Here is a 55,866-nt window from a genome sequence, read left to right on the forward strand (position 1 = left end):
CTCGGGCACGCAGTTCGCCGCCGTCGCCGAGATGGCCGTGTACGGCTCGTCGGCCGCGCAGGGCGGGCATGCCGCCGAGAAGCGTCCGGCCGATGACCTGAGCGCATGCAACCCGGAGATCGACCCGAAGCTCGGGCTCGATGCCGACTCGGTGCGCGCCGGGGAGACGGTGGGCATGGCGCTCACCGGCTTCGCGCCGCGATCGACCGTCTCGGTGTGGCTCGACGACGTCAAGCTGACGGATGCCGCGGTCGACGCGAAGGGTGCCTTGACCACACGTCTGCTGATCCCGGCGAATGCCTCGGTGGGGAAGCATCGCGTGATCGTGCAGGACGCGTCGAACGCCGAACTCGCCAGCGCGCCGTTGAAGGTCAAGAAGGCGAAGCCGGGGAAGAAGGCGACCGTCACGGCATCCATCGGCTCGGTCGTCGCCGGGTCGAGCGTGACCGTGCAGCTGAGCGGATTCGAGCGTGACGCGCTGGTGCAGCTGTGGCTGCACTCCGAGCCGGTGCGCCTCGGTGAGGTGACCGTCTCGGCCGACGGCGATGCCGTGGCGACCGTCACGATCCCGGCGGCGACGCCGGCGGGTGCGCATGCGCTCGTCGCGACGGACGCCCTGGGCGTCGAGCTGGCGAGGGGTGACCTCGCGGTCACGGCGGCGCCCGGGACCGGGAGCGGGGGAGACCTCGCGACGACCGGCGTCGACGGAGCCGTCTGGGCAGGGGCGGCGCTCGCGGCCCTGGCCGCGATGGGCCTCGGCCTGACCCTGTGGATGCGGAGACGCCGCCACAGCTGACCCGCTGACGCAGAACGGCCCGGAGGATCCTCCTCCGGGCCGTTCCGCGTCCCCCGCCCCCCACCGCGTCCCCCGCGCTGCTGTCGAGAGCACGGGACCTCGCCGAGTGCACGGGCTGTCTCCGTGTGCGTGCCGTGCACTCGTCGACACCCCGTGCACTCGCGGAGCTTCGTGCCCAGAGCTTCGTGCGCCCGGGCTCCGGTGGCGCGGGGTATGCCCGTGAGGCTGCCGGGCGTCTTCACGGTCGTCGAGAGCACGACACCTCGGCGAACGCACGGCGGGTCCCCGTGATTGTCCCGTGCACTCGCGGACACCCCGTGCACTCGCGGACACCCCGCACGCAGACGTCCGCCCTCGGCGGAGTGCCGAGGGCGGACGTGGGGCCGGCGGGGACCGACGGGTGTGGGGTGGGAGGAGGAGCGGGTCAGCCCTTCACGGCGCCGGCGGCGAGGCCGGAGCGCCAGTACTTCTGCAGGGCGAAGAACAGCAGCACGAGCGGGATGACCCCGAGCAGGGCACCGAGCATCACCGCGCCCTTGTCCGGGGCGAAGTAGCTCACCATGCCGTAGAGCCCGAGGGTCACGGGCTTCAGATCCTGACTCGAGATCATCATGAGCGGGAGCAGGAAGTTGTTCCACGTCGCCACGAAGATGAACAGGAAGATGGTCACCATCGCGGGACCCAGCAGGCGCATCACGATCGTGAAGAAGATGCGGGCCTCGCCGGCTCCGTCGATGCGGGCGGCCTCGAGCAGCTCGGTCGGGACGGATGACTGCGCGTAGACCATGCCGAGGAAGACGCCGAACGGCGAGACCGCCGAGGGGATGATGATCGCCCAGACGGTGTTCGTCAGTCCGAGGGCCTGGAACTCGATGTACAGCGGGACGGTCAGCAGTGCCACGGGGAGCAGGAGGCCGGCCATGATGACGCCGACCGCGATGCGCTTGCCGGGGAAGGCGAACTTCGCGATCGCGTAGCCCGCCATCACGGCGAACAGGGTGCCGATGACGCCGGCGCTCACGGAGTACAGCATCGAGTTGCCGACCCACCGCCAGAACAGCCCCTGGGTCCAGTTCATCAGGCTGTCGTAGTTGGTGTCGAGGTTCCAGCCGGCGAACCAGAAGCCGAAGGTCGAGGTGAGATCGGTGTTGTTCTTCGTCGAGGCGACGATGAGCCAGTACACCGGCACCAGGAAGTACAGCGTCGCGACGACGAGCGCGATGATGCCGAACGCACGCGTGACCGGGGTCGGGGCGATCGAAGGCGGCGGAGCATCCGCGTCGGGCGTCCGGCGGGGGCGTCGACGTGTCGATGCCTCGGTGGTGATGAGGCGCGTGGTGGTCATGCGTCGCCCTTCCGGCGCTGCAGCAGCGCATACACGATCGCGAGCACACCCGCGATCAGAGCCATGAGCAGGGAGTAGGCGGATGCCGGGCCGCTGCCGGACGGCGAGATCTCGCCCATCATCGTGTTGTAGGTGAGCATCATGGGCGTGAAGTCCTTGCCCATCCACGAGTTCGCTGCCTGCAGCACCACCGGCTCGTTGAAGAGCTGGATCGTGCCGATGATCGACAGCAGCACCGCGAGGAGAGCGGCGCCCCGCACCAGCGGCACCTTGATCCGCATCGAGATCTGGAAGCCGGATGCTCCGTCGAGGCGCGCCGCTTCGTAGAGGTCGCGCGGAACGGCCTGCAGTGCCGACAGGAAGATGAGCATGTTGTAGCCCGTGTAGGTCCACGTGGTCATGTTCGCCATCGAGAAGAGGATCGTGCCCGGTGCCATGAAGTCGGTGCCCTCGGGGAGGAACGGGAGGAAGGGCGAGACCTCCGGCGTGTAGAGGTAGAGCCACATCATCGCCGCGATGATGCCGGGGACCGCATACGGCAGGAAGAAGGAGAGCCGGAACAGCGTGGGGCGGCGCACGATGAACGAGTCGAGCAGCAGGGCGAGTCCGAGGGCGACGAGGATCATCACGGGGATCTGCAGGGCGGCATAGAGGACGACGCGTCCCATGCCGGTCCAGAAGGCGCCGTTCGTCGCGGCGGTGACGAAGTTCTCGAGCCCGACGAACGTGTCGACGAGTTCTCCGCCGCCGTACAGTCCGTCGCCGGAGGGGACCTGAGCGAAGAACGACGATCGGATCGACACGATGATCGGCACCAGGAAGACCAGGACGAAGAGCACGGCGAACGGCGTCATGAACAGCCAGCCGGTGAGGCCCTCGCGTCGGGTGCCGAACCGGCGTCTGCGGGTGGGATCCGCGGGGATGCGCGGGGTCGGCGCCGGTGCCGTGCCTCGCGTCTCGGTCACTGTGACCATGGTGTCGCCTCTCGCTGTCAAGACGACGGCGGAGTGCACGATTGCGCGTGCACTCCGCCGTCGATCATCTGATGATGTCCGCTCGTCGACTCACTTCGCGACCGGCAGGCCGAGGTCCTTCAGGGAGGCGACGGCCGTGTCCTGGGCGGTGGTGAAGATGTCGGCGACCTTCGCGGTGCCGGCGACCGCCGCGGCGGCGGTCTCGTTCATCTTCGACAGCGTCGAGAAGCCGGGAGCGTAGGGGAAGTCCGGGTTGAGGTTCTCCGTCGCCGTCCCGAGCTCCGCGAGCACGTCCTGGCCGCCGAACTGGCGGAGCATCTTCTCGGGGGTCTTCACGTCGCCCTTGGCGGCGACGACGAGGCCCTGCGACGCGAGGTCGTCGACCTGGGTGTTGAACCAGTCGTTGAACTCCATGGCTTCGGCGGGGTGCTCGCAGCCCTTCATCACCGAGACGCCCGAGCCGCCGTCGGGGCCGCTCATGGCACCGGCGCCGAAGTCGGCGAGCTGGGCGACGCGCCACTGGCCCTCGGCCGGAGTGCCGTCGAGCGAGTCGAGGAGGAATCCGGCCTCCCATGCCGCGCCGACGTGGCCGATGAGGCTGCCGTCGTTGAGCGCGGCCGTGAAGCCCTCACCCCAGCGCTCGGTCGCGAGGGTCTGCTTGCCGTCGAGGAGGCCCTGCCAGAATGCGGCGACGCGCTCGGAGCCTGCGCCCTCCGCGTCGACCTTCCACTCGTCGCCCGCCGTGCTGAACCAGGTGTCGCCGGCCGCAGCGGACTGAGCGGAGAGCCAGTTCTGCGCCTCGTCGGGCGTGAAGGCCGTCACGTACTTGCCGGCGGCGGCCGCCGCGGCGGAGTCGGCCGTCAGGTCGTCGAGGGTCTTCGGGGCGTCGAGGCCCAGCGCCGTGAACTCGGCCTCGTTGTAGAAGTAGACGAGGGGGCCGGTGTCCTGCGGGAGGCCCACGATCGCGTCGCCCACCTTCATGCCGCTGAACGCTCCGGCCGAGAAGTCGTCCTCGTACTTCTTGGCCTCGTCCGCGACGTCCTGCAGCAGTCCCTTGACGAACAGCTGCGGCACCTCCGAGTAGCCGGTCTGTGCGAGGCAGGGTCCGTTGCCGGCCTTCACGTCGGTCTCGAGCTTGAGGATCATGTCGCTCGACTTGCCGTCGAACTTCGTCGCCTTCACCTGGATGTCGGGGTGATCGGCGTTCCAGCGGTCGACGATCTCGGACGCGGGCGTCATCCCCTCGCCGTCGGGGAGACGGTGCAGGTACTCGATCGTGATGGGTTCGCCGTCGGTTCCGCTGGCACCGCTGCCACCGGAATCGCCGGATGAGCAGGCCGCGAGGCCGAAGGCCGACACCGCTCCCACCGCGACGATCGCGGCGGTGCGGGTGAAGCGAGGGGTGATTGCCATGCTGTTCTCCTCTTTGAGGTCATGTTCTGCGGATCGTCCAGCGGGGTCTGGTGCCGAGGCGCCGTCGATCACATGCACATCAAATCACAGAATGTTTGCGCTCACAACTGGGAAATGAGGTTCAAAACACTTCAATTCAACACCATTGAGGGAGCGCTGACATAGTCTGTTCCCCACGCGTTGACCACGGATCCGTGGCCGTGCCGCGATCGCCCGGAGAGGACCACCCGCCGATGCCGCTCCGTCCGCTCGTCCTGATGAACGACTGGGTCTCCCCGATGCTGCCGGGGGCGCTGATCGATGCCGCGCTCCGCGACGGATACGACGGTGTCGAGCTCTGGTGGCCGTCGGATGAGCCTGCCCGGCGTGAGCTCGGGGCGGCCGTCCGGGAGACGGGTGCGGCCGTCTCCGTGCTCGTCGGGAGTGCCGCGGTCGACCCGACCGGGCACCGCCGGGAGCTCGAGCTGCAGCTGGAGGGAGTCCGGGCCGCGGGCATCGACCCCCTGCACGTCACCCTGCATGCCGGACGGGATCACTGGAGCGGGCGAGAGCTCGACGCGCTCGCGGAATGGGTGGTGGGCGAGCGCGAGCGGACGAGGCTGGACATCCTCGTCGAGACGCATCGCGCGCGGATGCTGCCCACGGCGCATTCCTCGGCGCGACTGCTCGCGCGGCATCCGGGACTCCGTCTGACGCTCGATGCCTCGCACTGGGTCGCCTCCGCCGAGTCGCTGCTGCAGGATCAGACCGAGGCGGTCGCGCTGGCGATCAGCCGCACCGACCACATCCACGCGCGCTTCGGCCATCCGCAGTCTCCGCAGATCGACGAGCCGCGCGATCCTCGGTGGGCGCCGGCGGTCGAGGCGCACCTGGCGTGGTGGGATCGGGTCGTGGAACGGCAGCGGGAGGAGGGGCGACGACCCACATTCCTCGCCGAGTTCGGACCGGCCGACTACGCGACGATCGATCCCCGGACAGGACGGCCCCTCGTCGATCCCGCCGAGCTCAACCGGTGGATCAAAGACCTGATCCGAGAGCGGTACGCCGACCGAGGATGACCACCCGACGCACCCGAACGGCTCTTCTCGACCTCCGTCCGGGCACGACGAAACACCCGCACGTCGTGCGGGTGTGACGAACCGATCAGGCGGTCAGGCCTTTTCTAGTTCGTCCTCGTCTTCGTCGGCATAGTCATCGGCCCACTTGTCGACGTATGCGTCTTCGTCGGTCGGGTGACCTAGCTCGCGCTCGAGAGCGGAGTAGTTCACCGACGGACTGTACGCCTTGAGTTCGCGGGCGATCTTGGTGTGTTTCGCCTTCTGACGGCCACGGCCCATGCGCGAGACCCCCTCACGAGTTAAGCTGCGGGCGGTGAGGCCCGAGGCATTTCACGACACCGGCCTGAAGCCGGTAAGAGTAGCATTCAGAATAGCACGCGGGTAAGACCCTCTGGCTGAGGCCAGGCTGGTGAAGGGAACGATCTTCATGACCGACAGCACCTCCACTCCGTCCGATGAAGCCGCACAGAACGCGGCGCTGCAGAAAGCCGTCATCGTCGGCATGCAGTTGGACCAGGATCGACACGTGATCGACGAGGCCGTGCGCTACGCGCGACTGCTCGGCGCGCCGCTCGTGGTCGCCCACGTCGACGTCACGCGATTCGTGACCTACGAGGATCCGGACGGCTACGTGCACTCCGCTCCGATCGACATCAACTTCGATGCCGGCGCGGCGGAGTTCGAGGCCGTCGAAGCGGCGGCCGCAAAGCTGCTCGAGGGGACCGACGTCACGTGGACCGCTCGCCAGCTCGTCGGCGACCCCGCTCTGGCGATCAAGCAGCTCGCCACCAAGCTCGACGCGCAGCTGATCGTCGTCGGCACGCGCAAGCGCGGTATCGGCGAATCGATCAGGGAGTTCTTCACCGGCTCGGTGGCGGCGCGGTTGGCGCACCGTCAGCATCGCTCGGTCCTCGTGGTCCCGCTCGGCGAGTCGGTGCCGGACGAGCAGAAGGAGATCTGGCCGGAGTAGCGGCAACCGCTCTCAGGCACGAGAAGAGGCCCCGTCGGCTGTTCGCCGACGGGGCCTCTTCTCGTGCGCTCACCGCATCTGGATGATGATGCCGTGTCTCCGCGCGGCGGGTGCGGGGAGCGGAGTGGCCGGTCCCTCACCCCTGTCCTGTGCCGCCGATGGGCTGACGTGCGCGGAACCGGATGGGGCTTCGCCCTCCCGCCGCGGGGGTACCGCGGCGGGAGTCGGGGTGGTCATGACGCGGCGTTGCTCAGGGCGACCGTCACTCCGCGTGCCGCGGTGTCGAGCGCCGTCTCGAGTTCGGTGACCACGAAGGGCGACAGCGTGCCGCCCTTCGCGAGGTGGGTGCGCAGGTCGGTGCGCACCCGGGCACGGAATGCGTTGATGACGGCATCCGCTCGGTGCATCTCCTCGCGGCTGACGAGGCGCGAGTCGTCGGTCGCCGAGCGCGGCCGGTTCTTCGCCGCCGTGCGCTCGCCCTTCTCGGCCGCGGCGAGATCGGCTCGCAGGCTCTTCATCGCGTCCTGGACGCTCTGTCGGACCTCGCTCGCGATCAGTCGCACGGAATCCGTGAGCCCCGCCTCGATGCCGGCGAGGTCGCCCTCACGCGATGCGAGTTCGGCGCGTCCGGCCTCGGTGATCGCGTAGATCGTGGTGCGGCCGTCGACGGTCTTGCTGACCAGGCCCTCCTCCTCGAGCTTCGCGAGCCGCGGGTAGATGGTGCCGGCGCTCGGGGTGTAGGTGCCGCCCGTGCGATCGGTCAGGGACTGGATGATCCCGTAGCCGTGCTGCGGCGCCTCGGCGAGCAGGGACAGCAGGTAGAGGCGGAGGTCGCCGTGGGAGAAGACTGCCGGGCTCATGCTTCCCACTCCGCGTCTTCGGTGATCGATGCCGGCGTGCGGCGGAGAACCGTGACTCCACCCGAGACGGAGTTGGCGCGCAGGTCGACGAACCGACCCGCGAGCTCGCCGGTCGTGCCGGTGTAGTTGCTGGGACCCGACGTGCTGCGCTCGACACCGTCGATGAGCAGACGTCCGCTCAGCGACCGGATGACGTAGTTCGCCGCGAGGGACTCGTCGAGGCGCACCGTGGTGCCGCCCGAGACCGAGTTGATGTTGATCGTGTTCACGTCGCCCGCGGCGTCCACCAGGGTGGAGCCCGAGACGATGTCGACGGTCGCTCGGCGCACCGCGCCCGTGACGGCCACGTCGCCCGAGACGCTGTTCGCGCTGATCGAGCCGGTGAGGCCGCGCACCTGCACGTCGCCCGAGACGGAGTTGACCGTGAGGTCGCCGATCAGCGTGTCGACGATGATGTCGCCGGACACGGTGTTGAGACGGGCGTCGTTGCGGAGGCCCGAGACCAGCGCGCCGGCGCTGACGACGCCGAGGTTCAGAGCGATCGAGCGGGGGACCGCGACGCTCACCTCGGCACGGGGGCCGCCGGAGCCGAAGTTGCGGAACACCTCGAGGAAGTTGTCCCAGCCCAGCTGCGGGTGGTCGATCTCGACCTCGCCGTCGTGGGACTCGATGCGGAGGTCCTTGGTGGTGACGCCGTGCACCTCGATGCGGATGCCCGGTTCGTCGTGGGCGATGATGTCCACCTGTCCGCCGACCAGGCCCACCTTGAGGCGGCTGACGGACTCGATGTCGATGACGCGTTCCTCGCCCGGGGCGATGAGCCACTTCTCGGTCATGTGTGCTTCTCCTGTGTCGATGGTCACGATATATCGTGTGTCGCAAGCATAACACGATATATCTCGATGTTGTCAAGAGGTGCGGCCGCGATACGAGAAGAGGCGCCCCGGCGGTACGCGGGACGCCTCTTCTCGTATCTCGGACTCCGATTCAGATCGGGACCACCGGCGAATACTCCACAGCCACGGTGACCGTGTTGTTCCCGGTGTCCGGGTCGGGCGAACCCGCCGGTGCCACGAGCGTGACCGTGTAGGGCTGTGCGTCCGTGACCCACACGCCGTTGTTGATCGTGGCGAACGTGATGAGGAGGGGTTCCGTCGTGCCGTTCGCGGGGATCCCGAGCGGGAGGGTGAACGTCGCCGTCGCCACGTTTCCGTCGATGGTCACCGGGGTGCGGGGAGCGTTGATTCCGTCCATGGTCGCGCTCGGGTCGCCGAGCAGGCGGGAGTCGAACGTCACGATCAGGGTCGCCCCCGCGGGTGTGCGCTCGGTGCCGATGGTGGTCACGTCGAATCCCGGCGGGATCGTCAGGACGTAGGCCTCCGTCGCGCCGGGGTCATTGGCGCCGATGGTGGTCCCGCCGTTCCGGGCGGTGAGCAGCAGGTCGCCCGTCGTGCTGGCGGCCGCGAGTGGCGTGGCGGCGGCGACCGCGACGACCGGCAGGGACCACGCGGTCGCCTTCAGCACGGTGCGGCGGCTCGGCCCGTTCGAGGATGGGCGGACTGTGTCGGACATGGTTTCGCTCCTCCGGTGCGGGTGCCCCGATTCCCCCCGGGGCGTGTGCGTGTGCGTCCAGGCTAGACGAGCGATGACGGATGCGCAGGAAAATCCGCGCGCTTGACCTTGACGCAACGTCAACTTCTAGAGTCGACAACACGACAACACGACAGCACGACAACAGAGAGGAGGACGCGGTGGCGAATCGTGACTGGTCCATCCAGGAGATCGCGCGCCTCGCCGGGACGACGAGCCGGACGCTGCGTCACTACGACGACATCGGACTGCTGCCGCCCTCGCGCATCGCGCACAACGGCTACCGCCACTACGACGAGGCCGCACTCGTACGGCTGCAGCGGATCCTCCTCCTGCGGGAGCTCGGACTCGGACTGCCGCAGATCGCGGAGGTCCTCGACCGGGAGCGCGGTGAGGCATCCGCCCTCGAGACCCACCTCGCGCTGCTGCGCGAGGAGCAGACCAGGCTGGCGCGGCAGATCGCGTCGGTCGAATCGACCATCACCGCATTGAGAGGAGGTGAGAACCTCATGGCAGAGAACATGTTCGACGGCTTCGACCACACCCGGTACAGGGAGGAGGTCGAGGACCGTTGGGGCAAGAAGGCCTACGCCGACAGCGACCGTTGGTGGCGGGGGATGACGGATGCGGAGCGCGCCGACTGGCAGCAGCGCGTGTCCGACCTCGGACGCGACTGGATCGCTGCGGCGGAGAGCGGCATCGACCCGGCATCCGCCGAGGCTCAGGATGTCGCGCGACGCCACGTCGAGTGGCTGACCGGCATCCCGGGCACACCGGCGGCCGTCCCCGGTGGCGACGTCAAGGCGTACGTGATCGGGCTCGGTGAGATGTACGTCGCGGATCCGCGTTTCGGCGCGAACTACGCGACGTCGTCCGGCGGCACCCACGGCGCGGAGTTCGTCCGCGACGCGCTCCGCGTGTATGCGGAGGGGAACCTGTAGTCGCCGGGGCGTTTCGTTTCGTCGCTGCGCTCCTCGCTCGACGACCGGGGGTGGGGCGTTTCGTCTCGTCGCTGCGCTCCTCGCTCGACGACCGGGGGTGGGGCGTTTCGTCTCGTCGCTGCGCTCCTCGCTCGACGACCGGGCAGGTCTCGGTCGTTGAGCGAGCGGAGCGAGACGAAACGCGCCTCCGGTCGCACGCGCGGGCGTAGTGTCGTGCCATGGCCCACCGTCGGGAGCGCAGGAACGCCGCGCCGCTGTTCGCCGCCGCGGCCACGGCCTACGCCGTGAACTGTGGGCTCGGCACCGCCGTCGCCGCGCGCCTGATCGACACCAGCCGCTTCCGGTGGTTGCATCACGCGCTGTACATCGCGACGTGTGCGACCACCGCCGCGGCTGTCATCGGGGGCTGGACGCGCGGCGCAGGAACTTCCGGTCGCCGTGCCGCGCTCGGCCTGCTGCCGGCCGCCGCGCCCCTCGCCGCGATCCCGTACCTCGGCAGCCACGGCCGCCGGCATCCGCTCACGGCGCTCGCCGCCGCCCCCTTCATCGTCGCGGGGGCCATCCTCGCGCGCCGTCCCGCCGACCGGAAGTGACCGCATGGAACTGCTCGATGCCATCCGCCGCCGCAAGACCACGAACGGGCCGTTCCTGCCCGACCCGGTGTCGGAGGATCACCAGCGCATCCTCCTCGAGGCCGCGGGCCGCGCACCCTCGCAGCTGAACAGTCAGCCCTGGCGGTTCGTCGTGATCGAGAGTCGCGACACCATCGAGACGATCGCGCGCATCTCCGGCGAGAGCATGACCGAGGCGATGTCGAACGGCACGTTCTTCGAGCGGTACAAGCCCTACTTCCGTTTCAGTCAGGCCGAGATGGACGAGAAGCGCAGCGGGATGCTGTTCGACAAGCTGCCCGCAGCCCTCCGGCCGTTCACGAGCCAGGTGTTCACCAAGCGCGGCCAGACGCTGATGAACACGTTCGGGGTGCCGAAGACTCTCGGTGCCGAGAACCGGAAGCTCGTCGCCGGGTCACCGCTGCTGCTCGGCGTCATGCTCGACCGCAGCGAGTATCGACCCGGGCAGCTCTCGTCGTTCTACTCGGTGTTCAGCATGGGTGCGGCGATGGAGAACGTCTGGCTGACGACCGTCGAGCTCGGCATGGGCATCCAGTTCATCTCGTTCCCGATGGAGGTGCCGGGGCGCTGGGACGAGATCGTGCAGCTCCTGCGGGTGCCGGACGACCTCGAGCTCATGGCCGTGTACCGCCTGGGCTACCTGCCGCCCGAGCAGCGCCGCCCGGCGATCGACTGGTCGAGCAGTCAGCGCCGTCTCGCCTCGCAGTACGTCTTCCGCGAGACCGGCGACACCCCGCAGCAGGGGTGGGACGCCCCGCTCGGCGGCTAGTCCGGGCGCCCGTCGCGGGGCAGGGGGCGGAGATCGCGCAGTGCCGGGCCCTCCAGGCGCGTGCCGTCGGGGGCGAAGCGCGACGCGTGCAGCGGGCAGTCCCACGTGCACTCGGCGTCGTTCCAGTCGAGCACGCCGCCGAGGTGCGTGCACACCGCGCTGACCGCACGGGTGACACCGTCGACGGTGGAGACGCCGACCGGGCGGCCGGCACGGTTGGCCACCACGCCGGCGCCCTCCTCGGGGCGGGGGACCGGGACCGCCCGGGACTCCGCCTCGGTCCACCCCGAAGCGAGCGCCGCGGCGACCTTGCCCCCTTCCACGGCGCCGCGGCCGAGGTCGGCGGGCACGGTCAGGCGCGTGCCGATCGTCGTCATCCATCTGGGGCGTTCACGTCGCGGCGTGCTGAGGATCTCGGCGGTCAGGCGCAGGGCGGCCGCCGGGGCGTTGGAGAGCCCCCACTTGGCGTAGCCGGTGGCGAAGCGGATGCGGCCGAGACCGCGCGGCATCGCCCCGACGAACGGGATGAGGTTGTGCGACTCGTAGTCCTGCGCCGACCAGCGGTGCGTCTCCTCGGCGTCGGGGAACCAGCGTCTGGTCCAGGAGACGAGGTCGTCGACCGCGGCCGCCTCGCTCTCCGAGCGTCCGACCGGATGGCCGTTGCCCCCGACGATGAGCTGCGCGGTGCGGCCGGGGCCATCCGCCTCTGACACCGGACGGATCGACCTCGTCGGGCCGTCGACGGAGAGGAAGGTGCCTTCGATCGCGTCGCCGGGCACCCGGAACGAGACGCAGTACGAGCGCTGCCCGTGGGTCTTCGTGAAGTAGAGGCCGCGGTCGGTGATCGGCGTTCCGGTGGCCAGCACGATGTGCGGGGCGAACAGCGGGCCGTCCGCGGTCTCCACACGCGCCTCGGGGAGCGCGTGCACCCCCGTGACGCGGATGCCGGTGTGCAGCGTTCCGCCCGACGTCAGCAGCTCGCCGGCCAGGGCCCGCGTGACGCGCACCGGGTCGATCGCGACCTGGTCGTCGAGCACCACCGCGCCGGCGTTCGGGAACGGAGACTCCTCGACCTCTCGCGATGAGAGGATGCGCGTCGGCAGCCCCGCCTCCCGTGCCGCGTCGTGCTGCGCCCGCACGGTGTCGAGTCCGTCGGCGGTCTGCGCGTAGGAGTGGTCGGCATGCCGCGTGTAGGGCACGCCCGCCGTGTCGGCGAACCCCGTCAGCCAGTCCATGCCCTCGCGGTTCGCGTCGACGTACGCCCGCACGAGCGAGGCGGGGTGGTGTCGGCGGATCACGGCGAGACGCTGCCCCTGCAGGAGCGACAGCTTGCCGGTGTTGCCGCCCGTCGCGAGCTCGGCGACCGCCCCCGCATCGATCACCGCGACGTCGAGGCCCGCGCGGGTGAGCATGACCGCCGTGCTCAGGCCGGTGATGCCGGCCCCGACGACGATGACGTCATGCCGGGCACCGGGCTCGAAGGGCGCGCCGACCGGCTCGTCCTGGGGGATCTTCCACAGGGGTCTCATGACGGCAGTCAACGCCCCGCTCGATCGCGCGCCCACCGCCTTGACATTCGCGTGCCGCGCTGGCACGGACGGATACAGTGGCAGGCGTGAAGCTGCGCCGCGTCCTCCTCGTCGCCCTCGGCGGCACGATCGGCACGGCGGCACGGCTCGGACTGGGGCTCCTGCTGCCCGACGCGGGCGGCATCCCGGTCGCGGTGCTCGTCGCGAACGTCGTCGGCGCTCTGCTGATCGGCATCCTCGCCGCGCGTCTGCCCGCATCGACCGACCTCCGACTGCTGCTCGGCACCGGCGTGCTCGGAGGTTTCACCACCTACAGCGCCTTCATGACCGGGACCGTCGCGCTCTGGACGGACGCCCCGCTGCTCGCCGTCGCCTATGCGGTGGGCAGCCTGGTGCTCGGTCTCGCCGCCGCGGCGCTGGGTCTTCGTCTCGGTCGGCCGCGCGCCGGAGCGGCCGCGTGAACCCGCTCCTGTTCCTCGGCGCGGCGCTCGCCGGGGGAGTGGGCGCCGTCCTGCGGTACCTCGTGGACCTCGGAGTGGCGCGCCTGGCCGGACGCCGCTTCCCCTGGGGCATCCTGCTCGTGAACCTCACCGGCTCGTTCGCCCTCGGCGTCGTCACCACCGCGCTGCCGGATGAGGCGTTCCTCCTGGGCGCGGGACTCCTCGGCGGGTACACGACGTTCAGCACCGCCATGCTCGACACGGTCGCCCTGTGGCGTGACGGCGAGCGTCCCGCGGCAGCGTTCAACGCGATCGGGATGCTGCTGCTCGGGCTGCTGGCGGCGGTCCTCGGGCTCGCGCTGGGCGCCGCGCTCTGAGCCGCTCCCAGCGTCCTCACAATCCGGAAATGTACAAACGTACATGTACAGATGTCCCGGGGGTGCTCGATGGTGGATGGATCGCGTCGACGACGTGACCCTGAGGCGCGCCGTCGGGAGATCGTGACCGCCGCCGCCGAGCTCATCGTCGAAGTGGGCGCCGAGGCCGTCACTCACCGCATGGTCGCCGCTCGCGCGGGAGTCCCTCTCGGCGCGACCACCCAGTACTTCGACACGCTCGACGACCTCCGCACCGCGGCTTTCCGAGCGCTCGCGGAGGAGGTCGACACGCGCCTCGACGGCGTCCGTCAGACCATCACCGAACGCGGTGACACCCCCGACGTGATCGCCGCCCTCGTGTTCGAGAGCCTGCACGACGCGCATGCGGTCCAGGCCGACCGCGCCGTGGTCACCGCCGCCGTGCACGACCCGCGTCTGCGCGAGCTCGCCCGCCACCTGTCGGATCGTCTCGTCGAACTGCTCGAGCCGACCTATGGCGAAGAACGGGCCCGAGCGGCGATGATCTTCATCGACGGCGTCATGTGGAACGTGCACATCCGCGACGACCGTCTTGCACAGTCCTTCATCGAGTCCGCACTGGCGCGGATCCTCGGAGACTCCGTCTCCACTCCCTCCGCAGCGACAGCCACACCCTGACACCGAGGAAACCGCCTTGTCGAAACTCGCCATCCTGAGCCTGAAGAACCGTGCGCTCATCGCCCTGATCACCATCGTCGCGGCGGTGTTCGGCGGGCTCGCGCTCACGAACCTCAAGCAGGAGCTCATCCCCTCGCTCGAGCTGCCCGCCCTCGTCGTCATGACGACCTACCCCGGCGCGTCGCCCGAGGTGGTCGAGAACGACGTGTCGACACCCGTCGAGGCGGCGATCCAGGGCGTGCCCGGGCTCGAGTCGACCACCGCGACCAGCACCACCAACGCCTCGATCGTGCAGGCGATGTTCGCCTACGGCACCAACCTCGCCACCGCCGAGCAGAAGATCCAGCAGGCGATCAACCGCATCTCCTCGCAGCTGCCCGAGGATGTGAGTCCGCAGGTGCTCTCGGTGTCGATCGACGACTTCCCGGTGATCCAGGTCGCGGTGACCGGATTCGAGGACGCCGACAACGCGCAGGCCGAGCTGGAGTCCGTCGCGATCCCCGAGCTCGAAGACGTCGACGGCGTCAACGCCGCAGAGATCGTCGGCGGCGTGGGCCAGCGCATCAGCATCACGCCCGACACCGCGAAGCTCGCGGCGGCAGGGCAGAGCTCGCAGGCGATCAGCACGGCCCTGCAGCAGAACGGCACCCTGTTCCCCGGTGGCGACATCACCGCGGACGGCCAGACGCTCACGGTGCAGACCGGTGCGAAGATCACCTCGGTCAAGGAGATCGCGGCGCTCCCGCTGGTCGGAACCGACGTCACCATCGGCGACGTCGCCACGGTCGTGCAGGAGTCCGATCCCGTCACGTCGATCTCCCGGGTCGACGGCAAGGACGCGCTCTCGATCTCGATCACGAAACTCCCCGCCGCGAACACGGTCGAGGTGTCGAACGGCGTCATCGCCGCGCTCGACGAGATCGGCAAGGCATTCCCCGACGCCGAGTTCACGGTGATCTTCGACCAGGCGCCGTTCATCGTGCAGTCGATCGAGACGCTCGCGACCGAGGGCCTGCTCGGCCTGGTGTTCGCGGTGATCATCATCCTGATCTTCCTGATGTCGATCCGATCGACCCTCGTCACGGCGATCTCGATCCCGACCAGCGTGCTCATCACGTTCATCGGGTTGCAGGCGTTCGGATACTCCCTCAACGTGCTCACACTCGGCGCGCTCACGATCGCGATCGGTCGAGTCGTCGACGACTCGATCGTCGTGATCGAGAACATCAAACGCCACTACGTCGGCGATGCCGACAAGGGTGATGCGATCCGCCTCGCGGTGCGCGAGGTCGCCATGGCCATCACGGCATCCACGATCACGACGGTCGCGGTGTTCCTGCCGATCGTCTTCGTCGGCGACATGGTCGGTGAACTGTTCCGGCCGTTCGCCATGACCGTGACCATCGCGATGGTCGCCTCGCTCCTGGTCGCCCTCACCATCGTCCCGGTGCTCGCCTACTGGTTCCTCAAGCCGGGCAAGGAGCTCGTCGACGAGCACGGCAACGTCATCGACCCGGAGCACCCGGATGCGCCGCCGACGCAGCTGCAGCGCGTCTACCGGCCCATCCTCGGATGGACGCTGAAGCACTCCGGCCTCACCGTGATCCTCGCCGTCGTCGTGCTCGGCGCCACGCTGGCCGCTGCCCCGCTCATGAAGATCAACTTCCTCAGCGACTCCGGTCAGAACACCATGACCGTCACGCAGGACCTCGGTCCCACCGCGAGCCTCCAGGCGAAGTCGGATGCCGCGGTCTCCGTGGAGGACGCGCTGCTGGACATCGACGGCATCGAGCACGTGCAGGCCTCGATCGGATCGAGCGGCTCCGCGCTGCGCGATGCGTTCTCGGGCGGTGCCGGCATCACCTACTCCGTTCTCACGGACGGCGACGCCGACCAGGAGAAGCTCCGTGCCGACGTGCAGGACGCGATCGACGGCCTCGGCGACGACGTGGGCGAGGTGTCGGTCGCGGCCTCCGCGGGCTTCGGCTCCAGCGACATCGAGATCACGGTCACGGCCTCGAACGCCGACGACCTGCAGACCGCGACGAGCAGCCTCGTCAAGGAGCTGGACGGTCGTGCGGGCGTCGGTCAGGTCACGGACAATCTCGCCGCCGCGCTGCCGTACATCGCCGTCGTGGTCGACCGTGAGGCGGCCGCGCAGCGCGGTCTGTCCGAGGTCGCGGTCGGCTCGATCGTCTCGAACACCATGCGCCCGCAGCAGGCCGGGTCCGTCGAGATCGACGACACCGCGCTGACCGTCTACATCGTGTCGCCGAACCCGCCGACCACGGTCGACGCGCTGAAGCAGCTCGCGATCCCGACGCCGACCGGCATCGTGCAGCTGCAGGACATCGCGACCGTCGAGCAGCAGAACGGCCCGACCTCGATCACCACCGAGCAGGGTCGCCGCACCTCGACGATCACGGTGCCCCCGGCATCCGACAACCTCGCCACCGCCACGCAGTCGGTAAACGAGGCGCTCGCCGCGGTGGATCTGCCCGACGGCGCCTCGGCCGAGGTCGGCGGCGTCGCGTCGCAGCAGGCGGACTCGTTCTCCCAGCTCGGCCTCGCGATGCTCGCGGCGATCCTGATCGTCTACGTGGTGATGGTGGCGACGTTCAAGTCGCTGCGCCAGCCGCTGCTGCTGCTCGTGTCGGTGCCGTTCGCGGCGACCGGGGCGATCCTCCTGCAGATCGTCACGGGTGTGCCGCTGGGCGTCGCCTCGCTGATCGGTGTGCTGATGCTCATCGGCATCGTGGTGACGAACGCGATCGTGCTCGTCGACCTCGTGAACCAGTACCGGGAGAAGGGTCTGTCGACCATCGACGCGGTGAAGGCCGGTGGGGAGAAGCGTCTGCGACCGATCCTCATGACCGCGCTGGCGACGATCTTCGCGCTGACCCCGATGGCGCTCGGCATCACCGGGCACGGCGGGTTCATCTCGCAGCCGCTCGCGATCGTCGTGATCGGCGGTCTGATCTCCTCGACCGTGCTGACGCTCATCGTGCTGCCGACGCTCTACAACCTCGTCGAGGGCGCCAAGGAGCGGCGACGTGCCCGCAAGGCGGGTGGCCCGGACGCCGAGGGGGCTGCGAAGCCGGATGCGCCGGTCGGACCGGACGCCTCCGGCGCTGCCGTCGCCTCCGCTCAGCCCGTGCTGGTGGACGCGTCGGGCCTGCCGCACGCCCCGCAGCTGACGCGGCGCGAGATGCGCGAGCGCGGGGAGTAGCCGCACAGGCGGACAGCTCCTGCGCTCGGTCGTCGAGCGAGCGGAGCGAGACGAAACGTGGTGCCCGTGTTCGCGGGGGCGGCACGTTTCGTCTCGTCGCTGCGCTCCTCGCTCAACGACCGGGGATGAACGTGATGCCCCAGTGCAGGGTCCAGGTCTCGTCGGGGCCGAGGCGGCGGACGCCGAGGCCGCTGTTGAAGGCATCGGCGGGTGCGGTCATCGGCTCGATCGCGACCGCGAGGGGCTGACCGGGATACGCGGGCGTGGTGTACACCTGCACGTAGTCGAAGCCCTCGCCCTGCCACAGGGTCACGCGCCGACCGTCGGGCGCGGTGAGCGAGTGGCGCACGCGGCCGTCGGTGTCGCGGGCGAGGTCCGTGAAGCCGGTGTCGAGGGTCACGTCTCCGAGGCGGACCCCGTCGCGCAGCGCCGCCTCGACCGGGCGGGTGCCGGTCGGCAGCATCCGCTCGTCGGTGACGAACGCCGTCTCGGCGGGAACCCGCAGCACGAGGTCGTGCGGATCGACGTCGCCGATCGTCACGAACGGGTGGGTGCCGAGGGCGACGGGGGCCGGAGTGGTCGAGCGGTTGGTGAGCTCGTGCGTCACCTCGATGCCGTCAGCGGTGAGCGCGTAGGTCACGCTCGTCTCGATCAGGTACGGGTAGCCGGTCTGCGGCACGATCGTCGCCCGCAGCACCGCCTCCGTGTCGGTGTGCGACACCTCGTACGCCGTGAACCGCAGCAGGCCGTGGCTGGCGTTGTTCAGCTTCGGCTCGGTGATCGCGAGCGCGCGCGGGGTGCCGTCGTCGTCCCAGCGCCCGTCCCGCACCCGGTTCGGCCATGGCGCGAGGATCACGCCGGAGCAGGCCGGCGTCGGCTGGTCGACGGGATAGGGCGGCACGAGGTCGACACCGCCGATGCGCAGCGACCGCAGGGATGCGCCGACCTGGGCGATCTGCGCGGTGGCATCGCCGAGCTGGAGGTGGATCTGGGCGCCGGTGGGGGAAGCGGTACTCACCTCGTCATCGTACGGCCACCCCTGCGTCGGCACTCTCTCAGGTGTCTCGGGTAGTATCGGACGGTCGGCTTCGGACACCCGCGCATTGGCGTGGACGTTTTCTGTGTATGAAGTGTGAGTCCAGGGGCCGATGGTGAGCGTCGCTCGACGCTAATCAACCATCACATGAATGGCCCCGGCCGCTGACAGTCCGGAACCCCGCTGGTCGAGTCCGACCACGCGCAGGGTGCTCGCGCGTGCGCGCGGCGCTGTTCTCGTGCGAGAACACAGGAAGAAAACGCAATGCCGAAGAACAAGAAGCCCCGCGGCGGACGCCCCTCCGCGAATTTCGAGCCGCGCTACGGCGCGAAGAAGACCTCCTTCCACGACCGTCACAACGGTGCTCCGGCCCGTGACGGCGCGCGCGACGAGCGCGGTGGACGCGCGGATGCCGGCGACCGCCGCACCGCGTCCGCCGGCGGCTACGACCGTCGTCCCGGCAGCCGCAGCGCCGGCCACCGCGGCTACCGCCCGGCCGAGGCCGAGTCCGGTGCGCCCAAGCAGCGCTGGGGTGCGTCGGAGCGCGCCGGCCGCGACGAGGCCCGGGGCATCCGCAACCGCGCGGAGTCCGGACGTCGCGAGGCCCCGCACCACCGCAACGACGAGCGCTCCGAGCGTCCCCGGTACAACGACCGGCCCAGCGGCGGCGGCCGCTTCGACGACCGTGCCCGTCGGGATGACCGTGGCGGACAGCGCCCGACCGGTCCCGGCACCTACCGCGACGAGCGCGGCGGCGACCGCCCCCGGTACAACAACGATCGCGGTGCCGGCACCCAGCGCCAGGGCTTCCGCGACAACGACCACCGCGACGGTGGACGTCCGGTTCGTGACGATCGGCGTGGTGCCGAGCGTCCCCGGTACAACAGCGACCGTGGCGCCGAGCGCCCTCGGTACAACAGCGACCGTGGCGGCGAGCGTCCCCGGTTCGACCGCGACGAGCGTCCGCGTCGTGACGACCGCGGCGGCGACCGCACCCGGTCGAACGATCGCGGGACCGAGCGCCCCGAGCGCTCCTACGACGCCGACCGCGCACGCCGGGCTTTCGACCGCGACCGCACGCAGCGTTCGTATGAGGGCGGCCGTGACGAGCGTTCGCGTCCGTCGACCGGTGGCGCGTACCGCACCGAGCGTCCGCGCCCGCTGACCTCCGACACCCGCGGGCGTCCGGCGCGCAACGAGCGCCCGAGCCGGAACGACTGGAACGCCACCAGCCGTCCTGAGTCGACCGGTGCGAAGTTCACCCCGGGCGACGATGTCGTGCACGAGCGCCTCGAGGCGAAGTCCGTCGCGGCTGTCGAGGTCGACGGTGTGACCTTCGGCGACCTGGGCCTCGGCTCGAACATCGTCGAGACCCTCGTCGGCATGGGCGCGGCCACGCCGTTCCCGATCCAGGCCGCCAGCATCCCCGCCGTCCTCGCCGGACGTGACGTCCTCGCCCGCGGCCGCACCGGCTCGGGCAAGACCATCGCCTTCGGCGCTCCGCTCGTCGAGCGCGTGCTGCAGTCGCAGGCCGGCAAGCGCCGTGAGTTCGGGCGGTCGCCGCGCGCGATCATCCTCGCTCCGACGCGTGAGCTCGCGCTGCAGATCGACCGCACGATCCAGCCGATCGCCCGCAGCGTCGGCCTGTTCACCACGCAGATCTACGGTGGTGTGCCGCAGGGCCGCCAGGTGGGCGCGCTCAAGAAGGGCGTCGACATCGTGATCGGTACGCCCGGTCGCGTCGAGGACCTCATCAACCAGGGCAAGCTCGACCTCTCCGACTGCCGCATCGCGGTGCTCGACGAGGCCGACCACATGTGCGAGCTCGGGTTCGTCGAGCCGGTGCAGCGCATCCTGCGTCACACCGCCGACGGCAGCCAGAAGCTGCTGTTCTCGGCCACGCTCGACCGTGAGGTCGCGGCTCTCGTCGACGAGTTCCTCGTCGACCCGGCCGTCTACGAGGTCGCCGGTGAGGACCAGGAGTCCAGCACGATCGAGCACCGCGTGCTCGTGATCGAGCACCGTGACAAGGCCGACATCCTCACGTCGCTCGTCGACCGTGCCGGCAAGACGCTGGTCTTCGCCCGCACCCGTGCCTACGCCGACATGCTGGCCGAGCAGTTCGACGACGCGGGCATTCCCGCCGTCTCGCTGCACGGTGACCTGAACCAGGCCAAGCGCACGCGCAACCTGGAGCGTCTGACCTCTGGTCGCGTGAACGTGCTCGTCGCCACGGATGTCGCCGCCCGCGGCATCCACGTCGACGACATCGACCTGGTCGTCCAGGCCGACGCTCCCGACGAGTACAAGACGTACCTGCACCGTTCGGGCCGTACCGGCCGCGCCGGTCGCTCGGGTCGTGTCGTCACGCTGATCACGCGTCAGCGTCAGCGTCGCATGACCGAGCTGCTCGACCGCGCCGAGATCGACGCGCCGTTCGAGAACGCGCGCCTCGACGACGACATCATCGAGGAGATCGCCGGTCGCGTGCCGACCGCCGCCGACCTCACGGCCTGATCCTCTCCGACGCAAAAGGCCCCGTCCCGCATCCGCGGGGCGGGGCCTTTGCGTCCCCGCCTCCCGCCGCCCCACCTTTCCGGCCTCCTCCGTCCCCTCCGGCGTCGCCGAGTGCACGGGATGCTCGCGAGTGCACGGGTTATGCGCGCGAAGGAGTCGTGCGTTCGGCGAGAACCCGTGCACTCGACGGGTCGGGAGGGGGAGGGGGACGCGAGCGCGACTGGGGGTCAGGCCAGTGCGTGTGTGTGCACGGCGGAGGTGAGGTTCGTGCCGTTGAGGTCGAGGTAGATCACGCTCTCGGTCACGGTGAGGGTCATGGTGTTGCGGCGTTCGATCAGGGCCGCCGCGGAGTCGATGAACCCGGGGTCGAAGCTGTACACGCGGATGTCCTCGCGGCGATGGATGCGCTTGTCCGTCCACGGCGCCATCACCTTGGCGGGGTCGCGGTGGGTGTACACGACCGTGCGCTCGGCGAGCCTGCTGCCGTAGTGGAGCCGCTCGGCGTCGGGCGCTCCGATCTCGACCCACGCGGTGATCAGTCCGGTGAGGTCGCGCACGAGCACCGCCGGCTCCTCGGTCGACGAGATGCTGCCGCCGAATGCGATGCCCTCGGCGAACTCGAGCCCGTACGCCAGCACGCGGGTGAGCATATAGGCGTCGGTCTCGGACGGATGCCGGGCGACGCGCAGCGAGTAGTCCTCGTAGACGCCGCGATCGGTGTCAGCGAGCTGCACCTCGAAAGTGTGGATGGTGGAACCGATCGCCATGCTCCCGAGCCTACGCGGCCGGGGGAGTCGGTCCGACCGGAGGCTGCCTCGCGGGTTCAGAACAGCATCGGCTGCGTCGCGGGCGTGGCGGTCGCCGTCACGGGCGACGGGGTGAACGCCGGTCGGTCGCGCCGCGGGTAGTCGTCTTCGTGGCGGCCGTCGAGTCCGTGCATGCGGATGAGTGGGCGCGCGCGCTTCGCCAGCCACTGCCGGTACGCCTTCGGCGCTTCCGCGGAGACGCCGGGGTAGAGCCCGCGGTACGAGGAGACGAGGTCGGGCCGGTGCGCTTCGAGCCACTGGAAGAACCACGGTTTGACGCCGGCGCGGAGGTGCAGCGCTCCGTAGATGACGCTGCGGGCCCCGGCCTCCTTGATGCGCAGGAGGGCGCTGTCGATCGCTTCGAGCGAGTCGGTCATGTGCGGCATGATCGGCATGAGGAAGACCGTGACCCGGAATCCCGCATCGGACAGTGCGCGCACGGTGTCGAGGCGGGCCTGCGTCGTCGGGGCTCCCGGTTCGATGGTCTTCTGCAGGTCGTCGTCGTACATCGCGATCGACATCTGCACGTCGACGGGGACCCGCTGCGCGGCCTTCACGAGCAGCGGGATGTCGCGGCGGATCAGCGTGCCCTTGGTGAGGATCGACATCGGCGTGCCGGACGCGGCGAGTGTCTGGATGATGCCGGGCATGAGCTTGTACCGACCCTCGGCCCGCTGGTACGGGTCGGTGTTGGTGCCGAGCGCGACGGTCTCGTGCTGCCAGCTCCCCTTCCGCAGCTCCCTCTCCAGCACCTCGACCACGTTCACCTTGACGACGATCTGCGAGTCGAAGTCGGCGCCTCCGTCGAGGTCGAGGTACTCGTGCGTCCCACGGGCGAAGCAGTACACGCACGCATGGCTGCATCCGCGATAGGGGTTGATCGTCCAGGCGAACGGCATCCGCGAGGCGCCGGGCACGTGGTTCAGGGCCGACCGCGACAGCACCTCGTGGAAGGTCATGCCGGCGAACTCGGGCGTGGTGACCGAGCGCAGCACGCTCGACCGGTCTTCGAGTCCGGGCAGCGCGGCGGCATCCGTCTCGCCGAGTTTCTGTCCTTGCCACCGCATGCATCCATTCGAACAGAAGGACGAGCTTAACGCAAGCGACTGTGCGACCTATCTTCGAATGAGAAGATGGACCAATGCCCTTCACGCCGCACGCTCAGCATGCGGCTCCGCGGTCCCCGATCCGCGGGCCCGCACTGCCGATCGGCGTCGCCGTGACCGCGCTCGGGATGCTGCTCTCGATCGCATCCGTCCCGGCGACGTCGCCGGATGTCCCCGCCATGCCGGAGCCGGTCGCGGTCATGCAGGTGCCGACCGTGCAGGTGGGGGCCACGACCGCTGCCGACCCGTGCGCGGAGCCGACCGTGCAGCAGTCCCTCGCGAGCGGCGACGACGCGGCGACGATCGCGGGCTTCGGGGGCGGCGCGCGCTTCCGCGAGGCCGTGGTCGCCGGCAATGCGCCGTGCATCTCGCTGCGGGATCCGGCGCGTCTCTGGGTCGTCGTGAACAAGTCCCTGCCCCTCCGGCCGCCGGAGTTCGAGCCGTCCGATCTCGACTCGGTGCCGCTGCAGATGACGACCCCGTCCGGCCGGGTGCGGGTCGACGTGGCGGCGGCGGTGGGGGCGATGGCCGACGCGGCGGCGGATGCGGGTGTCGGGCGCATCGGTGCGAACAACGGCTACCGGTCCTACGGCCTGCAGGTGACGACGTACGACTCCCATGTGAGATCGCAGGGCCAGGAGGATGCGGATGCCGGGTCGGCGCGCCCCGGTCACAGCGAGCACCAGACCGGTCTCGCTCTCGACGTGGTCGCGTGCGGCGCGGGCTGCGGCGGGCTCGACGGGTTCGGCGGGACGTCGCAGAGCGACTGGGTCGCGGCGCACGCATGGGAGTACGGGTTCATCGTGCGGTACGAGCAGGTCGGCACCCCGGTCACCGGCTACGCGCCGGAGCCGTGGCATCTCCGCTACGTCGGCGTCGACCTCGCCGCGGCATATCACGACGGCGGGTTCCACACCCTCGAGGAGTTCTTCGGTCTGCCGGCGGCACCCGACTACGCCCACTGACAGCGGTCGGTCGTCGTGTCCGTCAGTCGGCGGGTCGTCTCTCGGCGGCTCGTTCCGCGGTGGGTCGTTCCGCGGTGGCGGCGCGCTGCGGGACGGGCGACATGACCACGAGGAAGAACGCGGCGATCGGCCCTAAGGTCAGCGTCAGCACGAACCAGGCCAGAGCCGAGCGATTGCGCGTGCGGGCATATCCGCCCGCGAGGAGGGCGACGGTCGTCCACATCGCCGAGATGTACGGCCACACTTCCTGCATACGCGGAGCCTACCTGCGGCCGGTCGCGCACGCATCGGAGGAAACGTGGAAACGGCTGTTCTGCGGCATCCGACAACCGCGGTACCCAGTGTCAAGACTTATGGGATGCATTCTCACAACGTCCTGTCCGGGCCGCGTTCTGCGCCGTAGAATCACCGGAGCAACGATGCACGACACGTTCAGGAGGACGGCATGGAACGCGACATCTACGACGAGGACCACGAGGCATTCCGGGACCTGGTCAAGGACTTCGTCAAGCGCCACGTGACGAACGAGGCGATCGAGAGGTGGGACGCCGACGGAGAGGTCGACCGCGCCACGATGCTCGCCGCGGGCGAGGCGGGGATCATCGGACTCTCGGTCCCCGAGGAGTTCGGCGGCGCCGGGATGCTCCAGGACTACCGCTTCCGCGCGATCGTGAACGAAGAGGTCATCGCAGCCGGTGCCGGGTCGCTCGCGGGTGCCTTCGGCATCCAGGACGATCTCGCCGTGCCGTACCTCGTGCACATGGGCACGCAGGAGCAGAAGGAGAAGTGGCTGCCCCGCATGGCCACCGGCGAGGTGGTCGGCGCTCTCGCGATGACCGAGCCCGGGGCCGGCAGCGACCTGCGCGGCATCAAGACCACCGCCAAGAAGACCGACGGCGGCTACATCGTCAATGGCGCCAAGACGTTCATCTCATCGGGCAAGACCGCCGACCTGGTCGTCACCTTCGTCAAGACCGGTGAGGGCAACCGACCCGACGCGTTCAGCCTGGTGCTGATCGAGAACGGCATGGAGGGCTTCGATCACGGCAAGAAGCTCAACAAGATGGGCTTCCACGGGCACGACACCGCCGAGCTCTCGTTCAGCGACGTCTTCGTGCCCGAGGAGAACCTCATCGGCGGCAAGGAGGGCATGGGCTTCATCCAGCTCATGATGAACCTGCCGCTCGAGCGCCTGTCGATCGGCGTCGCCGGCGCCGCGGCTGCACAGGCCGCCCTCGACTGGACCGTGTCGTACACCAAGGACCGCGAGGCGTTCGGCGAGCGGATCATCGACTTCCAGAACACCCGCTTCAAGATCGCCGACATGGCCACCACGGTCGACGCGCTCTGGGCGTACATCGATCGCGCGCTGCTCGCCTATTCGCAGGGCAAGCTGTCGGCCGAGGAAGCCGCGAAGGTCAAGTTCTGGGCGACGGAGCGCGAGTGGGAGGTGCTCGACACCGGTGTGCAGCTGCACGGCGGCTACGGGTACATCACCGAGTACCCGATCGCCCGCGCCTTCCTCGACGCCCGCGTGCACCGCATCTACGGCGGCACGAACGAGATCATGCGCGAGATCGTCGGACGGCAGATCGCCGGCAAGCGCTGACCTCTCGTCGCGCGAAGAGGCCCCGGATGCCGCATCCGGGGCCTCTTCGCGTTTCCGGGCGAATCGTGTCGGGGCATGGACAGGGGTGCTGCCGCCGGGTTGAATCGGGGCATGACGCACTCGCTGGAGCGGATCCTGGATGACCACGTCGCTCGGGGCACCGCGCCGGGGATCGTCGGTGTGCTCGGCGCCCCGGGCGGGCGGGTCGAGATCGTCACGGCCGGTGACCTGCGGGCGGACGCGATCGTGCGCATCCAGTCGATGACGAAGCCGATCCTCGCGGTCGCCGCACTGCGCCTCGTGCGGGACGGGCGCCTCGGTCTGGACGATGCGATCGAGCGATGGCTGCCCGAGCTCGCGGACCGTCGGGTGCTGCGCTCGCCGGATGCCGCGCTCGATGACGTCGAGGTGGCGAAGACGCCGATCACGCTGCGGCATCTGCTCACCAACACCTCGGGGTACGACGTACAGGTGGCACCGTCGCCGCTCGCGGAGGCGATGATCGCGAACCGGACGGCTGCGGGACAGGAGCCGGTGGCGATGGGAGCCCAGGAGTGGCTGGCCGCGCTCGCCGCGTTGCCGCTCGCCTTCGAACCCGGCACCGGATGGCGGTACCACCACTCCTTCGGCATCCTCGGCATCCTGCTCTCGCGGGTGGTCGACGGTTCGCTGGAGGAGCATCTCCAGCGGGACCTCTTCAGGCCTCTCGGCATGGTCGACACCGGATACACGGTGCCGGTGGCGAAGGCGCATCGCCTCCCTGCGGCGTATCGCCACGAGGAGGGGGCGCTGGTCGAGGTGGAGCCTGCGGCGGGAGGATTCTCGGTCGCCCCGGCGCCGTTCGATCTCAGCCACTCGGAGCTCGTGTCGACCGCTGCCGACTATGCGGCCTTCGCCGGGATGCTCGCCGCGGGCGGTCGGCATGACGGGCAGGTGTTCCTCGAGCCGGAGCTGCTCGAGCTGATGCGCACCGACCAAGTCCCGTCGAGCGCGAAGACCGAGGACAGTTTCTTCCCGGGGTTCTGGGAGGGCACGGGCTGGGGCTTCGGCGTCGCGATGGAGACCGAGGGCGAGAGCGCCGGGCGCTACGGGTGGTCCGGCGGGCAGGGGACGGACTTCTGGATCGATCGGGATGGCTCGTTCGGGATCGTGCTGAGTCAGGTGGAGATGGGGCCCGAGGTCATGGGGCTGTTCGCGGATACGCGGTGAGGTGGGCGCTGGGGTGCCTCTCGGTGGGCGAAGCGCTCTTCGTGGATAAGTGCGAATGTTGTGTGTTTGTGCAGGAGGAGTGACGTGTTGATTTCGTGCAGAATTCCGGGATGGAATCGCGCAAAGCTTCGAAGGTAACGTGTTACTCCGGTTAGAATGAAGCATGTCCACTTTGACCGGGTTGAACGAGGCGATGAGTCGCCTCGCGACCGCGTGGTCGGGTGCGGAAGATGCCGCCGATCTGTCTCGTGCGCAGTTGATCGCGGTCACGGATGCGATCGGGGTGGTGCAGCGCCGTCTCGGTGCCGTGCAGGTCGCGGTCGCCGGGCGGATCGCAGAGGAGTCCCGTCCTGCGTTGGGGGCGGAGAGTCTCGCGAAGCAGCAGGGGTTTCGCAGCCCGGCGAAGCTGATCGCCGCGACCACCGGGGTGTCGACAGGTGATGCGTCGCGATTGGTGCGCGTGGGAGAGGCCACCGCGCCCCGGGCGGATCTGCTCGGCGTGGTCTTGCCGGCGAAGTATCCCGCGGTGCGCGAGGCGTTGGACTCGGGGAGGTTGAGCGCCCAGGCGGCGGCGGTGATCATCGCACTGTTGGAGCGATGCCGGGTGGCCGCGGGAGCGGAGCGCATCGCCGAGGGGGAGCGGATGCTGGTCGAGAAGGCGGCGGGGTTGGCGCTCGATGACGTGCGCAAGCTCGTGGTCCGGGCGGAGGCCTGGCTGGACCCGGACGGGGTCGAATCGCGTGAGGAGGAGCGGCGGGGGAAGCGTGCTTTGTCACTGTTCGAGCGGGATGGGATGGTGCATCTGAATGCGGTGCTCGATGTCGAGTCCGCGGCGCCGGTGGTGACCGCGATCCGGGGGTTCGTGACGGCGGCGTTCGCGGCGCGGAAAGACGGTCCTGACGCGGATGCTCCGGATGCGGATCGGCGGACGGTGCCGATGATCCAGGCCGATGCGCTGGCTGTGTTCTGTGCGCACGTGCTGGGGTGTGAGCGGCGGGTTCCGGTCGCGGGGGCGACAGTCGTGGTGCGGGTGCGGGTGGAAGATCTGGAGGCCGGTACCGGGTCGGCGACGATCGACGGGGTCGATCAGCCGGTCAGCGTCGGGGCGGTGCGGCGGATGGCGGCCGGGGGTGGGGTCATCCCGTGTGTCCTCGGCGGGGACAGTGAGGTTCTCGATTGGGGCCGGGAGAAGCGGTTGTTCACTCGGGCGCAGCGGTTGGCGTTGGTGGAGCGTGACGGGGGGTGCGCGATGTGCGGGTTGCCGCCGGAGATGACGAAGGCGCATCACCTCCGGTGGTGGAGACGCGACCGTGGTCCGACAGATCTGTCCAACGGGGTGCTGCTGTGCGAGACGTGCCATCATCGCATCCACGACAACGGGTGGGAGATCCGCATCGACGCCGGGGCGCCCGGTGGTCCCGGTGGTCGCGGTGGTGCCGGTGGTCGCGGTGGTCGCGGTGGTTCCCGTGGTCCCGCGCGGGTGTGGTTCCTCCCTCCGTCGTGCGTCGACCCCGCTCGCACCCCGCGACTCGGCGGCCGCGCGCGCTTCGACATCGCCGCCTGACGGTGTGCTCTGACGGTGTGATCTGGTGGCGTGGTGCGAGCGCGTGATCTGACAATGCGGCCTGACAACGCGGCCTGGCGGTGTGGTCTGAGGGCGCGGCGTGGCGGCGTGGTCTGGTGGCGTGGTCTGGTGGCGTGGGCTGACGGCGCGGCCGTGGTCGGCCGCAGAGCGCAGAGCGCGCAACACAGAGCACAGAACACAGAACACAGAACACAGAACACAGAGCACAGAGCACAGAGCACAGAGCACAGAGCACAGAGCACAGAGCACAGAGCGCCGAGCGCCGAGCGCGGAGCGAGGGGCCTCTGCTCAGACGTCAGATCGCGGAGATCGGGGATCGGTCGCAGAACTCGGAGCTCTCGCTCATTGACGCCGACGGGTTCGGGGCCGTGGCGCGCGTCCGCCGACACCGGCCTTCCGGAGGCGATCGGCGATGAGGATGCCGAGGGCCGTGGCACCGACACAGCTCGCCATGGTGATGACGAAGAACAACACCTGCACGGGGAGGGTGAACTCGCCGAGGTTGAACGACGCCCAGGCGAGCGCGGGATATACGACGCCGGCGACCACAGCGCCGAGGTAATGCATCCAAGTGCCCCAGTAGCGCCAGAGAACGAACAGGAATGCCAGCTCGGTGAAGGCCGCCCACCACAGATTCGTCGCCACGCTCCGGAACCCGTACCCCGAGAACGGCACGATCACCAGCCCGGCGAGCAGCCCGACCAGCAAGCCGACCAGCGGTCGCCTCAGCAGACGCAGGGCGATGACCGAAGGCAACAGCCAGAGTCCCGCCAGCGCGACGCTCACGAAAGGCAACCCGGGGAACAGGATCGTCGACACCCAGTTCGCCGGCGCGAGGAGCAACCCGCCCGCTACACCGAGCGCCGCGCACGTCAGCAGGATCGCCGTCGGGAACCGGAACCGTCGCCCAGCCGTCGAAGCCGGCACGGCGGCGTCGGAGCGAGGGACGTCGGAGCGAAGGACGTCAGGGCGAGGGGCGTCGGAGCGAGCGGTGTCGGAGCGGGGGACGTCGCCCTCCGCATCCGTGCCGCTCATGCCAGCGGCTCCGCAGCGGCCTCGCGGGCGGCCTTCGAGGCGGGCGAGGCGGCGCCGATCTTCCAGTATCCGCAGAAGCTCACGTCGTTCTTGTCCACACCGCGCTCACCGACGAGGTGCTTGCGGACTCCGGAGGCGAGCGCCTGCTCGCCCGCCGCGTAGGCGTGGAACGGCGCATCGGGCAGAGCCGTACGAGCCAGCGTCTCCAGGGCGAGGGTCCCGGGGGCGGAAGCATGGGGCCGCACGATCCACACGACCTCGATGCCAGACGGATGCGGGAACTCGAGCGCATCCTCCTCACTCGGCACCTCGATGATCGCCGTGCCGACCGCACTCGCCGGCAGAGACGCGCAGATCGAGGCGATCGCCGGCAGAGCCGTCTCATCACCCACGAGCACGACACGGTCGATACCGCGCTGCGGGTTGAAGGTGAGTCCCTCATCGATGATCAGCACGTGCTCGCCCGGACGGCAGGTCTCGGCCCAGCGCGACGCCGGGCCGGCCGTGCCGTCGGCGGCAGAGCCGTGCAGCACGAAGTCCACATCGATCTCTGCGCCCGCATCCGCCGTGGCCGGACGGTGAGCCCGCACGCTGTAGTTGCGCATCACCGGGCGCTCGCCGTCGGGGATGCGCAGGAACTTCAGGTAACCGAACATCTTGTTGGCCTTCGCCGGCACCCGATCGAGCCCGGCGTCACCGCCGATCGGCAGGAACAGTCTGAACCACTGGTCGAAGCCCATCGGCCGGAACTTCTCGATCTCGCCGCCGCCCAGCGTCACGCGGATCCAGTGGGCGGACAATCGCTCTGTCCGCAGCACCGTGAGCTGGATGAGCTCCGTCGTCTCGGGCTTGACCATCTTGCTGAATGCCATCGGGCGCCTTTCAGGGAAGCTGCCAGGGGAAGAACACGACGAAGATGGCGGCCGAGGCCAGCAACGTCGCCACGGTGAAGACGGTGTCCCGCGTGCGGAACGGGACCAGGTGTCGCTCGGTGCGCGTCGCGTGCGCGCCGAAAGCCCGGGAGTCCATCGCCAGCGCGACGCGTTCGGCATGACGGATGGCGCCCGCGAGCAGCGGCACGATGTAGCCCCAGCCGCGAGCGATGCGTGCGAACGGTCCGCGGCCGCCGTGGTACCCGCGCACCCGATGGGCCGCCCGGATGACCGCGAGCTCGTGACCGAACCGCGGGACGAAGCGGAACGCCGCCAGCGCGGTGTAGCCGATGCGGTACGGCACCCGCAGCTGCTGCACGGTCGCCCGCACGAGGTCGGGGCCGCTCGTCGTGAGTCCGCCGATGAGCGCCAGGGCGACGATCGAGCCGAGTCGCAGAGCGGTCGCGAACCCGATCAGGAGCGCGCCGCCGTAGAGCGTCCAGCCGCCGATCCGCACGACCGGAGCGGTGTCGGCGACGAGTCCGGCATCCACCCACAGTGAGAAGCCGACGCCGATCAGCACCATGCCGGCCGGGAGGGCGAGCAGCAGCAGGGCGAGCAGCCTGCCGGTGAGGCGGGTGCCGACCAGGATCAGGGCGTAGGCGAGCGCGAGGAAGGCGGCCGGCGTCGCGAGATCCCGCACGAACACGAGCAGCACCATCGCCGGGGCGAAGCCCGCCACCTTCGCGAGCGGGTTCAGGGCGTAGAGGAACTGTCGACGAGAGGTCGCCGTCATCCGGGCGTAGGGATCGAAGGCGACGGTGCTCACGGCGACACCCCGAGACCGGCGGAGGCGAGCACCCGCTGCAGTGCCGGCATGCGGAGCCCCGCATCGGCGAACAGCTGCGCATCCTGGAACAGCTCGGCGGTCGGGCCGACCGCTCGCACGCGGCCGTCCGCGAGGATCACGACGTGGGAGGTGTGCTCCGCGACGAGCTGCAGGTCGTGCGTCACGATCACGATCGTCGTGCCCTCGGAGCGCAGGCCGGCGAGCAGGTCGAGGAGCTCGGCGGCCCGCGCCCTGTCCTGCCCGAACGTGGGCTCGTCCAGCGCCAGCACGCGCGGGCGGGTGATCAGCGCCGTGCCCACGGACAGCCGCCGCTTCTCGCCACCGGACAGCAGGAACGGGTGCACGTCCTTCTTGTGCTCGAGTCCGAACCGCGCCAGCATCTCGTCGACGCGCGTCGCGATCTCGTCCTCGGGCACGCGCCGCAGCCGGAGCCCGTGCGCCAGCTCGTCGAAGACCGTGTGTGCGATGAACTGATGCTCCGGGTTCTGGAACACGAAGCCGATGCGGGCAGCGAGGTCGCGTGGAGAGGCGGTCCCGGGGTCGATGCCGTCCACGACGACCTGGCCCCGCGGCGGCGGCACCACGCCCGCAAGCGCCTGGATCAGCGTCGTCTTGCCCGCACCGTTCGCGCCGACAATGGCGGTGAGGCTGCCGGGCTCGAGGTCGAGATCGATCCCGTGCAGGATCTCGGTGCGCCGCCGTCGGACGGTCAGCCCGCGTGCCAGGATGATCGGCTCGGGGCGTTTCGTCTCGTCGCTGCGCTCCTCGCTCAACGACCGGGCGTCCCCGCTCGCCCCCACCCCGGTCGTCGAGCGCGCAGAGTGGAACGTGGCGTCGGAGCGCAGGGAGTGAGGCGAGACGTCGGAGGGCACGGAGTGAGACGAGACGTCCGCACGGGCGAGCGCACCCGCGAGCTCATCCGGCGTCAGCGGCAGCACGTCGAACGCATGACCCTGCTCGCGCAGCCGCAGCGCGGCGAGCGTCGCCCCGGGCAGCCAGACTCCCATCCCGAGCAGCTCGTCCGCATGGTCGCGGATGACCTCGGCGGCGGGCCCGTCGAAGGCGACCCGGCCCTCGCGGTCGAGCACGATGGTGCGCGTCACGAAGGCCATGGCTGCATCGAGGTTGTGCTCGACCAGGAGGATGGCGCGGTCCCCGGCGTGCACGACATCTGCGAGGGCCGCGTAGACGTCGTCGATGCCCTGCGGGTCGAGGTTGGCGGTCGGCTCGTCGAGCACGATCAGCGGCGAACCCATGGCGAGGGCGCACCCGATCGCGAGGCGCTGTCGTCCGCCGCCGGAGAGGTGGTCCGGGTTGTCGTCGCGACGCTCCCAGAGGCCGACCCGGCGCAGCGCCTCCTCGACCCTGCTCTGCACCACGTCGAGGGGGAGCAGCAGGTTCTCGGGGCCGAACGCCACCTCGTCGTACACCGTTCCCGTGACGATCTGCGCATCCGGGTCCTGGAACACCATCGCGACATGGGTGCTCAGCGTCGCCGTCTGCGCGCTCGCCGTGTCGATGCCCCCGGCCTCGACCGTGCCGTCCATGCTCGCCGACAGCGCGTGCGGGATCAGCCCGTTGAGGGCGAGGGTGAGCGTCGACTTGCCGGAGCCGGACGGACCGAGCAGCAGCACGACCTCGCCGGCGTGGATGTCGAACGTGACATCGCGGGGCGAGGGGTGCGCGGCATCGGCGTGGGTGAGGGAGAGCTCACGCACGCGGATCAGGGGCGCAGATGGGCGCACGGCGGAGTCCCGGGTCGGCGGATCGTACCCGTCTAACTTAGCTGAGCCTTACCTGAATCGCCATCGAGCCGTCATCGACCAACCGTCAGCCAACCGTCGCCCGGCAATCGACCCGCCGGTGACGCGCACGAGCGTCAGCGTCGAGCGACTCCGGCCTTGCGCAGAGCCGTGCCGATGGCGAGGCCGACCGCCGTCCAGGCGATGGGGCCGAGCACCGAGATCGCGAGGTAGAGGATCTGCGCCCACAGCGGCATGACGGAGAGATGCGCAGCGAAGAACACGATCACCGCGACGAAGACGCCGATCACCGCGGCGGAGATGAAGAAGCGCCACGGCCCCCAGGCGCGGTAGCGGGTGAGTGCCGCGACGCCCTCCTGGATGAGGCCGAACAGCAGCGCCGTGCCGATGAACCGCAGCGCCCAGGCCGGGTTGAAGGCACTCGCGATCAGCGCGGCGAAGACGTGCGTGATCAGCGCGACGAGCGGGAGGCGCAGCACCTCCTGCGCGATGATGCCGGGCAGGACGTGCGAGCCGAGCAGGAGCCCGTAGAGGAACAGCAGCGGACTCGCCAGCAGCACGGGAGTCAGCCATCCGGCGATACCGGCGAGGATGCCGGTCGCGACTCCGATCGCCGCGCAGACGAGCAGTACTCGGGTCGACAGGACGGAGGTACGGGCCACCTCTCCAGCTTACTGTCGACCTATCGGGAGGCAGACCGTGGATAACCCTGGCCGATCGGCGAAGCGGTACTGACCGATCGACCAGATCTCGGACCGATCGGCGAGGGCAGGACTATGTTGGCCGCGGTGTGGCAACGAGGTCGCACCGTGATCATCGGGAGCACGACATGGGTCGAACACCCCTCCGGATGGCAGCAGCCACCACCCTGGCCACGCTGTTCATCGCATCGACGGCCACCACCGGTTACGCGGCGACGGAGGAGGTGACGCATCCCGTCCCCGTCGCAGGCACCCCCGGGCACTACATCGTGGTCATGAAGGCCGACCCCCTCGCCAGCTACGAGGGCGACGTGAAGGGGCTGAAGGCGACGAAGCCGGCCGAGGGTGAGCAGCTCGAGACGCAGTCGCAGGAGTCGCAGCGGTACGTGGAGCACCTCCAGACAGAGCAGACCGACCTCGCCGGACAGATCGGCGTCACGCCGGACACCACCTACCAGGTCGTGCTGAACGGCTTCAGCGCCGACCTCACCGGCGCCCAGGTCGACACACTGCGTGCGTCCAAGGACGTCCTCGGCGTCTATCCCGACGAGATCCGCCACCCCGATGCGCAGACCTCGACCTCCTATCTCGGACTCGGAGACGACCGCAAGGGTCGCGGCGGCGTCTGGCAGCAGACCGGTGGAGTCGACAAGGCCGGAGAGGGTGTCGTGGTCGGTGTGATCGACACCGGCATCGCCCCCGAGCACCCGTCGTTCGAGGGCAAGAAGCTCAAGAAGCAGAAGAAGCAGCACAGCCGGCACAAGGGCGGCCAGCCCTACACCGACGGCACTTACGTCTACTTCGACAAGTCCGACGGCGGCCAGTTCCGCTCCACGATGGTCGAGGGCCAGGACTGGGACAAGCGCGCCTACTCGTCCAAGCTGATCGGCGGCCAGTACTTCTCCGCGGGAGCCGCGGCCGCGGGCTTCGACTTCCAGTACGACTACCTCTCGCCGCGTGACGGCGACGGCCACGGCTCGCACACCGCGAGCACGGCTGCCGGCAACTTCAAGGTCAAGGCGGCCGTCGAGGGCGTCGACTTCGGAACGATCTCCGGCGTCGCACCGGCGTCCAAGGTCGCCGCGTACAAGGCCTGCTACGTCGGACCCGACGTGACCATCACGGAGGACGACATCTGCGCGCTGAGCGACCTCGTCGCCGCGATCGACCAGGCCGTCGCCGACGGCGTCGACGTGATCAACTACTCGATCGGCGGGGGCGCGGCGAGCACCGTGATGTCGCCGGAGGACCTGGCGTTCTTCAACGCCGCGGCCGCGGGCGTCTTCGTCGCTACCAGCGCCGGCAACGACGGTCCCGACCCGGTCACGGCCGACCACGCGTCGCCCTGGTACACGACCGTCGCGGCATCCACCATCCCGACCTGGGAAGGCACGGTGCAGTTCCCCGGCTTCGCGCAGGCCGGAGCCTCGGTGAGCGTGCCGTTCGGCAAGAAGGTCACCGGGCCGTCGATCGCGGCGGCGGATGCTGCGGCGGCGGGTGCCGCCGACGCGCAGCTCTGCCTGCCGGGGACACTCGACCCGGCGAAGGTCGCGGGACACATCGTGGTCTGCGATCGCGGCAACAACGCGCGTGCTGAGAAGTCGCAGGTCGTGAAGGACGCCGGCGGCAAGGGCATGGTCCTGGTGAACGTGCCGGGCGGGGCCGACTCGCTCGACAACGACTTCCACGCCGTCCCGACGGTGCACCTGGCCGCCGCGCACCGTGCGGCCGTGCTCGCCTACGTGCAGGGCGGCGTCGACCGTCCGATCACGCTCGTCGGTGCGAACACCACGGGCGTCACCACTCCCACGCCGCAGATCGCGGGCTTCTCGAGTCGCGGACCGATGCTGGCCGACGGCAGCGATGTGCTGAAGCCGGATGTCGCGGCGCCCGGCGTCGCGATCCTCGCGGCGACGAACAACGCCCCGGGGGAGAAGCCGACCTTCGGCATCCTCTCCGGCACGTCGATGGCCTCCCCGCACGTCGCGGGTCTGGGCGCGCTGTACCTCGGCGAGCACCCGAAGGCGACGCCCGCGGAGATCCGATCGGCGATGATGACCACCGCGTACGACACGGTGCTCCCGGACGGGTCGAAGAACACGGATCCGTTCGAGCAGGGCGCGGGGCAGGTCGATCCGAAGCGGTACCTGAACCCGGGCCTCCTCTACCTCAACGGGGTGAAGGACTGGGCGGCGTTCCTCGACGGGAAGGGCCTGTCGGACTTCCCGGGCATCGACCCCATCGACGGCAGCGACCTGAACCAGGCGTCGATCTCGATCGGCTCGCTGGCCAGCGCGCAGACGGTCACCCGTGCGGTCACCTCGACCGAGAAGGGGGTCTTCACCGCGAAGGCCGCCGTGCCCGGCGTGAACGTGAAGGTCACGCCGTCGCAGTTGACGTTCGACAAGCCGGGGCAGACGAAGACCTTCACGGTCACGTTCGACAACTCCAGCGCACCCGTCGAGCAGTGGGCCACCGGTTCGCTGACCTGGAAGAGCAAGAAGAACACGGTGCGCTCCCCGATCGCGGTGTTCCCGGTGACGGCGGATGCCCCGGCCGAGGTGTCGGGCAGCGGCGTCGACGGCAGCATCCCGGTGCAGATCACCCCCGGTCTCGACGGCGATCTGGCGCTCGACCTCTCGGGTCTCACGCCGTTCGAGCTGCTCACCGACCCGGACAACCCCGTCGCGGGGCACTCGGGCGACGAGAACTCGGGCGACGCGAACAAGGACGTGGCGTGGATCGTCGACGTACCCGAGGGCACCACGCTCTCGCGGTTCGACCTCGACTCGTCGGATGACGAGGGCAGCGACCTCGACCTCACGGTGTACCGCGTCGTGGGCCCGGACGACCTGCAGTACTACCAGCGGTGGCAGTCGGCGACCGGTTCGGCGGATGAGCAGGTCACGATCCCCGCGCCGACCCCCGGGACGTACCTCGTGGTGGCGAACGTGTACTCGACGACGGGACCGATGACGTGGGACATGACCCACGCCGACGTGCAGCCCGATGGAGCGGGCGCGTTCACCGCGACGCCGAACCCGATCGCCGCGGTCCGCGGCGTGAAGACGAGCTACGAGCTCAGCTGGTCCGGACTCACCGCCGGCACCCGCTATCTCGGGCTCGTGCAGTACGGCGACTCGGCGGTCCGCACCGTGGTGACGGTCGACGTCCCCGCGGCGAAGGCTCCGGCGACGAAGGCCCCGGCGACGAAGGCCCCGGCGACGAAGGCACCCGAGACGAAGGCGCCGGAGACCCCGGCACCCGAGACGAAGGCGCCGGAGACGAAGGCCCCGGAGACGAAGGCCCCGGAGACGGGCGCTCCGGAGACGCCGGCGCCGGGCGGGGAGAAGCGGGAGTAGGCCGGACCGTTTCGTCTCGCTTCGCTCGCTCAACGACCGGGTCCTCCCTCCCGGTCGTTGAGTGCGTCGGGGTGTCCTCCCTCCCGGTCGTTGAGCGGGTCGGGGTCCTCCCTCCCGGGCGTTTAGCGACGGAGCGCAGCGAGGGAGACGAGACCTCCGTTCATCGCGCGATCGGCGCCGCTCGTCGCAGCATCCGCTCCGACGTCGTCGTCCGGGGCACGGTTTTCCTAGCGTGGGGGAACGCAATGTCGCGTATCCCGAGGAGAACCGCCATGACTTCACCTTCGTCGCGCCGCCGCGACGGCGCCGGACTCGTCGACGACGAACCCGTCATCGTCACCGACCCGAAACTCCCCCCTGTCGCCCTCACCGATGACCACCACGTGAAGGCGAACCGCTGGACCTGGCCGAAGATCCTGATCTGGTCGGCGATCGCCCTGCTGGGTGCCGTCGCCTGGACCATGCTCGCCATCGTCCGCGGCGAGACCGTGAACGCGATCTGGTTCGTGTTCGCCGCCGTCTGCACGTACCTGATCGGCTACCGCTTCTATTCGAAGGTGATCGAGAAGTACATCACCCGCCCCGACGACCGCCGGGCGACCCCCGCCGAGGTGAAGCAGGACGGCAAGGACTACGTCCCCACCGACAGGCGCGTGCTCTACGGCCACCACTTCGCCGCCATCGCCGGTGCCGGTCCGCTCGTCGGCCCCGTGCTCGCGGCGCAGATGGGCTACCTCCCCGGCACGATCTGGATCATCGTGGGCGTCGTGCTCGCCGGTGCCGTGCAGGACTACACGGTGCTCTTCTTCTCCATGCGCCGCGGAGGCCGCACGATCGGCCAGATGGCCCGGCAGGAACTCGGCAAGATCGGTGGCACCGCCGCGATCATCGCCTCGCTGCTGATCATGCTGATCATCGTCGCGATCCTCGCCCTCGTCGTCGTCAACGCGCTCGGCGAAAGCCCCTGGGGCGTGTTCTCGGTTGCGATGACCATCCCGATCGCCCTCTTCATGGGCGTGTACCTGCGCTACCTGCGCCCCGGCAAGGTCACCGAGGTCTCGATCATCGGCTTCGTGCTGCTGATGGCGGCGATCATCGCCGGCGGCTGGGTCGCCGGCACCGACTGGGGCCAGGCGATCTTCCACCTCGACCGCACCACGATCGCGTGGGGCATCATCATCTACGGCTTCATCGCCGCGGTGCTCCCGGTCTGGCTGCTGCTCGCCCCGCGCGACTACCTGTCGACCTTCATGAAGATCGGCGTGATCGTGATGCTCGCCGGCGCCATCGTCCTGGTGCGCCCCGAGATCACCGTTCCCGCGGTCAGCATCTTCGGCGAGAACGGCATGGGACCGGTGTTCGCCGGTCCGCTCTTCCCCTTCCTGTTCGTCACCATCGCGTGCGGGGCGCTGTCCGGGTTCCATGCTCTGATCGCCTCCGGCACGACCCCGAAGCTCATCGAGAAGGAGCGCCAGACGCGCTTCATCGGCTACGGCGGCATGCTCATGGAGTCGTTCGTCGCGATCATGGCGCTGGTCGCCGCGATCTCGATCGACCAGGGCATCTACTTCGCGATGAACGCCCCGACGGCGGCGACGGGAGGCACGGTCGAAGGGGCCGTCGCCTTCGTGAACTCGCTGGGGCTGACGGGGGTGAACCTCACGCCCGAGATGCTCACCGGCACGGCCACGCTGGTCGGTGAGGAGTCGATCGTGTCCCGCACGGGCGGGGCTCCGACCCTCGCGCTCGGCCTCGCGCACATCATGCAGCAGGCGCTCGGCGGCCAGGCGCTCATGGCGTTCTGGTACCACTTCGCGATCATGTTCGAGGCGCTGTTCATCCTCACCGCGGTGGATGCCGGCACGCGTGTCGCCCGCTTCATGCTGCAGGACTCGATCGGTGCCTGGTTCCCGAAATTCCGCGACGTCTCGTGGCGTCCCGGCGTCTGGATCTGCACCGCGATCATGGTGGCCGGCTGGGGAGCGATCCTCATCCTCGGCGTCACCGACCCGCTCGGCGGCATCAACACCTTCTTCCCGCTGTTCGGCATCGCCAACCAGCTGCTCGCCGCGATCGCGCTCGCCGTGGTGCTGGCGATCGTCGCCAAGCGCGGCCGGAGCTACGTCAAGTGGCTGTGGATCATCGCGCTGCCGCTCGCGTTCACCGCGGTCGTCACGATCACGGCGTCGCTGTACAAGATCGCCTCCCCGGTTCCGGCCATCGGCTACTGGGCGAACCACTTCCGCTACGTCGCCGCCCGCGACAGCGGAGACACCTCGCTCGGCGAACCGGAGGTGCTCGACGCGGTCATCCGCAACACGGCCGTGCAGGGCACGCTGTCGATCATCTTCGTCACCCTCGCGATCATCGTGATGGTGATGGCCGTGATCGTCACGATCAAGGCCATCCGCAACGGCGGTGGGGAGAACACCGAGGACACGCCCGTCGCCTCGCGCCGGTTCGCTCCGGCCGGGTTCCTGCCGAGCGCCGAGGAGCGCGAGCTCGAGAAGCAGTGGGAGCCGATCCTCGCCGACGACCGCAAGGCGTCGACCCACTGAGATGGCCGACACCATGAGTCGGACGGATGCCGCGACCACCCTCCTGCGGACGCTCCTGAGCGCCGCGGGGCGGGCGGGTCGCGGCATCCGCTGGTACATCACGAATCTGATGGGCGACAGCGCCTATGCGACGTACGTCGCCCATCAGCGTCGCCAGCATCCGGAGGAGGAGCCGTTGACCGAGCGGCAGTTCTGGCGGCAGCGGATGGACGATCAGGATCGCAACCCCGGTGCCCGCTGCTGCTGAGAGCGGGTGGGGCAGTGCCTAGGCTGAGGCCATGACCGACGTCGTTCTCGCCGCAGGGCTGGGCGTGCTCGGCGGGATCGTCCTCACGGTGCTCCTGCTGCTCGCACGCCGACTCGCCCGCGGAGCCGCCGACCTCGGCAGCGAGGCGGAGCAGGGAGCACTCACGGCGCTGCACCAGGCGAGCCTCGCGGCTCCTCACCTGCGCGCGGGGCTCGCCGGGCCGGACGTGGTCAAGGCCGCCCGACACCTGCGGGTGCTGCTCGGCAGTGCGGCCGTCGCGATCGTGAGCGCCGACGACACGGTGGCGTTCGACGGCCCCTCCGACGGGCTGGAGGCCTCCGCGCTCCGCATCGCCACGCAGGTCAGGGCATCGGGGAGACGGCAGGTGTTCCCGGCGCCGGGAAGGGACCACGAGCTGGGAGCCGTCGGGGCTCCGATCCTCGCCGACGGCCGGGAGGTCGGTGTGGTGGTCGCGTTCGCGGCCCCGGTGCGCGCCGCCCTCGTGCGCGCGGCCGAGGAGGTGGCCGACTGGTGCGCCGCCCAGGTCGAGCTCGGCGGGCTCGATGCATCGCGGACCCAGCTGGCCGAGGCCGAGCTGCGGTCGCTGCGGGCGCAGATCTCACCGCACTTCATCTACAACGCCCTCACGGCGATCGCCTCGTTCATCCTCACCGACCCCGCCCGCGCTCGGGAGCTGGTGCTCGAGTTCGCCGACTTCACGCGGTACTCGTTCCGTCGCCAGGGCGAGTTCACGACGCTCGCCGACGAGCTGGGCAGCATCCACTCCTATCTCGAGCTGGAGCGCGCCCGTTTCGGCGACCGGCTGCGCGTCACGCTGCAGATCGCCCCGGAGACCCTGGCGACCGTCATCCCCTTCCTCTCTGTGCAGCCGCTGGTGGAGAACGCGGTCCGCCACGGGCTCGAGCCGGGCGAGGGCGGCGGCGAGATCCGCATCGCCTCGCGCGACGACGGCACCCACACCGAGATCACCGTCGAGGACGACGGCGTCGGCATGGACCCCGACGGTCTGCGGGCCACGCTCACGGCCGGCGACGACGGCGTGCACGTCGGCCTCCGCAACGTCGACACCCGGCTCCGTCAGCTCTACGGCGCCGACGGCGGACTGGTCGTCGAGACGAACACCGGCGCGGGTACCCTGGTGCGCATGCGGGTCCCGAAATCCCAGCCGCAGCACGATCCGGACAACGACTGACGATCATGACGAACAGCGCGCCCCTGATCGACGTCCTCGTCGCGGATGACGAGCGTCCCGCCCTGGATGAGCTCGTGCACCTGCTGCGCACCGACGCCCGCATCGGCGAGATCCTCACCGCATCGTCGGGTGCCGATGCGCTGCGGCTGCTGTCGGAGCGGGCGGTGCGGATCGCGTTCCTCGACATCCACATGCCGGGACTCACCGGGACCGAGCTCGCGAGGGCGCTGCTGACCCTCGCCGATCCGCCGGCCGTCGTGTTCGTGACGGCCGATGACGCCAAGGCGGTCGAGGCGTTCGAGTTGCGCGCCGTGGACTACCTGCTCAAGCCCGTGCGGACGGAGCGGCTGCGGCAGGCCGTCGACCGGGTGGTCGAGCTCGGCGACACCGCGGCCTCCGGCGACGACGAGATGCTGCCGGTCACGGTCGGATCCACCGTGCGGTTCGTGCGTCGCAGCGACGTGCGGTGGGTCCAGGCGCAGGGGGACTACTCGCGGCTGCACACCGGCGACGGCACGGGGCACCTGGTCCGCATCCCGATCTCCGAGCTCGAGGCGCGATGGGCGGATGCCGGATTCCTGCGCATCCATCGCTCCTGGCTCGTGCGCATCGCGGCGGTGACCGAGGCCCGGCTCTCCGGCCCCGAGCCCGCCGTCTCGATCGGCGGCGCCCCGCTCCCGGTCAGTCGTCGCCTGGTCCCGGCCGTGCGCGACGCGCTGCTGCGCGGCGAGGGCGCGGGATGACCGAGATCCCGAAGCGCGTGCGCGTGACGGCCGACCTCCCCGATCGGCGGCCGGCGACCTTCACGCGCGGCATCGCGCTACCTGGAGCCCCCGTGGACGAGGCGGACGCCGTCTACGCGCGGGCGCTCATGCGCAGCCAGCTCCGGCTCGCACTGGGGACGGTCGCGGGGTTCGTGGTCGTGGTCATCGCGCTGACACTGGCCATCGCGCTCATCCCGGAGATCGGCCGGGTGCTGGTGTGGGGGCTGCCGCTGTCGTGGCTGCTGCAGGCGTACGCGTTCTATCCGATCATCGTGGTGTTCGCGGTGCTCTACGTGCGCACGGCCGCGCGCAACGAGCGGCGGTACCGGGCGCTCCGGGATCGCGAATGAACGCGGTGCTCGACCTGATCGGGGTCGCGCTCGTCGTCGTCGCGACGCTCCTGATCGGCGTCTACGGGCTGCGCATCTCGCGTACCACGGGAGACTTCTTCGTCGCCTCGCGCACCGTGCGGCCGGTGTGGAACGCCTCCGCGATCAGCGGCGAGTACCTCTCGGCGGGGACCTTCCTCGGCCTGTCCGGGCTCGTGCTGCTCGACGGCGCCCGCGGATTCTGGTTCCCGATCGGCTATGCCGCCGGCTATCTGCTGGTCCTGGCGTTCGTGGCGGCACCGCTCCGCCGCAGCGGCGCATACACGATCCCCGACTTCATCGAGGCCCGGCTGGAGTCGACGTCTGCCCGGCGCGTGACCAGCCTCGCGGTACTGGTGATCGGCTGGCTGTACATCGTGCCGCAGCTGCACGGCGCCGGGATCACCCTGCTCGTCGTCGCGGGGCTCCCCGAATGGGTGGGGGCCGTGACCGTCGCGGTGCTGGTGGCCGCCGCCGTCGCCGCCGGCGGCATGCGCGCCATCACCTACGTGCAGGCGTTCCAGTACTGGCTCAAGCTCACGGCGCTCCTGGTGCCGGTGGTGTTCATCGCGTTCGCGCTCAGCGGGGGACCGCACGACTTCGACCCCGCGCTGGTGTTCCCCGCCGAGGCCGGACCCTCGGGGTTCGACGCGTACGAGACGGCATCCCTGCTGCTCGCGCTGCTGCTGGGCACCATGGGACTCCCACACGTCCTCGTGCGGTTCTACACGAGCCCGACCGGGGTGTCGGCTCGGCGCACCACCGTGATCGTGATCGGCATGGTCAGCGCGTTCTACGCCGTGTCGAGCACCATGGGCCTGCTGGCCCGCATCGCCGCCCCCGACCTCGCCGTCCCCGGCATCGCCGACACGGTGGTCCTGCTGCTGCCCTCGCGGGTCTTCCCCGGGGTGTTCGGCGAGCTGCTGACCGCGCTGATCGTCGCCGGGGCCTTCGCCGCGTTCCTCGCGACCTCGGCCGGACTCGTGGTGTCGCTCGCCGGAGTGATCAGCCAGGACGTGTTCTCCGGCTCGGTGCGGTCGTTCCGTCTGTCGGCCGTGCTCTGCGCGCTGGTGCCCCTCGCGGTGGCGCTGCTCACGGCACCGGCCGGTCTCGGGTCGAGTGTCGGCGTGGTGTTCGTGGTGGCGGCGTCGACGCTGTCGCCGGTCGTGCTGCTCGGGGTGTGGTGGCGCGGACTCACCGCCCGCGGGGCCGTCGCCGGGATGCTGTCGGGCGGGATCGCGGCGGGACTCGCGCTGCTGGTGCATGCGGCGGTCGGGGGCGTCGGGGTCGCGGCGCCCTATCTCGCGCAGCCCGCCGCGTGGACCATCCCCCTCGCCACGGCGGTCACGGTCGTCGTGTCGATCCTCGACCCGCGGGGGCCGTCGCCGCGTACGGAGCGCTTCCTGGCCCGGGTGCACACGCCCGAGCGCGGCTGAGTCGTCTCGCCCCCGTCCCCGGCATCCCCGTTCTCGTCGCACTTTCTGTCGCTCTGAGCGCGCCTCAGCGACAGAAAGTGCGACGGGAGCAGACGCGGGTCAGGGGGTCAGGGCTGGGGGGAGCGCAGCGACCACGCCGGCCACCAGCCGTCGGGGAGACGCCCGAGGACGTCCGCGGCGTCGTCCAGCCCCGTCGCCGGGAGCGACCGGTCGGGTTCTCCGCCACCCGACCGCCTGCCACCACCCGGAATGCGCAGCTCGGTGTGCAGCCAGCGCCGCTGTCCGACGGGGAAGACCTCCCTCAGCCCTCCCGCGGCGATCGCGAGCAGGGTCTCCTCGAGGTGGTCGGCCACGGACTCCGCGGTCTCGTCGCACGCGTCGCAGGTGCAGCTGGGAGCGATGTCCCGGAACAGCGCTCCGGCCTCGATGCCGATGGAGTCGGGCGTCGCCGTGAGAGTGATGCTCGCTCCGGTCGCGGGGCGCAGGCGCCAGACGCGCGCGCCCGTTTCGTCGGACCGTCGGTCGACGTCGACGTCGTACCAGGTCTCGAGATGGTCGACCAGGGCAGCGACGACGGACATCACCGGGGCGAAGCGCTCCGGATGCGACACCCGCGAGTAGGCGTCATCCGGAGGCGAGCCGCCGGACCAGCGGGACCCGTACTCGATCACCCGGCCGGCCTCGTCGACGAACTCGGGGACCGCGAGCGCCGGGCGCGTGAACGGCACTGGGGCGACGACGAAGTCGATCTCGACCTCCTCGCGCGCGAGGGCGTCGAGCTCTTCGGCGTCGCGGTCCGCCTGCGGCCAGGACGCGAGCGTCTCATCGAACGAGTCTCGCCGCTCCGGATGCTCCACGATCGTCCGCAGCAGACCGGCGACCGGGATCGACATCATCGAGGTGCCCACTTCCGGTTCACTCGCCATGTGCCACCGCGCCGCCGGATGCGCCAGAGCGATCGCATTCCCCAGGAACCGTGCCGCGGCCTCCTTCGTCTCGGCAGCATCGAGGAGTTCGGGGTGCGCAGCGACGAAGTCCCACAGTGCGCCGAGGTCGGCGGCGAGGGCGGCGGGGTCCGCGCCGGTCTCGCGCACGAAGGCCTCGAAAGGTTCGAAGCCCTCCACGAACCGCGCGGGCGGGACCGGCTCGGGACTCGGCCAGATCATCATGGCGGATGCCCTGGCATCCGGCATCGGCGCGAGCGCGCCGGGGAAGAGGCCTGACGTCGACATCGGGTTCAGAGCTTTCGGCTGCGGGGCATGAGCCGCACGTCGGGGAGCGGAGGGGCGGGGATGCGCACGTCATGCCCGGCCACGATGCCGAAGCGGTCGGACGCCGACTCCCATTCCTCGCGCGCGGCCACGATCTCGTCATGCGTGCGACCGGCGAAGTTCCACCACATCACGATGTCGTCCTCGAAGGGCTCGCCGCCGAGCAGGAACAGCAGTGCGCCCGCGTCGCTCGACACCTCGACCGCATCGCGGGAATCGCCGAGATAGAGCAGCCCGTTGCGATCGAGCGGATGCTGCGCCACCACGGCATCGCCTTCGACGAGCATCAGCGCGTGCTCCCAGTCGGCGCGCAGCGGCAACCGCACGCGCGAACCGGGCGCGAGCGCGATCTCGGCGCCGACGATCGGGGTGTGCACCGTGGCGGGTGAGCGCACGCCCGCGAACTCTCCGAGCACGATCGTGGCCTCGGCATCCGTCCCCTCGTCGGCCGGAAGGGGGAGGGTCGGCAGATCGGTGTGCCGCTCGAACCCGGGAGCACCGTGGCGGGCGGAATCCGGGAGCACGACCCAGAACTGCAGCGCGTCGAGGGGGATCGGCTCCTCGCCGATCGAATACTCCGAGTGCGAGATCCCGTCGCCCGCGGTCATCAGATTCAGCTGCCCGCGGCGCAGATCGGCGTCGCTGCCGAGCGAGTCGCGGTGGCGGATCTCCCCGACCAGCGGCCAGGTCACGGTCTGGAGCCCGATGTGCGGATGCGGTTCCACCCGCATCTTCGTGTCGGCCGGCCCGAACCGGTCGAGGAAGCACCAGGCGCCGATGGTCGGCAGGTTGCGGTGCGGGAGAGCGCGCAGCACGTTCATGCCGCGCACCCCGCCGAGGGGCACCTCGCGCGGCTCCAGGATGAGGCGGTGCGGCCCGATCATTCCGCGCGGCCCGTCGGGTCTTCGCCGGCGGAACCTCCGTGGCTCGGGGCCGGCTTCGGCCAGCGGATCTCGGCGCCGGGGATCTCGTGCGTCTCGAGGTACGTGGCGATGTACGGGCACAGCGGGACGATCGCCTCACCGCGGCCGACGGCATCCGTCAGCGCGGCGGACGCCAGCTTCCCGGCGAGCCCCTGTCCCTGGAACGCCGGGTCGATCTCGGTGTGGAGGAAGCGGATGGATCCGGGGCGGAGGTCGAAGGCTGCGAAGCCCGCGAGCACGTCTCCCGAGCGGATCTCGTAGCGCGAGTCTTCGTCGTCGCGGGTCACGGTGATTTCGGGCATCGGCTGCTCCTTCGGACGGGATGCCTCCAACCTACGCCCGCGTGCGGACGGCGGGGCGCTACGGAACCGGCAGTGCGATGTGGCTCACCTGATGTGCGATCGCCGCCCCGATGAGCACGAGCGCGATTCCGCCGGCGGGGAGCCACCAAGTGCTCCGTCCGCGGCGGAGGCGGATGAGCCCGAGCACGAAGACGGCGAGGAGCACCACGGCGTCGAACACGAGGAATGCCTGCACCGTGTTCCACTGCAACGTGTAGTCTCACTGATCCGGACCGCATCCGGCGACGCTGAGCGACGTGAGGAAGATGTCTGCGGCGAAGAAGAGCGCCACGAGGATGTGGATCACCAGCAGCACGACCGCGCCGCCTGTATCCGTCGCCCTCGTCCGTTCGCCGCTCACGCCGCCCACTCTAGGCGGGCGGCGTGAGCGGTCGGGAGGTCCGGTCAGCCGGCGGTCTCCCGCACGGCGGTCCCGTGCACGTCTTCCCGACTCTTCTTGGGGAAGAGGAAGGTCAGGGCGAGGAAGGCGATCAGCCGCGGTCCCACGACTCCGACCGAGCTGGGGCACCGTGTCGAGATCTCGACCGCCGCCATGACCCTCGTCCTCAACCGGCTCGAGGATCGCGGGCACGTGCGTCGGGACCGGCGCGTCGAAGCGCGGCGCGCGGTGTGGTCGCGGGACGCTCTGGGTTTTCGCCGGAAGAGCCACTCGCCTGTGGATGAGACGCCGCCCGCGTCGGCGGGGGTCGTTACGCTGGAGGGATGCCGCAGACTCCCCGTGACCCGTACGCGGATCTGCCGTACGCCGACGAGCCCTACGACGACGGCTGGGAGTCCTCCGCTCCGCCGGAGCCCATGGACTGGGAGCCGCAGGGCGCCGGCTACGAGCCGCCGCTCGACTGGGGGCAGGGGCCGGTCACGCCGGTGACCTCGCCGTCCGCCGCCGCGGCACCGGCACCGACCACCCGCCGGGCGACGCCGAGCCGCTATCCGACCGCGCGCGAGGCGCTGCACACGGTCTTCGGCTACGAGGAGTTCCGCGGCGACCAGGCCGACATCGTGGAGCAGGTCATCGCGGGCGGAGACGCGGTCGTGCTGATGCCGACCGGTGGCGGAAAGAGCATCACGTACCAGGTGCCGGCGCTCGTGCGCGAGGGCACCGGGCTGGTGATCAGTCCGCTCATCGCGCTCATGCACGACCAGGTCGACGCGCTGCGGGCGAACGGCGTCAACGCCGCGTACCTCAACTCCACGCAGGCGATCGACGAGCGCCGCGAGGTCGAGCGCGCCTACCTCGCCGATGAGCTCGACCTCATCTACGTCGCCCCCGAGCGGCTCTCCAACGCCCAGACCACCGCCCTGCTGCAGCGCGGCACCCTCAGCGTGATCGCGATCGACGAGGCGCACTGCGTGTCGCAGTGGGGTCACGACTTCCGGCCCGACTACCTGGCCCTCGGCGACCTGGGCGAGCGGTTCCCCGGCGTTCCGCGCATGGCACTCACCGCTACCGCGACCGCGGCGACGCACAAGGAGATCACCGAGCGGCTGCGGCTCGACGGCTCCCAGGGGCGTGCGGAGGCGAAGCACTTCGTCGCGAGCTTCGACCGCCCGAACATCCAGTACCGCATCGTGCCCAAGGTCGATCCGCGCAAGCAGCTGGTGGCGTTCATCAAGTCGCAGACTCCGGCGAGCGACGACGGCGCGCAGCCGGCGGGGATCGTCTACGCACTCAGCCGCAAGTCGGTCGAGCAGACGGCGACCTATCTCGCTGCCCAGAGTCTCGACGCGCTGCCGTACCACGCGGGCCTGCCCGCCGAGGTGCGTGCGGCCAATCAGGCCCGCTTCCTCCGGGAAGACGGCGTGGTCATGGTCGCCACCATCGCGTTCGGCATGGGCATCGACAAGCCCGACGTGCGCTTCGTCGCGCACATCGACCTGCCGAAGTCGGTCGAGGGGTACTACCAGGAGACCGGGCGTGCGGGTCGCGACGGCGAGCCGTCCGTGGCCTGGATGGCGTACGGGCTCGGCGACGTCGTGCAGCAGCGCCGCCTGATCGACCAGAGCCCCGGCGATCGCACGTTCAAGATGCGGATGGGCCAGCACCTCGACGCCATGCTCGCGCTGTGCGAGACGGTCGAGTGCCGCCGTCAGAACCTGCTCGGCTACTTCGGGCAGGACTCGCAGCCGTGCGGCAACTGCGACACGTGCCTCGACGACACCGAGACGTTCGACGGCCTCGTCCCGGCGCAGAAGCTCCTCTCGACGATCGTGCGACTCAAGCGCGAGCGCAATCAGGCGTTCGGCGCCGGGCACCTGATCGACATCCTCCGCGGCGCGTCGACGGAGCGCATCCGGCAGCAGGGGCACGACAAGCTCGCGACCTACGGCATCGGCAGCGACCTCTCCGACCAGGACTGGCGCAGCGTCGTGCGGCAGCTCCTCGCCCGCGGCATCCTGGTCGCGCAGGGCGACTACGGCACGCTCGCGCCGGGGGAGCAGGCGGCCGGAGTGCTGCGCGGCGAGACCGCCGTGCCGCTGCGCAAGGACACGATCGGGCGTCCGACCTCGTCGTCCCGTGCCCGCAAGGCCAGCGCGGCCGATGCCCTGGATGCCGGAGACCGCGGCCTGTTCGAGGCGTTGCGTGCCTGGCGGGCGGAGACGGCCCGCGAGCAGGGCGTCCCCGCGTACATCGTGTTCGGGGATGCGACGCTGCGCGCCCTCGCGGAGCATCGCCCGGCGTCCCTCGCCGACCTCGAGGGCATCACCGGCATCGGCGAGAAGAAGCGCCAGGCGTACGGCGAGGGCGTGCTGGCGGTCATCGCCGCGTCCTGACCCGACGCCGCGTCCTGACCCGACGCCGCGACCCGACCCGACCCGACGCAGCGGCCCGCCTGACCCGACGCCGCGTCCTGACCCGCCGCGAGCCGTTCGGCCAGGCGCGAGCGGCCTGACCCGATGCGGCCGCTGCCGGTCAGCGCGCGGGCAGCACGTCGTCGAGGTGCGCACGCAGGTGGGCGGCGACGTCGACGGCGGAGCGGTCGTACAGCCACTGGTACTGCAGGCCGTCCCACAGGGCGATCAGCCAGACGGCTTCGTGCGCGGGGTCGCGGTGCTCCGGGAGATCCCCGTCCACCTGGGCGAGGCGGAACAGCTCGGTGAAGTACTCCAGGGCGTTCGCGAATCGTGACGCGAAGTAGTCATGCGCCGGATGCACGGCGGGTACCGCCTCGCAGGAGAGCACGGCGTACACCTCGATCAGTCCCGGTTCGTCGCGGGCGCTGAGCTCGGCTCCGTCGGGGATCCCGCGGAGCAGCTCTCCGGCGGAGGCGGCACCGCTGAATCCCTGATTCGCGTCGATGGCGCTGTCGCGCTCGGTGAGGACGGCGCTGAGCAGCACCTCCTTCGACGGATAGTGGTGCAGCAGCGTCGACTTCGACACCCCGACCGCCGCGGCGATGTCCTTGAGGCTGGTGTCGCCGTAGCCGTCGCGGGCGAAGAGACGCATCGCGTCGGCGAGGATCCGGGCGCGACGACGTCGTCCGACCGCGTAACCGGGGTCGGTCTCGGGAGCGACGGTGGTGCGCAGCGCGGGGAGGGGGCCCGCGGGTTCGGAGCCGTCGGCATCGGAGCCGTCATCCGGATCCCGCCACGCGAGCGGCAGCGCCCACAGGTTCTCGCGTTCCTCGAGCATCTCCACCACATCGACCTGGTCCGGCAGATACTGCGAGAGCAGCTGCAGGCCGTCCCAGCCCGCGGTGTGCCGCACGGTCTCGCCGGCGACATCGCGGTCCGCGGCGATCACCCCGTGGTGCTTCGCGTCCTCCAGGACGTCGCCGCTCAGCGCGCGCAGTCGGCAGTACCGCTCGCGCATCCGCTCGTGTGCGGGGTGGTCGGGGGCCGAGGCCTCCCCCGTGAGCGCGGCGAACAGCTCGAGGTAGCCGGGAGTGCGCGCGTTGCGCTCGGCGAGGGCGGCGAACACCAGCTCCCCGGGTTCGGATGCCGCCGCGATGCCGCTGAACACGGCTTCGTTCTCGGCTTCGAGTCCGGCGACCACCTCGGCGAGCAGGTCGTCCTTGGAGGCGAAGTGCCCGAGGAGGCCGGGGTGGCTGACGGATGCGGCGGCCGCGATGTCGCGCAGCGACGTGGAGCGGTACCCGTTGGTGACGAAGAGGTCGTGCGCGGCGGACAGGATGCGCTGTCGGGTGGCGGCGGCACGGGCGTGCCGCGAGCCGATCATCGTCGTCATCGCATCCTCCTCCCGCATCCTATCCTCGCTCATTACCAAGCGGTCGACTTTCACTTACCAAACGGTCGAGTTTGATGTATCGTCATCCCAGAACCGCGTCGCCCGAAGACGTGCGGTGAATCGAAAGGACTGTCATGACAGAGCTGTCATCCGCCGCCACTGCGGCCGCGGTCGGCACCACCGGGTTCAAGGCCCCCGGCACCACGCCCCCGAAGACCCCGCGCGGCTACACGCCCGGCCTCGCTGCCGTGAACTTCGGCGTCTACCTCGCCCTGCTCACGCCGGTCATGGTGTCGATGGCCTTCAAGATCCAGCACATCGATCCCGTGAACACCGAGGGCAGCCTCGGTCTGGTCATGAGCATCGGTGCGGCGTTCGCCCTCATCGCGAACCCGCTCGTGGGTCGGCTCTCCGACCGCACCACGTCCCCGTGGGGCATGCGGCGTCCGTGGATCCTCGGCGGCGCCATCGTGGGACTCGGCGGATTCGCCATCATCGGCGTCGCCACCTCCGTCTGGATGGTGCTGCTCGCCTGGTGCCTCGTGCAGGCGTCGATGAACGCGGTGCTCGCCGCCGCCAACGCCACCCTGCCCGACCAGGTGCCGGTGTCCAGTCGCGGCAAGGTCTCCGGCATCATCGGCATCACCACGCCCATCGGCATCCTCGCCGGCAGCTTCATCGTCAACTTCCTCCCCGGTGACTTCGAGCGCTTCCTCGTTCCGGCCGTGATCGCCCTGATCCTGGTGATCGTGTTCGTGCTGACCCTCAAGGACCGCCGCCTCACGGAGAAGCCCGCCGACCGGTTCACGGTCGGCACGTTCTTCGGCTCCTTCGTCTTCAACCCGCGCAAGCACCCGGACTTCGGCTGGACCTGGCTGACCAAGTTCTTCGTGATGTTCGGCTACGCCGGCATCGCCACGTATCTCCCGCTGTACCTCATCACCAAGTTCGGCCTCGACGAGCAGGGCGCCGTCGGCACGATCCTCCTGGCCAACCTCGCCTCGATGGCGGCCATGGCGATCTCCTCGCCGCTCGGCGGGTTCCTGTCCGACCGGATCGGCAAGCGTCGTCCCTTCGTCGCGATCGCCGGCGTGGTCATGGTGGTCGGCCTGGTGATCCTCGCGATCGCCCCCGATGTGACGACTGTGATCATCGCGCAGGCGATCATCGGCCTCGGCGCCGGATCCTTCCTCTCGGTCGACCTCGCGCTCGCCACCGAGGTGCTGCCCAACCCGGCGGACACCGCCAAGGACCTCGGGGTGCTGAACATCGCCAACGCCCTGCCGCAGTCGATCGCCCCCGCCATCGCCCCGGCCATCATCGCCATCGGCGCGGCCACGCCGCTCGGCGGCTACACCACCTGGTACCTGTTCGGCGCGCTCGTCGCGCTGGCCGGTGCCGTGCTCGTCTATCGCATCAAGGGAGTCAAGTGACCATGCCCGAGACCACCACCGCACGCCCCTGGCTGGACGCCGACCTGCCCGTCGACGAGCGGGTCCAGCTGCTCCTCGACGCGATGTCCGTCGAGGAGAAGGCCGGGCTCTTCTTCCACACGATGATCGCGATCGGCGACCTCGACGAGGCCGACCCCACGTTCGCCTCGCCCTCCGCGCGCGAGTTCCTCGAGAGCAAGCGGATGACGCACTTCAACCTGCTCGGCGCGGCGCCGACCGGTCGGGAGATCGCGGCCTGGCACAACGCGCTGCAGCGGCTCGCGGCATCCACCGGCCTCGGCATCCCCGTGACGCTCTCGACCGATCCACGGCACTCGTTCAGCGAGAACCCCGGTGCCTCCATCCTGGCCGGCCCCTTCTCGCAGTGGCCGGAGACGCTCGGTCTCGCCGCGACGCGCGACGAGGAGCTCGTCGAGCGCTTCGCCGACATCGCGCGGCAGGAGTACACGGCGGTCGGACTGCGCGTCGCGCTGCACCCGCAGGTCGACCTCGCGACCGAGCCGCGGTGGGCGCGGCAGACGGCGACCTTCGGTGAGGACGCGGAGCTCTCCGGCAGGCTCGGAGCGGCGTACATCCGCGGCTTCCAGGGAGAGTCGTTCGGGCCGGGGTCGGTGTCGACCATGACCAAGCACTTCCCCGGCGGCGGACCCCAGAAGGACGGCGAGGACCCGCACTTCCCGTACGGTCGCGAGCAGGTCTACCCGGGCGGCGAGTTCGAGCTGCACCTGAAGCCGTTCGAGGACGCGCTCGCCGCCGGCACCCGGCAGATGATGCCCTACTACGGCATGCCCGTCGGCACCGAGTACGAGGAGGTCGGCTTCGGCTTCAACAAGTCGGTCATCACCGGGCTGCTGCGCGAGCGCTACGGCTTCGACGGCCTGGTCTGCACCGACTGGGGCCTGATCAGCGACTCGGAGATCTTCGGGCAGCCGTTCCCGGCCCGCGCATGGGGCGTCGAGGACCTCACCCCGCGCGAGCGGATGAAGAAGGTGCTGGACGCCGGAGCGGACCAGTTCGGCGGCGAGGCCAACCCCGAGCTGCTGCTCGAGCTGATCGCCGACGGCGAGATCAGCGAGGAGCGCCTCGACGTCTCCGCCCGACGCATCCTGCGCGAGAAGTTCGAGCTCGGACTGTTCGAGAACCCGTTCGTGGACGAGGATGCGGCGGACGAGATCGTCGGCCGCGCCGACTTCCGCGCAGCGGGGGAGGACGCCCAGCGCGCCTCGATCACCGTGCTCGCGAACGACGGCGTGCTGCCGTTCGCGCGGGGAGTGAAGCTCTACGTCGAGGGCATCGATGCGGCGGTCGCGGCGTCGTTCGGTCAGATCGTCGAGACGCCCGGTGAGGCCGACCTCGCGGTCATCCGCCTCCAGGCGCCGTTCGAGGAGCGCGCGACGATGTTCGAGAACTTCTTCCACGCGGGGTCGCTCGACTTCTCCGACGAGGTCGTGGCGCACGTGCGCGAGGTCGCCGCCGCGGTGCCGACCGTGGTCGATGTGCTCGCGGATCGTCCGCCGATCCTCACGTCGATCGCGGAGGCCGCGGCCGCGGTGACCGTGAACTGGGGAGCGTCGGGAGCTGCGCTCCTCGATGTGCTCAGCGGCGCCGTGCCGGCGAGGGGCACGCTGCCCTTCGACCTGCCTCGTTCGATGGCTGCCGTCGAGGCCTCCCGCCCCGACGTGCCGTTCGACACCGCCGACCCGCTCTTCCGCTTCGGGCACGGGCTGTCGCTCTGAGTCGCGGCTGAGCCGGTGGGGGCGTTTCGCGGCGAGGCGGAACGCCCTCACCTGTCGCGAGGCGACAATGCCCCACCTGTCGCGAGGCGACAATGCCCCCGCCTGTCGCGAGGCGACAATGCCCGAGGGGGACGTGCCGCCGATCCGTTGGAGGAAGCGCACAGCGGAGTTCGTGCGTGTTTGTCGCAGACCTACCATGGAGCTATCCCTACTTCCTGGAGGAATGCCATGGTCGACGCCGCCGTCCGTCCTTCGACGACATCCGCTGAATCGCACGAGGTCGCGGCTCCGCCGCAGATCGACGTCGCGCGCGTGAACGAGGCCCTGATGGGCACGTGGGGCGACGTCCGTCGCCAGGCGCGCGAGATGATCAAGGACTCCGCGTTCTGGCGCAAGGACGAGCTGGGCAAGGACGAGCACCGCGAGCGCGTGCTCAGCCAGCTGCACCTCCTCGTCGAGAACAAGGCCGTGCACCGCGCGTTCCCCAAGTCGCTCGGCGGCGAGGAGAACAACGGCGCGAACATCGCCGGCTTCGAAGAGCTCGTGGTCGCCGACCCCAGCCTGCAGATCAAGTCCGGTGTGCAGTGGGGGCTGTTCGGCTCGGCGATCCTGCAGCTCGGCACGAAGGAGCACCACGAGAAGTGGCTGCCCGGGGTGATGGATCTCTCCATCCCCGGTGCCTTCGCGATGACCGAGATCGGACACGGCTCGGACGTGGCGGCCGTCGGCACGACCGCGACGTACGACCCGGAGACCGAGGAGTTCGTCATCAACACCCCGTTCCGGGGAGCGACGAAGGAGTACCTCGGCAACGCGGCCCTGCACGGCGTCGCGGCGACCGTCTTCGCGCAGCTGATCACGAACGGCGTCAACCACGGCGTGCACTGCTTCTATGTGCCGCTGCGCGGTGAGGACGGCGTCGACCTTCCCGGCATCGGCCGCGAGGACGACGGGCTCAAGGGCGGACTCAACGGCATCGACAACGGACGCCTCTCGTTCGACCACGTGCGCGTTCCCCGCACCAACCTGCTCAACCGCTACGGCGACGTCGCCGCGGACGGCACCTACTCCAGCGCGATCGACAGCCCCGGCCGTCGCTTCTTCACGATGCTCGGCACCCTGGTCCAGGGGCGCGTGTCCCTCGACGGTGCGGCATCGTGGGCTTCCGCGCTCGGCCTCCACATCGCGATCACCTACGCCACGCAGCGTCGTCAGTTCGACGGAGCGGACGGGCAGGAGGTCGTGCTCATGGACTACGGCAAGCACCAGCGCCGTCTGCTCCCGCGCCTCGCGACCACCTACGCCCACATCTTCGCGCACGACGAGTTCCTGCAGAAGTTCGACGGCGTCTTCTCCGGTCGCACCGACACCCCGGCCGACCGTGAGGACCTCGAGACCCTCGCGGCCGCGCTGAAGCCGCTGTCCACCTGGCACGCGCTCGACACGCTGCAGGAGGCCCGCGAGGCCACCGGCGGCGCAGGGTTCATGTTCGAGAACCGTCTCGTCGGCCTCCGGCAGGACCTCGACATCTACGTCACGTTCGAGGGCGACAACAACGTGCTGCTGCAGCTCGTCGGCAAGCGTCTGCTGACCGACTACGCCAAGCAGTTCCAGGGCAAGGACGCGGCGGCGCTCGCCAAGTTCGCCGTCGGGATGACCGCGGGCAAGGTATTCCACGGTGCCGGACTCCGACAGCTCGGTCAGGCCGTCTCCGACTTCGGTCAGGTGGCGCGATCGGTCGAGCGCGGGCTCCGGGAGGAGCAGCAGCACGACCTGCTGGCCGGCCGTGTGCAGCAGATGGTGGCCGACATCGCCGGCCGTCTGCGTCCGGGAGCGAAGGACAAGGCGCTCGGCGCTCGACTGTTCAACGAGAACCAGGCCGAGCTGATCGAAGCCGCGCGTGCGCACGGAGAGCTGCTGCAGTGGGAGGCGTTCACCGACGCCGTGCACCAGATCGACGACGCCGACACCAAGAAGGTGCTCACGTGGCTGCGCGACCTGTTCGGTCTGCAGCTCATCGAGAAGCACCTGGCCTGGCACCTGATCCACGGACGCCTGTCGACCCAGCGCGCCGCGGCCGTGTCGAGCTACATCGACCGCCTGTGCGCGCGGCTGCGCCCGTATGCCCTCGACCTGGTGGACGCGTTCGGGTACGAGCCCGAGCACGTTCGCGCACCCATCGCGAGCGGCCTGGAGAAGCAGCGCCAGGACGAGGCCCGCGCGTACTACGCCGACCTCGCCGCGACGGGGAAGGCCCCGATCCAGGAGAAGGCGCTGAAGCAGAAGCGCTGACCGCTCGTCTCACCGCTCAGGAATCCCGCTCCCGCGTCGTCGGGGGCGGGATCTCTGCGT

At 70.0% G+C, this 55,866-nt stretch carries 51 protein-coding genes (1 of these 51 running past the window's edge); 27 read left to right on the forward strand and 24 right to left on the reverse strand.

Annotated features, from left to right (window positions below; all coding sequences use genetic code 11):
• Positions 1–796, forward strand: partial view of an endo-alpha-N-acetylgalactosaminidase family protein gene (locus MME74_RS02435; RefSeq protein WP_267417079.1) — the end only. 4,391 nt of this gene lie to the left of the window's left edge; only the last 796 of its 5,187 coding nucleotides appear in the window; its start codon lies off the left edge, out of view; it ends in the stop codon at positions 794–796.
• A 424-nt stretch (positions 797–1,220) separates the two neighbouring features.
• On the opposite strand, the gene MME74_RS02440 is transcribed toward MME74_RS02435, so the two are convergent.
• From MME74_RS02440 to MME74_RS02450, 3 genes are all read right to left on the reverse strand, one after another.
• A complete protein-coding gene (locus MME74_RS02440; RefSeq protein WP_267417080.1) occupies positions 1,221–2,141 on the reverse strand; it encodes a carbohydrate ABC transporter permease in 921 nt (306 codons plus the stop codon).
• A complete protein-coding gene (locus MME74_RS02445; RefSeq protein ID WP_267417081.1) occupies positions 2,138–3,115 on the reverse strand; it encodes a carbohydrate ABC transporter permease in 978 nt (325 codons plus the stop codon). Before MME74_RS02445 ends, MME74_RS02440 begins: the two co-directional genes overlap by 4 nt.
• Before the next feature lie 90 nt (positions 3,116–3,205).
• The gene (locus MME74_RS02450; protein ID WP_267417082.1) at positions 3,206–4,528 is read right to left on the reverse strand and encodes an ABC transporter substrate-binding protein; all 1,323 of its coding nucleotides are present in this window, start codon (positions 4,526–4,528) and stop codon (positions 3,206–3,208) included.
• Positions 4,529–4,761: 233 nt separating this feature from the next.
• Between MME74_RS02450 and MME74_RS02455 the strand changes: the two genes are divergently transcribed.
• A complete protein-coding gene (locus tag MME74_RS02455) occupies positions 4,762–5,586 on the forward strand; it encodes a sugar phosphate isomerase/epimerase family protein (protein ID WP_267417083.1) in 825 nt (274 codons plus the stop codon).
• Positions 5,587–5,679: 93 nt separating this feature from the next.
• Here MME74_RS02455 and MME74_RS02460 read toward each other — a convergent pair whose 3' ends face one another.
• Positions 5,680–5,865 (reverse strand): DUF3073 domain-containing protein, encoded by a 186-nt coding sequence (locus MME74_RS02460; RefSeq protein WP_029259537.1) that lies wholly within the window; start codon positions 5,863–5,865, stop codon positions 5,680–5,682.
• A 148-nt stretch (positions 5,866–6,013) separates the two neighbouring features.
• Between MME74_RS02460 and MME74_RS02465 the strand changes: the two genes are divergently transcribed.
• Entirely contained in the window at positions 6,014–6,556 is a 543-nt protein-coding gene (locus MME74_RS02465; RefSeq protein ID WP_267417084.1) for a universal stress protein, read from the forward strand.
• 233 nt (positions 6,557–6,789) lie between these two features.
• Here MME74_RS02465 and MME74_RS02470 read toward each other — a convergent pair whose 3' ends face one another.
• The 3 genes from MME74_RS02470 to MME74_RS02480 all read right to left on the reverse strand — a co-directional run bounded on the left by MME74_RS02470 (position 6,790) and on the right by MME74_RS02480 (position 8,988).
• Positions 6,790–7,416, reverse strand: coding sequence for a PadR family transcriptional regulator (locus tag MME74_RS02470; protein ID WP_267417085.1), 627 nt, complete (start codon positions 7,414–7,416; stop codon positions 6,790–6,792).
• Positions 7,413–8,252 (reverse strand): DUF4097 family beta strand repeat-containing protein, encoded by an 840-nt coding sequence (locus MME74_RS02475; protein ID WP_267417087.1) that lies wholly within the window; start codon positions 8,250–8,252, stop codon positions 7,413–7,415. Before MME74_RS02475 ends, MME74_RS02470 begins: the two co-directional genes overlap by 4 nt.
• Positions 8,253–8,403: 151 nt before the next feature.
• Positions 8,404–8,988: a hypothetical protein gene (locus MME74_RS02480; RefSeq protein WP_267417089.1), complete on the reverse strand. Its 585-nt coding sequence runs from the start codon at positions 8,986–8,988 to the stop codon at positions 8,404–8,406.
• A gap of 179 nt (positions 8,989–9,167) precedes the next feature.
• Here MME74_RS02480 and MME74_RS02485 point away from each other — a divergent pair, with 179 nt between their 5' ends.
• The 3 genes from MME74_RS02485 (at position 9,168) to MME74_RS02495 (ending at position 11,348) form a co-directional block, all read left to right on the forward strand.
• A complete protein-coding gene (locus MME74_RS02485) occupies positions 9,168–9,947 on the forward strand; it encodes a MerR family transcriptional regulator (RefSeq protein ID WP_267417090.1) in 780 nt (259 codons plus the stop codon).
• A gap of 218 nt (positions 9,948–10,165) precedes the next feature.
• Entirely contained in the window at positions 10,166–10,540 is a 375-nt protein-coding gene (locus MME74_RS02490; RefSeq protein ID WP_267417091.1) for a hypothetical protein, read from the forward strand.
• A gap of 4 nt (positions 10,541–10,544) precedes the next feature.
• On the forward strand, positions 10,545–11,348 hold the full coding sequence (locus MME74_RS02495) for a nitroreductase family protein (RefSeq protein WP_267417092.1): 804 nt from the start codon (positions 10,545–10,547) through the stop codon (positions 11,346–11,348).
• Here the strand turns inward: MME74_RS02495 and MME74_RS02500 are convergent.
• Positions 11,345–12,877, reverse strand: a complete 1,533-nt coding sequence (locus MME74_RS02500; protein ID WP_267417093.1) for an FAD-dependent oxidoreductase — start codon at positions 12,875–12,877, stop codon at positions 11,345–11,347. The two genes, MME74_RS02495 and MME74_RS02500, sit on opposite strands and share 4 nt — an antisense overlap.
• Before the next feature lie 86 nt (positions 12,878–12,963).
• Between MME74_RS02500 and MME74_RS02505 the strand changes: the two genes are divergently transcribed.
• From MME74_RS02505 to MME74_RS02520, 4 genes are all read left to right on the forward strand, one after another.
• Positions 12,964–13,338 carry a fluoride efflux transporter FluC gene (locus MME74_RS02505; protein ID WP_267417094.1) on the forward strand — a complete coding sequence of 125 codons (375 nt, stop codon included), beginning with the start codon at positions 12,964–12,966 and terminating at the stop codon, positions 13,336–13,338.
• Positions 13,335–13,694: a fluoride efflux transporter FluC gene (locus tag MME74_RS02510; protein ID WP_267417095.1), complete on the forward strand. Its 360-nt coding sequence runs from the start codon at positions 13,335–13,337 to the stop codon at positions 13,692–13,694. The genes MME74_RS02505 and MME74_RS02510 overlap by 4 nt, the downstream gene beginning before the upstream one ends.
• A 123-nt stretch (positions 13,695–13,817) precedes the next feature.
• Entirely contained in the window at positions 13,818–14,351 is a 534-nt protein-coding gene (locus MME74_RS02515) for a TetR/AcrR family transcriptional regulator (RefSeq protein WP_267417096.1), read from the forward strand.
• A 16-nt stretch (positions 14,352–14,367) separates the two neighbouring features.
• Positions 14,368–17,580, forward strand: a complete 3,213-nt coding sequence (locus MME74_RS02520; RefSeq protein ID WP_267417097.1) for an efflux RND transporter permease subunit — start codon at positions 14,368–14,370, stop codon at positions 17,578–17,580.
• 112 nt (positions 17,581–17,692) lie between these two features.
• Here the strand turns inward: MME74_RS02520 and MME74_RS02525 are convergent, their stop codons facing one another.
• Complete coding sequence (locus MME74_RS02525; protein WP_267417099.1) at positions 17,693–18,598, reverse strand: aldose 1-epimerase family protein; 906 nt, start codon at positions 18,596–18,598, stop codon at positions 17,693–17,695.
• 282 nt (positions 18,599–18,880) lie between these two features.
• Here MME74_RS02525 and MME74_RS02530 point away from each other — a divergent pair, with 282 nt between their 5' ends.
• Positions 18,881–21,133: a DEAD/DEAH box helicase gene (locus MME74_RS02530; protein ID WP_267417100.1), complete on the forward strand. Its 2,253-nt coding sequence runs from the start codon at positions 18,881–18,883 to the stop codon at positions 21,131–21,133.
• A 227-nt stretch (positions 21,134–21,360) separates the two neighbouring features.
• Here MME74_RS02530 and MME74_RS02535 read toward each other — a convergent pair whose 3' ends face one another.
• A complete protein-coding gene (locus tag MME74_RS02535; RefSeq protein ID WP_267417101.1) occupies positions 21,361–21,900 on the reverse strand; it encodes a YaeQ family protein in 540 nt (179 codons plus the stop codon).
• Between the two features lie 56 nt (positions 21,901–21,956).
• The gene (locus MME74_RS02540; RefSeq protein ID WP_267417102.1) at positions 21,957–23,006 is read right to left on the reverse strand and encodes an Rv2578c family radical SAM protein; all 1,050 of its coding nucleotides are present in this window, start codon (positions 23,004–23,006) and stop codon (positions 21,957–21,959) included.
• A gap of 74 nt (positions 23,007–23,080) precedes the next feature.
• Between MME74_RS02540 and MME74_RS02545 the strand changes: the two genes are divergently transcribed.
• Positions 23,081–24,010 (forward strand): M15 family metallopeptidase, encoded by a 930-nt coding sequence (locus tag MME74_RS02545; protein ID WP_267417103.1) that lies wholly within the window; start codon positions 23,081–23,083, stop codon positions 24,008–24,010.
• 22 nt (positions 24,011–24,032) lie between these two features.
• Here MME74_RS02545 and MME74_RS02550 read toward each other — a convergent pair whose 3' ends face one another.
• Entirely contained in the window at positions 24,033–24,263 is a 231-nt protein-coding gene (locus MME74_RS02550; RefSeq protein ID WP_267417104.1) for a hypothetical protein, read from the reverse strand.
• Positions 24,264–24,455: 192 nt separating this feature from the next.
• Here MME74_RS02550 and MME74_RS02555 point away from each other — a divergent pair, with 192 nt between their 5' ends.
• The 3 genes from MME74_RS02555 (at position 24,456) to MME74_RS02565 (ending at position 28,392) form a co-directional block, all read left to right on the forward strand.
• Complete coding sequence (locus tag MME74_RS02555; protein ID WP_267417105.1) at positions 24,456–25,619, forward strand: acyl-CoA dehydrogenase family protein; 1,164 nt, start codon at positions 24,456–24,458, stop codon at positions 25,617–25,619.
• A gap of 111 nt (positions 25,620–25,730) precedes the next feature.
• Positions 25,731–26,828: a serine hydrolase domain-containing protein gene (locus tag MME74_RS02560; protein ID WP_267417106.1), complete on the forward strand. Its 1,098-nt coding sequence runs from the start codon at positions 25,731–25,733 to the stop codon at positions 26,826–26,828.
• Positions 26,829–26,991: 163 nt separating this feature from the next.
• Positions 26,992–28,392 carry an HNH endonuclease signature motif containing protein gene (locus MME74_RS02565; protein ID WP_267417107.1) on the forward strand — a complete coding sequence of 467 codons (1,401 nt, stop codon included), beginning with the start codon at positions 26,992–26,994 and terminating at the stop codon, positions 28,390–28,392.
• A 363-nt stretch (positions 28,393–28,755) separates the two neighbouring features.
• On the opposite strand, the gene MME74_RS02570 is transcribed toward MME74_RS02565, so the two are convergent.
• From MME74_RS02570 to MME74_RS02590, 5 genes are all read right to left on the reverse strand, one after another.
• Positions 28,756–29,448 carry an ECF transporter S component gene (locus tag MME74_RS02570; protein WP_267417108.1) on the reverse strand — a complete coding sequence of 231 codons (693 nt, stop codon included), beginning with the start codon at positions 29,446–29,448 and terminating at the stop codon, positions 28,756–28,758.
• Positions 29,445–30,320: a siderophore-interacting protein gene (locus MME74_RS02575; RefSeq protein WP_267417109.1), complete on the reverse strand. Its 876-nt coding sequence runs from the start codon at positions 30,318–30,320 to the stop codon at positions 29,445–29,447. Before MME74_RS02575 ends, MME74_RS02570 begins: the two co-directional genes overlap by 4 nt.
• A 10-nt stretch (positions 30,321–30,330) precedes the next feature.
• Complete coding sequence (locus MME74_RS02580; protein WP_416383332.1) at positions 30,331–31,149, reverse strand: energy-coupling factor transporter transmembrane component T; 819 nt, start codon at positions 31,147–31,149, stop codon at positions 30,331–30,333.
• On the reverse strand, positions 31,146–32,915 hold the full coding sequence (locus tag MME74_RS02585; RefSeq protein WP_267417110.1) for an ABC transporter ATP-binding protein: 1,770 nt from the start codon (positions 32,913–32,915) through the stop codon (positions 31,146–31,148). Before MME74_RS02585 ends, MME74_RS02580 begins: the two co-directional genes overlap by 4 nt.
• A gap of 134 nt (positions 32,916–33,049) precedes the next feature.
• Positions 33,050–33,595, reverse strand: coding sequence for an ECF transporter S component (locus tag MME74_RS02590; protein ID WP_267417111.1), 546 nt, complete (start codon positions 33,593–33,595; stop codon positions 33,050–33,052).
• Positions 33,596–33,783: 188 nt separating this feature from the next.
• Here MME74_RS02590 and MME74_RS02595 point away from each other — a divergent pair, with 188 nt between their 5' ends.
• The 7 genes from MME74_RS02595 (at position 33,784) to MME74_RS02625 (ending at position 43,582) form a co-directional block, all read left to right on the forward strand.
• Complete coding sequence (locus MME74_RS02595; RefSeq protein WP_267417112.1) at positions 33,784–36,996, forward strand: S8 family serine peptidase; 3,213 nt, start codon at positions 33,784–33,786, stop codon at positions 36,994–36,996.
• Positions 36,997–37,268: 272 nt separating this feature from the next.
• Complete coding sequence (locus tag MME74_RS02600) at positions 37,269–39,554, forward strand: carbon starvation CstA family protein (RefSeq protein ID WP_267417113.1); 2,286 nt, start codon at positions 37,269–37,271, stop codon at positions 39,552–39,554.
• Position 39,555: 1 nt separating this feature from the next.
• Positions 39,556–39,801: a YbdD/YjiX family protein gene (locus MME74_RS02605; protein WP_267417114.1), complete on the forward strand. Its 246-nt coding sequence runs from the start codon at positions 39,556–39,558 to the stop codon at positions 39,799–39,801.
• Positions 39,802–39,832: 31 nt separating this feature from the next.
• The gene (locus MME74_RS02610) at positions 39,833–41,014 is read left to right on the forward strand and encodes a sensor histidine kinase (protein ID WP_267417115.1); all 1,182 of its coding nucleotides are present in this window, start codon (positions 39,833–39,835) and stop codon (positions 41,012–41,014) included.
• Between the two features lie 5 nt (positions 41,015–41,019).
• A complete protein-coding gene (locus tag MME74_RS02615) occupies positions 41,020–41,757 on the forward strand; it encodes a LytR/AlgR family response regulator transcription factor (protein WP_267417117.1) in 738 nt (245 codons plus the stop codon).
• Positions 41,754–42,128: a heavy metal transporter gene (locus tag MME74_RS02620; RefSeq protein ID WP_267417118.1), complete on the forward strand. Its 375-nt coding sequence runs from the start codon at positions 41,754–41,756 to the stop codon at positions 42,126–42,128. Before MME74_RS02615 ends, MME74_RS02620 begins: the two co-directional genes overlap by 4 nt.
• The gene (locus MME74_RS02625) at positions 42,125–43,582 is read left to right on the forward strand and encodes a cation acetate symporter (RefSeq protein WP_267417119.1); all 1,458 of its coding nucleotides are present in this window, start codon (positions 42,125–42,127) and stop codon (positions 43,580–43,582) included. Before MME74_RS02620 ends, MME74_RS02625 begins: the two co-directional genes overlap by 4 nt.
• A gap of 107 nt (positions 43,583–43,689) precedes the next feature.
• Here MME74_RS02625 and MME74_RS02630 read toward each other — a convergent pair whose 3' ends face one another.
• Genes MME74_RS02630 through MME74_RS02655 form a run of 6 tightly spaced genes read right to left on the reverse strand, consistent with a single transcriptional unit; the run spans position 43,690 to position 46,672 of the window.
• The gene (locus MME74_RS02630; protein ID WP_267417120.1) at positions 43,690–44,814 is read right to left on the reverse strand and encodes a DUF6226 family protein; all 1,125 of its coding nucleotides are present in this window, start codon (positions 44,812–44,814) and stop codon (positions 43,690–43,692) included.
• 5 nt (positions 44,815–44,819) lie between these two features.
• Positions 44,820–45,737 carry a pirin family protein gene (locus MME74_RS02635; RefSeq protein WP_267417121.1) on the reverse strand — a complete coding sequence of 306 codons (918 nt, stop codon included), beginning with the start codon at positions 45,735–45,737 and terminating at the stop codon, positions 44,820–44,822.
• A complete protein-coding gene (locus tag MME74_RS02640) occupies positions 45,734–46,078 on the reverse strand; it encodes a GNAT family N-acetyltransferase (RefSeq protein ID WP_267417122.1) in 345 nt (114 codons plus the stop codon). The genes MME74_RS02635 and MME74_RS02640 overlap by 4 nt, the downstream gene beginning before the upstream one ends.
• A 58-nt stretch (positions 46,079–46,136) precedes the next feature.
• Positions 46,137–46,328, reverse strand: a complete 192-nt coding sequence (locus tag MME74_RS02645) for a hypothetical protein (protein WP_267417123.1) — start codon at positions 46,326–46,328, stop codon at positions 46,137–46,139.
• A gap of 9 nt (positions 46,329–46,337) precedes the next feature.
• Positions 46,338–46,478, reverse strand: coding sequence for a hypothetical protein (locus MME74_RS02650; RefSeq protein WP_267417124.1), 141 nt, complete (start codon positions 46,476–46,478; stop codon positions 46,338–46,340).
• Positions 46,479–46,522: 44 nt separating this feature from the next.
• Positions 46,523–46,672: a hypothetical protein gene (locus tag MME74_RS02655; RefSeq protein WP_267417126.1), complete on the reverse strand. Its 150-nt coding sequence runs from the start codon at positions 46,670–46,672 to the stop codon at positions 46,523–46,525.
• Here MME74_RS02655 and MME74_RS02660 point away from each other — a divergent pair.
• Both MME74_RS02660 and recQ read left to right on the forward strand, forming a co-directional pair.
• Positions 46,671–47,006 carry a hypothetical protein gene (locus MME74_RS02660; RefSeq protein ID WP_267417127.1) on the forward strand — a complete coding sequence of 112 codons (336 nt, stop codon included), beginning with the start codon at positions 46,671–46,673 and terminating at the stop codon, positions 47,004–47,006. The two genes, MME74_RS02655 and MME74_RS02660, sit on opposite strands and share 2 nt — an antisense overlap.
• Positions 46,934–48,910 (forward strand): DNA helicase RecQ, encoded by a 1,977-nt coding sequence (gene recQ, locus MME74_RS02665; protein WP_267418509.1) that lies wholly within the window; start codon positions 46,934–46,936, stop codon positions 48,908–48,910. Before MME74_RS02660 ends, recQ begins: the two co-directional genes overlap by 73 nt.
• A gap of 139 nt (positions 48,911–49,049) precedes the next feature.
• On the opposite strand, the gene MME74_RS02670 is transcribed toward recQ, so the two are convergent.
• Positions 49,050–50,324: a TetR/AcrR family transcriptional regulator gene (locus MME74_RS02670; RefSeq protein ID WP_267417129.1), complete on the reverse strand. Its 1,275-nt coding sequence runs from the start codon at positions 50,322–50,324 to the stop codon at positions 49,050–49,052.
• A gap of 134 nt (positions 50,325–50,458) precedes the next feature.
• Here MME74_RS02670 and MME74_RS02675 point away from each other — a divergent pair, with 134 nt between their 5' ends.
• From MME74_RS02675 to MME74_RS02685, 3 genes are all read left to right on the forward strand, one after another.
• On the forward strand, positions 50,459–51,757 hold the full coding sequence (locus MME74_RS02675; RefSeq protein WP_267417130.1) for an MFS transporter: 1,299 nt from the start codon (positions 50,459–50,461) through the stop codon (positions 51,755–51,757).
• Between the two features lie 2 nt (positions 51,758–51,759).
• On the forward strand, positions 51,760–53,514 hold the full coding sequence (locus MME74_RS02680) for a glycoside hydrolase family 3 protein (RefSeq protein WP_267417131.1): 1,755 nt from the start codon (positions 51,760–51,762) through the stop codon (positions 53,512–53,514).
• A gap of 228 nt (positions 53,515–53,742) precedes the next feature.
• Positions 53,743–55,806, forward strand: coding sequence for an acyl-CoA dehydrogenase (locus tag MME74_RS02685; RefSeq protein ID WP_267417132.1), 2,064 nt, complete (start codon positions 53,743–53,745; stop codon positions 55,804–55,806).
• Positions 55,807–55,866: the final 60 nt, after the last annotated feature.

This window comes from Microbacterium oxydans (assembly GCF_026559675.1).
GTDB lineage: Bacteria > Actinomycetota > Actinomycetes > Actinomycetales > Microbacteriaceae > Microbacterium > Microbacterium oxydans_D.

What these genes read in the sequence shown, in the direction of transcription:
- MME74_RS02655 (WP_267417126.1), bottom strand. Translation starts at nt 46,672, where the DNA reads ATGGCGGCGGTCGAGATCTCGACACGGTGCCCCAGCTCGGTCGGAGTC.
- recQ (WP_267418509.1), top strand. Translation starts at nt 46,934, where the DNA reads ATGGACTGGGAGCCGCAGGGCGCCGGCTACGAGCCGCCGCTCGACTGG.
- MME74_RS02670 (WP_267417129.1), bottom strand. Translation starts at nt 50,324, where the DNA reads ATGACGACGATGATCGGCTCGCGGCACGCCCGTGCCGCCGCCACCCGA.
- MME74_RS02565 (WP_267417107.1), top strand. Translation starts at nt 26,992, where the DNA reads ATGTCCACTTTGACCGGGTTGAACGAGGCGATGAGTCGCCTCGCGACC.
- MME74_RS02605 (WP_267417114.1), top strand. Translation starts at nt 39,556, where the DNA reads ATGGCCGACACCATGAGTCGGACGGATGCCGCGACCACCCTCCTGCGG.
- MME74_RS02450 (WP_267417082.1), bottom strand. Translation starts at nt 4,528, where the DNA reads ATGGCAATCACCCCTCGCTTCACCCGCACCGCCGCGATCGTCGCGGTG.
- MME74_RS02480 (WP_267417089.1), bottom strand. Translation starts at nt 8,988, where the DNA reads ATGTCCGACACAGTCCGCCCATCCTCGAACGGGCCGAGCCGCCGCACC.
- MME74_RS02615 (WP_267417117.1), top strand. Translation starts at nt 41,020, where the DNA reads ATGACGAACAGCGCGCCCCTGATCGACGTCCTCGTCGCGGATGACGAG.
- MME74_RS02540 (WP_267417102.1), bottom strand. Translation starts at nt 23,006, where the DNA reads ATGCGGTGGCAAGGACAGAAACTCGGCGAGACGGATGCCGCCGCGCTG.
- MME74_RS02535 (WP_267417101.1), bottom strand. Translation starts at nt 21,900, where the DNA reads ATGGCGATCGGTTCCACCATCCACACTTTCGAGGTGCAGCTCGCTGAC.
- MME74_RS02530 (WP_267417100.1), top strand. Translation starts at nt 18,881, where the DNA reads ATGCCGAAGAACAAGAAGCCCCGCGGCGGACGCCCCTCCGCGAATTTC.
- MME74_RS02560 (WP_267417106.1), top strand. Translation starts at nt 25,731, where the DNA reads ATGACGCACTCGCTGGAGCGGATCCTGGATGACCACGTCGCTCGGGGC.
- MME74_RS02640 (WP_267417122.1), bottom strand. Translation starts at nt 46,078, where the DNA reads ATGCCCGAAATCACCGTGACCCGCGACGACGAAGACTCGCGCTACGAG.
- MME74_RS02620 (WP_267417118.1), top strand. Translation starts at nt 41,754, where the DNA reads ATGACCGAGATCCCGAAGCGCGTGCGCGTGACGGCCGACCTCCCCGAT.
- MME74_RS02550 (WP_267417104.1), bottom strand. Translation starts at nt 24,263, where the DNA reads ATGCAGGAAGTGTGGCCGTACATCTCGGCGATGTGGACGACCGTCGCC.
- MME74_RS02465 (WP_267417084.1), top strand. Translation starts at nt 6,014, where the DNA reads ATGACCGACAGCACCTCCACTCCGTCCGATGAAGCCGCACAGAACGCG.
- MME74_RS02595 (WP_267417112.1), top strand. Translation starts at nt 33,784, where the DNA reads ATGGCAGCAGCCACCACCCTGGCCACGCTGTTCATCGCATCGACGGCC.
- MME74_RS02570 (WP_267417108.1), bottom strand. Translation starts at nt 29,448, where the DNA reads ATGAGCGGCACGGATGCGGAGGGCGACGTCCCCCGCTCCGACACCGCT.
- MME74_RS02660 (WP_267417127.1), top strand. Translation starts at nt 46,671, where the DNA reads ATGACCCTCGTCCTCAACCGGCTCGAGGATCGCGGGCACGTGCGTCGG.
- MME74_RS02545 (WP_267417103.1), top strand. Translation starts at nt 23,081, where the DNA reads ATGCCCTTCACGCCGCACGCTCAGCATGCGGCTCCGCGGTCCCCGATC.
- MME74_RS02555 (WP_267417105.1), top strand. Translation starts at nt 24,456, where the DNA reads ATGGAACGCGACATCTACGACGAGGACCACGAGGCATTCCGGGACCTG.
- MME74_RS02630 (WP_267417120.1), bottom strand. Translation starts at nt 44,814, where the DNA reads ATGTCGACGTCAGGCCTCTTCCCCGGCGCGCTCGCGCCGATGCCGGAT.
- MME74_RS02685 (WP_267417132.1), top strand. Translation starts at nt 53,743, where the DNA reads ATGGTCGACGCCGCCGTCCGTCCTTCGACGACATCCGCTGAATCGCAC.
- MME74_RS02445 (WP_267417081.1), bottom strand. Translation starts at nt 3,115, where the DNA reads ATGGTCACAGTGACCGAGACGCGAGGCACGGCACCGGCGCCGACCCCG.
- MME74_RS02610 (WP_267417115.1), top strand. Translation starts at nt 39,833, where the DNA reads ATGACCGACGTCGTTCTCGCCGCAGGGCTGGGCGTGCTCGGCGGGATC.
- MME74_RS02475 (WP_267417087.1), bottom strand. Translation starts at nt 8,252, where the DNA reads ATGACCGAGAAGTGGCTCATCGCCCCGGGCGAGGAACGCGTCATCGAC.
- MME74_RS02455 (WP_267417083.1), top strand. Translation starts at nt 4,762, where the DNA reads ATGCCGCTCCGTCCGCTCGTCCTGATGAACGACTGGGTCTCCCCGATG.
- MME74_RS02575 (WP_267417109.1), bottom strand. Translation starts at nt 30,320, where the DNA reads ATGGCATTCAGCAAGATGGTCAAGCCCGAGACGACGGAGCTCATCCAG.
- MME74_RS02675 (WP_267417130.1), top strand. Translation starts at nt 50,459, where the DNA reads ATGACAGAGCTGTCATCCGCCGCCACTGCGGCCGCGGTCGGCACCACC.
- MME74_RS02460 (WP_029259537.1), bottom strand. Translation starts at nt 5,865, where the DNA reads ATGGGCCGTGGCCGTCAGAAGGCGAAACACACCAAGATCGCCCGCGAA.
- MME74_RS02635 (WP_267417121.1), bottom strand. Translation starts at nt 45,737, where the DNA reads ATGATCGGGCCGCACCGCCTCATCCTGGAGCCGCGCGAGGTGCCCCTC.
- MME74_RS02440 (WP_267417080.1), bottom strand. Translation starts at nt 2,141, where the DNA reads ATGACCACCACGCGCCTCATCACCACCGAGGCATCGACACGTCGACGC.
- MME74_RS02680 (WP_267417131.1), top strand. Translation starts at nt 51,760, where the DNA reads ATGCCCGAGACCACCACCGCACGCCCCTGGCTGGACGCCGACCTGCCC.
- MME74_RS02470 (WP_267417085.1), bottom strand. Translation starts at nt 7,416, where the DNA reads ATGAGCCCGGCAGTCTTCTCCCACGGCGACCTCCGCCTCTACCTGCTG.
- MME74_RS02600 (WP_267417113.1), top strand. Translation starts at nt 37,269, where the DNA reads ATGACTTCACCTTCGTCGCGCCGCCGCGACGGCGCCGGACTCGTCGAC.
- MME74_RS02495 (WP_267417092.1), top strand. Translation starts at nt 10,545, where the DNA reads ATGGAACTGCTCGATGCCATCCGCCGCCGCAAGACCACGAACGGGCCG.
- MME74_RS02625 (WP_267417119.1), top strand. Translation starts at nt 42,125, where the DNA reads ATGAACGCGGTGCTCGACCTGATCGGGGTCGCGCTCGTCGTCGTCGCG.
- MME74_RS02500 (WP_267417093.1), bottom strand. Translation starts at nt 12,877, where the DNA reads ATGAGACCCCTGTGGAAGATCCCCCAGGACGAGCCGGTCGGCGCGCCC.
- MME74_RS02490 (WP_267417091.1), top strand. Translation starts at nt 10,166, where the DNA reads ATGGCCCACCGTCGGGAGCGCAGGAACGCCGCGCCGCTGTTCGCCGCC.